39 protein-coding genes (1 of these 39 running past the window's edge) are annotated in these 57,671 nt (G+C 68.8%); 16 read left to right on the top strand and 23 right to left on the bottom strand.

Annotated features, from left to right (window positions below; all coding sequences use genetic code 11):
* The 7 genes from ABE505_RS11400 to xerD form a co-directional block, all read right to left on the bottom strand.
* Positions 1-27 carry the 5' end (the start) of a DUF2242 domain-containing protein gene (locus ABE505_RS11400; protein WP_346445714.1) on the bottom strand. It extends 600 nt beyond the left edge of the window, so the window shows 27 of its 627 coding nt (coding positions 1-27); its start codon is at positions 25-27; the stop codon falls past the left edge of the window.
* Positions 28-137: 110 nt separating this feature from the next.
* Positions 138-521, bottom strand: a complete 384-nt coding sequence (locus tag ABE505_RS11395; protein WP_346445716.1) for a hypothetical protein — start codon at positions 519-521, stop codon at positions 138-140.
* 352 nt (positions 522-873) lie between these two features.
* The gene (locus ABE505_RS11390; RefSeq protein ID WP_346442942.1) at positions 874-2,814 is read right to left on the bottom strand and encodes a S8 family serine peptidase; all 1,941 of its coding nucleotides are present in this window, start codon (positions 2,812-2,814) and stop codon (positions 874-876) included.
* Between the two features lie 150 nt (positions 2,815-2,964).
* Positions 2,965-11,466: an ESPR-type extended signal peptide-containing protein gene (locus tag ABE505_RS11385; RefSeq protein WP_346442940.1), complete on the bottom strand. Its 8,502-nt coding sequence runs from the start codon at positions 11,464-11,466 to the stop codon at positions 2,965-2,967.
* Between the two features lie 489 nt (positions 11,467-11,955).
* On the bottom strand, positions 11,956-15,939 hold the full coding sequence (gene purL / locus ABE505_RS11380; protein ID WP_346442938.1) for a phosphoribosylformylglycinamidine synthase: 3,984 nt from the start codon (positions 15,937-15,939) through the stop codon (positions 11,956-11,958).
* A gap of 80 nt (positions 15,940-16,019) precedes the next feature.
* Entirely contained in the window at positions 16,020-16,832 is an 813-nt protein-coding gene (locus ABE505_RS11375; protein ID WP_346442936.1) for a DsbC family protein, read from the bottom strand.
* An 851-nt stretch (positions 16,833-17,683) separates the two neighbouring features.
* On the bottom strand, positions 17,684-18,664 hold the full coding sequence (gene xerD / locus ABE505_RS11370) for a site-specific tyrosine recombinase XerD (protein ID WP_346442934.1): 981 nt from the start codon (positions 18,662-18,664) through the stop codon (positions 17,684-17,686).
* 101 nt (positions 18,665-18,765) lie between these two features.
* Between xerD and ABE505_RS11365 the strand changes: the two genes are divergently transcribed.
* The gene (locus tag ABE505_RS11365) at positions 18,766-19,248 is read left to right on the top strand and encodes an RDD family protein (protein ID WP_346442932.1); all 483 of its coding nucleotides are present in this window, start codon (positions 18,766-18,768) and stop codon (positions 19,246-19,248) included.
* 102 nt (positions 19,249-19,350) lie between these two features.
* On the opposite strand, the gene lptG is transcribed toward ABE505_RS11365, so the two are convergent.
* Together lptG and lptF are read right to left on the bottom strand one after the other, a co-directional pair.
* Complete coding sequence (gene lptG / locus ABE505_RS11360; RefSeq protein WP_346442931.1) at positions 19,351-20,460, bottom strand: LPS export ABC transporter permease LptG; 1,110 nt, start codon at positions 20,458-20,460, stop codon at positions 19,351-19,353.
* The gene (lptF, locus tag ABE505_RS11355) at positions 20,457-21,542 is read right to left on the bottom strand and encodes an LPS export ABC transporter permease LptF (protein ID WP_346442929.1); all 1,086 of its coding nucleotides are present in this window, start codon (positions 21,540-21,542) and stop codon (positions 20,457-20,459) included. Before lptF ends, lptG begins: the two co-directional genes overlap by 4 nt.
* Positions 21,543-21,678: 136 nt before the next feature.
* Between lptF and ABE505_RS11350 the strand changes: the two genes are divergently transcribed.
* The 5 genes from ABE505_RS11350 (at position 21,679) to zupT (ending at position 29,027) form a co-directional block, all read left to right on the top strand.
* Positions 21,679-23,160 (top strand): leucyl aminopeptidase, encoded by a 1,482-nt coding sequence (locus ABE505_RS11350; protein WP_346442928.1) that lies wholly within the window; start codon positions 21,679-21,681, stop codon positions 23,158-23,160.
* Positions 23,161-23,298: 138 nt separating this feature from the next.
* The gene (locus tag ABE505_RS11345; protein WP_346442926.1) at positions 23,299-23,721 is read left to right on the top strand and encodes a DNA polymerase III subunit chi; all 423 of its coding nucleotides are present in this window, start codon (positions 23,299-23,301) and stop codon (positions 23,719-23,721) included.
* 106 nt (positions 23,722-23,827) lie between these two features.
* The gene (locus ABE505_RS11340) at positions 23,828-26,659 is read left to right on the top strand and encodes a valine--tRNA ligase (RefSeq protein WP_346442924.1); all 2,832 of its coding nucleotides are present in this window, start codon (positions 23,828-23,830) and stop codon (positions 26,657-26,659) included.
* Between the two features lie 182 nt (positions 26,660-26,841).
* Positions 26,842-28,191: an NAD(P)/FAD-dependent oxidoreductase gene (locus ABE505_RS11335; protein ID WP_346442922.1), complete on the top strand. Its 1,350-nt coding sequence runs from the start codon at positions 26,842-26,844 to the stop codon at positions 28,189-28,191.
* Positions 28,192-28,217: 26 nt separating this feature from the next.
* Positions 28,218-29,027: a zinc transporter ZupT gene (gene zupT, locus ABE505_RS11330; RefSeq protein WP_346442920.1), complete on the top strand. Its 810-nt coding sequence runs from the start codon at positions 28,218-28,220 to the stop codon at positions 29,025-29,027.
* 162 nt (positions 29,028-29,189) lie between these two features.
* Here the strand turns inward: zupT and ABE505_RS11325 are convergent, their stop codons facing one another.
* The 4 genes from ABE505_RS11325 to ABE505_RS11310 form a co-directional block, all read right to left on the bottom strand.
* Positions 29,190-32,285 (bottom strand): TonB-dependent receptor, encoded by a 3,096-nt coding sequence (locus tag ABE505_RS11325; protein WP_346442918.1) that lies wholly within the window; start codon positions 32,283-32,285, stop codon positions 29,190-29,192.
* 272 nt (positions 32,286-32,557) lie between these two features.
* Entirely contained in the window at positions 32,558-33,436 is an 879-nt protein-coding gene (rpoH, locus tag ABE505_RS11320) for an RNA polymerase sigma factor RpoH (protein ID WP_337244027.1), read from the bottom strand.
* Positions 33,437-33,624: 188 nt separating this feature from the next.
* A complete protein-coding gene (glnE, locus tag ABE505_RS11315; protein WP_346442917.1) occupies positions 33,625-36,399 on the bottom strand; it encodes a bifunctional [glutamate--ammonia ligase]-adenylyl-L-tyrosine phosphorylase/[glutamate--ammonia-ligase] adenylyltransferase in 2,775 nt (924 codons plus the stop codon).
* Between the two features lie 355 nt (positions 36,400-36,754).
* Positions 36,755-37,909, bottom strand: a complete 1,155-nt coding sequence (locus ABE505_RS11310; protein ID WP_346442915.1) for a UDP-N-acetylglucosamine--N-acetylmuramyl-(pentapeptide) pyrophosphoryl-undecaprenol N-acetylglucosamine transferase — start codon at positions 37,907-37,909, stop codon at positions 36,755-36,757.
* 116 nt (positions 37,910-38,025) lie between these two features.
* Here ABE505_RS11310 and ABE505_RS11305 point away from each other — a divergent pair, with 116 nt between their 5' ends.
* Complete coding sequence (locus ABE505_RS11305; protein WP_346442913.1) at positions 38,026-39,546, top strand: acetyl-CoA hydrolase/transferase family protein; 1,521 nt, start codon at positions 38,026-38,028, stop codon at positions 39,544-39,546.
* A gap of 31 nt (positions 39,547-39,577) precedes the next feature.
* On the opposite strand, the gene ABE505_RS11300 is transcribed toward ABE505_RS11305, so the two are convergent.
* Both ABE505_RS11300 and ABE505_RS11295 read right to left on the bottom strand, forming a co-directional pair.
* Positions 39,578-39,844: a GIY-YIG nuclease family protein gene (locus tag ABE505_RS11300; protein WP_346442911.1), complete on the bottom strand. Its 267-nt coding sequence runs from the start codon at positions 39,842-39,844 to the stop codon at positions 39,578-39,580.
* 32 nt (positions 39,845-39,876) lie between these two features.
* A complete protein-coding gene (locus ABE505_RS11295) occupies positions 39,877-41,088 on the bottom strand; it encodes an FAD-dependent oxidoreductase (protein ID WP_346442910.1) in 1,212 nt (403 codons plus the stop codon).
* 139 nt (positions 41,089-41,227) lie between these two features.
* Between ABE505_RS11295 and ABE505_RS11290 the strand changes: the two genes are divergently transcribed.
* Entirely contained in the window at positions 41,228-42,436 is a 1,209-nt protein-coding gene (locus ABE505_RS11290; RefSeq protein WP_346442908.1) for an NAD(P)/FAD-dependent oxidoreductase, read from the top strand.
* Between the two features lie 46 nt (positions 42,437-42,482).
* Here ABE505_RS11290 and ABE505_RS11285 read toward each other — a convergent pair whose 3' ends face one another.
* The 5 genes from ABE505_RS11285 to ABE505_RS11265 form a co-directional block, all read right to left on the bottom strand.
* Entirely contained in the window at positions 42,483-43,556 is a 1,074-nt protein-coding gene (locus tag ABE505_RS11285) for a 3-deoxy-7-phosphoheptulonate synthase (RefSeq protein ID WP_346442906.1), read from the bottom strand.
* A 238-nt stretch (positions 43,557-43,794) separates the two neighbouring features.
* On the bottom strand, positions 43,795-45,987 hold the full coding sequence (locus ABE505_RS11280) for a hypothetical protein (protein ID WP_346442904.1): 2,193 nt from the start codon (positions 45,985-45,987) through the stop codon (positions 43,795-43,797).
* 157 nt (positions 45,988-46,144) lie between these two features.
* Complete coding sequence (groL, locus tag ABE505_RS11275) at positions 46,145-47,785, bottom strand: chaperonin GroEL (RefSeq protein ID WP_346442902.1); 1,641 nt, start codon at positions 47,783-47,785, stop codon at positions 46,145-46,147.
* 132 nt (positions 47,786-47,917) lie between these two features.
* Positions 47,918-48,208, bottom strand: a complete 291-nt coding sequence (gene groES, locus ABE505_RS11270) for a co-chaperone GroES (RefSeq protein WP_183427860.1) — start codon at positions 48,206-48,208, stop codon at positions 47,918-47,920.
* A gap of 227 nt (positions 48,209-48,435) precedes the next feature.
* Entirely contained in the window at positions 48,436-48,921 is a 486-nt protein-coding gene (locus ABE505_RS11265; RefSeq protein WP_346442899.1) for an acyloxyacyl hydrolase, read from the bottom strand.
* 179 nt (positions 48,922-49,100) lie between these two features.
* Here ABE505_RS11265 and cutA point away from each other — a divergent pair, with 179 nt between their 5' ends.
* From cutA to accC, 7 genes are all read left to right on the top strand, one after another.
* Positions 49,101-49,439, top strand: coding sequence for a divalent-cation tolerance protein CutA (gene cutA / locus ABE505_RS11260; RefSeq protein WP_346442897.1), 339 nt, complete (start codon positions 49,101-49,103; stop codon positions 49,437-49,439).
* A 150-nt stretch (positions 49,440-49,589) separates the two neighbouring features.
* On the top strand, positions 49,590-51,890 hold the full coding sequence (locus tag ABE505_RS11255; RefSeq protein ID WP_346442895.1) for a protein-disulfide reductase DsbD: 2,301 nt from the start codon (positions 49,590-49,592) through the stop codon (positions 51,888-51,890).
* Positions 51,887-52,492: a TlpA disulfide reductase family protein gene (locus ABE505_RS11250; RefSeq protein WP_346442894.1), complete on the top strand. Its 606-nt coding sequence runs from the start codon at positions 51,887-51,889 to the stop codon at positions 52,490-52,492. The genes ABE505_RS11255 and ABE505_RS11250 overlap by 4 nt, the downstream gene beginning before the upstream one ends.
* Positions 52,493-52,594: 102 nt before the next feature.
* A complete protein-coding gene (aroQ, locus tag ABE505_RS11245; protein WP_346442892.1) occupies positions 52,595-53,041 on the top strand; it encodes a type II 3-dehydroquinate dehydratase in 447 nt (148 codons plus the stop codon).
* Positions 53,038-53,217 (top strand): hypothetical protein, encoded by a 180-nt coding sequence (locus ABE505_RS11240; protein WP_346442891.1) that lies wholly within the window; start codon positions 53,038-53,040, stop codon positions 53,215-53,217. The genes aroQ and ABE505_RS11240 overlap by 4 nt, the downstream gene beginning before the upstream one ends.
* Positions 53,218-53,254: 37 nt before the next feature.
* On the top strand, positions 53,255-53,734 hold the full coding sequence (accB, locus tag ABE505_RS11235) for an acetyl-CoA carboxylase biotin carboxyl carrier protein (RefSeq protein WP_346442889.1): 480 nt from the start codon (positions 53,255-53,257) through the stop codon (positions 53,732-53,734).
* 10 nt (positions 53,735-53,744) lie between these two features.
* Positions 53,745-55,112 carry an acetyl-CoA carboxylase biotin carboxylase subunit gene (gene accC, locus ABE505_RS11230; RefSeq protein WP_346442887.1) on the top strand — a complete coding sequence of 456 codons (1,368 nt, stop codon included), beginning with the start codon at positions 53,745-53,747 and terminating at the stop codon, positions 55,110-55,112.
* Between the two features lie 39 nt (positions 55,113-55,151).
* On the opposite strand, the gene ABE505_RS11225 is transcribed toward accC, so the two are convergent.
* Positions 55,152-55,682: a hypothetical protein gene (locus ABE505_RS11225; RefSeq protein ID WP_346442886.1), complete on the bottom strand. Its 531-nt coding sequence runs from the start codon at positions 55,680-55,682 to the stop codon at positions 55,152-55,154.
* A 108-nt stretch (positions 55,683-55,790) separates the two neighbouring features.
* Between ABE505_RS11225 and ABE505_RS11220 the strand changes: the two genes are divergently transcribed.
* Positions 55,791-55,982: a hypothetical protein gene (locus ABE505_RS11220; protein ID WP_346442884.1), complete on the top strand. Its 192-nt coding sequence runs from the start codon at positions 55,791-55,793 to the stop codon at positions 55,980-55,982.
* Positions 55,983-56,111: 129 nt separating this feature from the next.
* Here the strand turns inward: ABE505_RS11220 and ABE505_RS11215 are convergent, their stop codons facing one another.
* Entirely contained in the window at positions 56,112-56,522 is a 411-nt protein-coding gene (locus ABE505_RS11215) for a hypothetical protein (protein ID WP_346442882.1), read from the bottom strand.
* A gap of 172 nt (positions 56,523-56,694) precedes the next feature.
* Positions 56,695-57,426, bottom strand: a complete 732-nt coding sequence (locus tag ABE505_RS11210) for an HAD family hydrolase (RefSeq protein WP_346442881.1) — start codon at positions 57,424-57,426, stop codon at positions 56,695-56,697.
* Between the last annotated feature and the right edge of the window lie 245 nt (positions 57,427-57,671).

Raw genomic sequence — 57,671 nt, 5'->3', positions numbered from 1 at the left:
GGCGGGCAACAGACGGAAGCGAACCATCGCAGGCGTACCGAACGGACGAGCCGCGGATGATAGCGACGACGACCGCCGGCGCCCTCGACATCGCCTGCACGGTTCATCGTTCAGCAGGCCGTGCCGGGCGCTCGCGTTCAATGCACGGCCGGCGCCGGGTCGTTGCGCGTCCGCCGCTCGGCCTCGAGCCAGTCCAGGTGCGCGGCGAGCGTGCGACCGGCCGCCTGCGCCTCCGCGCACGCGGCGGCGTCGAGAACTTTGGAAACCGACAGCCGGGTCCGCACACCGGCCCGCCCCTGCACCGCGGCGGTGTGGCGCAGCATCGCCAGCAGCATCGCGGCGCTCGGCGTACTCGCCACCGGGCGACCGGCGAGCACCATCGTCCACTCGCCGTCTTCCAGCGTCGCACCGGCCAACACGCGACCATCGCCGTCGCGCAGCTGCGCATGGATCGGCGTACCCTGCGCGCGGCGGGCGGCTTTCTCGACCGGGGAACGGCGCGGACCGGAAGGTTTGGACATGGCGATCTGGGCGGGAACCTGGCGCGACAGTATCCCAGATGCGGCCTGTACCGCTCGGGCCCGCCCGCTACACGCACAGAGAGAGGCCGACCGTGCGCGACGCCTTCCGTGGGCGACTCCGCATCCGCCCGAAGTCGGGCCGCACGCGTCCAGAACCGGGGTTAGAGTGCAATTTCGCCAGGCGAAATTGCACTCTGACCCCGGTTTTTCGGGTGGGCGGCCCCTGCGCCACTCATCCGAAGTGAACGCCAACGCCCGCCTTGATTCGGGAAAAGCGCCGCAAAAAGCCCGCGGCTGGCCGCGGGCTCGAATGGTGGACCGCACCCGCGTCCTTGCGGGTGCGGCGGCGGTCTTAAACCACCGGAGCCGGCGCCGTGAACTTCGCCTGCAGAGTCACGTTGCTGTAGGCGCGCGTGCCGGCCAGCTTGATGTAGTAGATGCCCGCGGCTGGCCGATTGATCCGGACAGTCTCGGTGTTACCCGGACGCGTCGAGTTCCAGGTCCCGGTCTGTGCCGGCGCCTCGTCGAGGCTGACATGGAGCGAGACGTCACCGCTGCCACCACTGGTGGTGATCGTCAGCGCGCCGGTCACGCCAGCCGGCACTTCGATCGAGTACAGCGTCTCGCTGCCCGCCGTACCCGCCAGACTGCGCATGGGCACGCCATTGCTGATCGGCGTCGAATCCGGCGCGCAGCTCTCGACTTCCGGATCGCACGGCGGCTCGATGGCCTTGAGCACCGCGGCGCCGGCATTGACGATGCCCGGGCCGATCGGCTGGCTGGTCGACGGGGCCACCGTGAAGGGCGTGACGGTGCGCTTGAGCACATCGAGCACTTCCTCCGGGGTGAGCAGCGGCAGCTCAGCGGCCAGGCGCGCGCTCTGGATCAGCGCAACCACGCCAGCGACGTGCGGCGAGGCCTGCGAGGTGCCGGCGGTGCCGTAGGTCGGCGCGCCGGTGATGCTGGCCAGCGGCGTGGGCGTCGTCGTGCTCGGGTTCTTGGCCTGCCACACGAAGCCGTCCTCGATCTGCGTACCCGAGCTGCCGTCGTTGGCGTAGACGCCGCCGCCCGGTGCCGAGATGTCGATGCCGGTGCCGTAGTTGGAGTAGTAGGCACGGCGGCTGGTGATGCCGTTGGAGGCGACTGCGATCGCGCCCGGGCAGTTGGCCGGCGAGAAGTTCGCCACGTCGGCATTGCTGTTGCCCGCGGCGATCACCACGGTTGCGCCGAGCGCATTCGCCTGCGCGATCGCGTCGGCCTCGGCTGCCGAACAGGCCCCGGTGCCGCCCAGGCTCAGGTTGATGACATGCGCGGGGTTGGCATTGGCCGGCACGCCATCCACGTCTCCGCCCGCCGCCCAGATGATGGCGTCGACGATGTCCGAATCGTAGCCACCGCAATGGCCAAGGACGCGGACCGGCAGGATCTTGGCGCCGTAGGCAACGCCGGCGACCGCGACACCGTTGTCGGTCCGCTGCGCACCGGCGGTCCCGGCGACGTGGGTGCCGTGCCAGCTGCTGTTGCGCTGTTGGCAGGTCTCCGCGCCGGGGTAGCCGATCGTCCAGTCACCCAGGTCCCAACCGCCCGCCACGCGGTCATCGGTGGTGCGGCCAGACACGAGCTTGTCGGAGATGAAGTCGTAGCCGGCATCGCCGAGCGAGCTGTCGATGTCGGGGTGTTCGGTAATGCCGGTGTCGAGCACCGCGATCGTGATGCCGTCGCCGTCCGTGAGGTCCCACGCGGCGGGCGCGTTGACGCCGCCGCGGTTGGGGCCGCCATCGCCGGTCACGGTGCCGTCGGGCGCGAGCATGTGCCACTGCCATTCCAGCCCCGGATCGTTGGGGACGTAGGCTGGCTGCACCGGCGCGGCAGCGATCTGGCGCAGACGGTCTGGCGCGACCGACTTGACGTTCGGATCGGCGGCGATCTGGCGCATCAGGGCTTCGGCGGAGACACGGTCCACGCCCTGGGCCAGGCGCATCACCTGATGCCCGGTCGCGAGCGTGCGCAGGTACTGCACGTTGTTCGCCTTGGTGGCACCGCGCACGATGCCCGAGCGGGCAAGCGCGGTACGCACACCCGCAACCGCTGCCTGCTGGTCCTGCCGCTCCCGCGCGCCATCCCGATACTCGACGATGAAGCGTCGGATCGGGGTCGCGTCCGATTGCTGCAATGGCACCTCGGCCCCCGCCTTGTCGGACGGGCGCTGGGTCTTGCCCGCATGGACGGCACCGGTGGCGAGCACCGCACCGACCGCGATGGCCAGGGCGCTGGGGATGATGCTGTTCTTCATTTTGGACCCTCGTTGAAGTTTTGGACCTCGGAAGCGTCGGCACGGCAGCACAAGGCCGCCGCCCCGACGGACGTCGCATGGATGGCAGCAGGTGGCCCCGATGCCATCGAACCGCGGACCGGCGGGCAAAGCCCACCGGTCCCCGCGGGATTACCAGCCGAAGCCGGCGCCCACACCCACGGATTTCTCATCGCCGCTGAACGCACCGCCCACGGTGATCGTGGCGCGTTCGCTGATCGCGCGCTGGTAGCCGAGCGACAGCGCGCTCTCGCCGCCCTGGAAGCCGACACCGACGCCGACGCGGTTCTGCGTGCGGATGCCGGCGGCGCTGGTGGCCATGTTCAACATCGCGGCCCCCATCGCGCCCTGACGGTCGATGCGACGCTCGGTGTCGTAGAACCGGCGATCGACATCGCCCTTGAACGTTTCGAAGCTGTCGTTCCAGGTCGCAAACTTCTGGTCGGTGTAGGCCTTGGACGTGGCCACCGCCTGCGTCGCGGTGGTGTCGGCATAGGCCTTCGCCTCGCTGACCCCTGCGTTGACCTGGCCGACATTGGCCGCGTCGGTCGCAGCGGTACCGGCCGCGACGTTGGTGATCTGACGCTCATTGCCCGCGCTGCCGACCGAGACGGTGTTGGCGCGGTCGGCGACCGAACCCTGTCCCAGCGCCACCGCCCCCTCCGCAGTGACCGACGCCCCCTGTCCCAGCGCCGTACCCGACGCCGCGCTCACGCTCGCACCCTCACCGACAGCCACTGCGTTGGTCGCCTCGGCGGTGATCGTCGTGTTGGCACCGAGCGCCGTGCTGCCGTCCGCGTACACCTTGGCATTGCCGCCGATGGCGGTGTCGTTGGGACCATGCGCGTAGGCATCGCCACCCACCGCCACGCCATTCTGCCCCCCGGTCTGGGCACCGTCACCGACCGCGACACCGTTGGAGCCGTCGGCGATCGTCGCCGGCGTATCGCCGCCCACCGCCACTTGGTCATTGGTGCCGGCGCCGGACTCGATCACCGTCTCGACCTGGCCCACACGCGTCTTGAGCTCGGTGATCTGGTTGTCGAGTGCAGCGAAGGTGTCGCCGATCGAGGTGTAGCTGGCGCCCTGGATCGCGTAGCTCGGCATGCTCAGCGTGCCGGCGGCCGTCATCGTGACACCACCGCCGAAGATGTCGGCCGCCGACTGCATCGCACCGTGAAGCTGGCTTCCGTTGATCGCCTGGGTGCTCGTCGCCGAGACGTCGCCGTTCTTGACGTTGGAGATCACCGTGCCTTCATCGGCCAAGGTGATCGAGCCGTGATCGGCGTCGTCGAAGGTCACCGCGTTCGCAGTGACGCCTTCGATGTCGCCGATACGCCCGTCGAGCGCGTCAACACGACCTTCCACGATGCCGACGCGCTCGTTGGTTTCGAACAACTGGCTGCCGTTAACGGCTTCGGAACTGTCGGCAGCGACCTCGCCAGCCGCGACATTACCGATCACCGTGCCATCGCCCCCCCCCAGCGTGACTCGGGCTTTGCTCTCGTCGTCGTACACCAACGCAGTCTCAGCCAGGTTGCCGACGCTGTCGGCGACGCTGTTGAGTTGCGCCAGATTCACCGCGTCGGTGTCTTCAGTACCGGCCGCGACGTTGGTGATCTGACGCTGTCTCGCCTCATGCGTGACGCCGTACTCGTCGGTCCACACCGCCGACGCACCGACTGACACTGTGCCGGCCCGGTCCGCGCGTGCGCCTTCGCCGAGGGCAACGCTACCTTCGGACACGACGCTGGTGTTGGCACCGAGCGCGAGACCGCCCTCGGCATCGACCATGGCACGGGAGCCCAGCGCTACCCCGCCATCCGCAAGGCCTAAGGCGCCGCGTCCCACAACGATCGCGCCAATGCCGTCAGCGAGCGACGTCGCGCCGATCGCGATCGCCTGGTCAGCAGTGCTCAACGCACCACGTCCCACAGCAATGGCGTTGAGGCCATCGGCCCATGTGTCCATGCCTAACGCGGTCGCGCCTGATCCGTCGGCCCAGGCGCCATAGCCGAACGCCGAGGCATTCGCCGACGTCGCCCATGCGGACGTACCGTATGCCGTGGCACCGTTGGCGGTCGCCCAAGCGTAAGCGCCGGTCGCGGTGGCATCGTCGCCACTGGCCCAAGCATTGCTACCGACGGCTGTGCTCCAGTTACCGGTGGCCCGCGACTTCACGCCGCCGGCATAGCTGTTGTCACCCAGCGCCTGGGCACCATTGCCCAACGCGGTGGCATTCTGTCCCGTCGCAAGCGCGCCCGAGCCGACAGCAGTGCCACCCGCCTCAGCCTGTGTCGATACCAGCACAGCCTCGCCGTCTTCCATGATCGGACTGTTGAACTCGTCGTAAGCCTGGCCAAGGCCGCCGATTGCGACCGCGCCCTCCGCTGCGGCGAAGCTGTTGAAGCCAATGGCCACACTGTTCGCTGCAGACGCGTGTGCACCACTACCGAACGCCGAGGCCCCCAGCGCCGACGCGAGCGCCGACTCACCTGCCGCCGTCGCGTAATCGCCATCCGCATGGGCGGCGCCTTCGCTGTCCTCACCGCCCGACGCGGCGAAGTACTTGTTGTACTGGGTCGCCTGCTCGAGTTGCGAAACATTGACCGCATCGGTCGCCTGCGTACCCGCCGCGACGTTGGTGATCTGCCGCTCGCTGCCTTCCGCGCCGATCGACACACTATCCGCCCGGTCGGCCACCGAGTTCGCACCCAGCGCCACGCTGTTGTCGGCCGACGCGTCGGCCAGGAAGCCGATTGCGGTCGAGTCGACGCCGCTGGCCGAACTGCCGCTGCCCAGCGCCGAGGCACCATCCGCGGTTGCGTAGGCCAACGCGCCGACGGACGTTGTCTGCACACCCGTCGCCTCGGCCAACGTACCGACAGCAGTCGCGCCGACGTCAGTCGCCCAGGCGCCGTTGCCCAGCGCAGTCGACGCCACACCGCTGGCCTCGGTCGTCTGCAGGATCAAGCCCGGGAAGCCGATCAGCAGGTCGCCGTAGTCCGCGATGCCGCCGACCGCCAGGCCGTAGTCGCCGCTGGCGACGCTGCCGTAGCCCACCGCGGTGGCGAAGCCGCCGGTTGCTTCAGAGAACGCACCCAACGCACTCGATCCGTCGGTGATCGCACTGCTGCTGTAGCCGAGCGCCGTCGACTGCGCACCCGTCGCGCTGGCCGCCGCACCAGTGGCCGTACTGAACGCACCGAGTGCCTGCGCACCGGCGCCAAAGGCAGACGCGCCGACTTCGCTGGCGGTCGTCGTCTGGTCGAGCACCACCTCGCCATACTCGTTCTCGTAGTACAGCCAACCGCCAACGGCCGTGCTCGAGTCGCCCTCGGCGACCGCGTTGTAGCCCGATGCCGTCGCGTACTGACCGCTTGCGCTCGCGCCGCTGCCGAAGGCCGACGAACCGACACCCGAGGCATAGGTCGTCGAACCCATCGCGGTCGCATAGTCCGCTTCGGCAATCGCATTCGAGCCTGCTGCGATCGCGTCCTCACCTTCGACATAGGCCTCGCCGTCGCCGGTGGCACGGAAGTAGCGGCCCGCGAGCAGGGCGCCATCCGCGGCAGCATTGAGCTGCGCCAGATTCACCGCATCGGTGTCCTCGGTGCCCGCCGCGACATTGGTGATCTGACGCTCGTTGCCTTCCGAACCGACCGACACGCTGTCCACTCGGTCGGCGACCGAATTCGCGCCCAACGCGACGCTGTTGTCGGCCGATGCGAACGCGTTGACGCCCAATGCAGTGCTGTCGTCGCCTTCAGCAGTGGTGTAGTAGCCCACCGCAGTGGCACGATCGCCGCTGCCCCAGGACCGCGCACCCACCGCAGTCGAAGTCTCGGCCTGGGCATAGGCGAAGTAGCCCAGCGCCGTCGCGCCCACCCCGTCGGCCTGCGCCAGGGCGCCGATCGCAGTGGTGTAGTTGCTCCATGCACCCGATCCCGAGCCAAACGCGGAAGCAGCCGTGCCAGCCGCTTCGGCTGGGACCAGGAAGCCCAAGCCAGGCACCAGATCTCCCATACCGCCAACCGCCGTACTGCCCGCACCGCTGGCCACCGCGCCCCAGCCGACCGCCGTGGCGTACTGGTTCGATGCCTCTGTCGCATATCCGAGTGCAGTGGCACCTCGACCGCTCGCGACGCTGAAGCCACCGTTCGCGACGCTGTAGTCGCCCGCAGCCTCACTCGAGTAGCCAGTCGCCGTGGATTGCAGACCGCTCGCGCTCGAGGCTGCGCCAGTGGCCGTGCTGAATCCGCCAGTCGCCTGCGCGCCTGCACCGAATGCCGAATCGCCGACTTCAATGGCCATTGTCGTCTTGTCGAGCACGACGCCGCCGTTTTCATCCTCGTAGTACAACCAGCCACCAACCGCGGTGCTCGAGTCGCCGTCGGCCACCGCGTTGTAGCCCGACGCCGTCGCGTACTGACCACTCGCACTCGCGCCACTGCCGAACGCCGACGACCCAACGCCCGAGGCGTAGGTGGTCGAACCGACTGCGGTCGAGTAATCCGCTTCGGCGATCGCATTCGAGCCCGACGCGGTTGCGTCTTCGCCCTCGGCGGAGGCTTCGCCGTCGCCGGTCGCACGGAAGTACTGGTTGTAGGCGGTCGCCTCCTGCAACTGGCCCAGGTTCACGGCGTCGGTCGTCTCGGTGCCTTCGGCGACATTGGTGATCTGCCGCTCGTTGCCCGCCGAACCGACCGACACGCTGTCCTCCCGGTCGGCGACCGAACTCGCACCCAGCGCCACGCTGTTGTCGGCCGATGCGCCGGCCAGGAAGCCGACCGCCGTCGAATCCACTCCACTGGCCGAACTACCGCTGCCCAGCGCCGACGCGCCGTCCGCGGTCGCATACGCCAGTGTGCCCAACGATGTCGCCTGCACCCCGGTCGCCTCGGCCAACGTACCGACTGCGGTCGCGCCGAGGTCGGTTGCCAGTGCGCCGTTGCCCAGCGCGGTCGATGCCACGCCGCTGGCCTCGGTCGCCTGCAGGATCAAACCGGGGAAGCCGATCAGCAGGTCGCCGTAGTCCGCGATGCCACCGACCGCCAGGCCGTAGTCGCCGCTGGCGACGCTGCCGTAGCCCACCGCGGTGGCGAAGCCGCCGGTTGCTTCAGAGAACGCACCCAACGCACTCGATCCGTCGGTGACCGCACTGCTGCTGTAGCCGAGCGCCGTCGACTGCGTGCCCGTCGCGTTCGCCGCCGCACCAGTGGCCGTGCTGAACGCACCGAGTGCCTGCGCACCGGCGCCCAGCGCCGACGCGCCGACTTCGCTGGCCGTCGTGGTCTGGTCCAGCAACACGTTGCCGTTCTCATCCTCGTAGTACAGCCAGCCACCAACCGCCGTGCTCGAGTCGCCTTCAGCCAGCGCGTTGTAGCCCGACGCCGTCGCGTACTGGCCGCTGGCGCTCGCGCCGCTGCCGAAGGCCGACGACCCGACGCCCGAGGCGTAGGTCGTCGAGCCGATCGCGGTCGAATAATCCGCCTCGGCGATCGCATTCGAGCCCGACGCGGTTGCGTCTTCGCCCTCGGCGGAGGCTTCGCCGTCGCCGGTCGCACGGAAGTACTGGTTGTAAGCCGTGGCTTCCTGCAGCTGGCCCAGGTTCACGGCGTCGGTCGTCTCGGTACCTTCGGCGACGTTGGTGATCTGTCGTTCCTCACCTGCCGAACCGACCGACACCGTGTTGTCGCGATCAGCCGTGGAGTTGGCGCCCAGCGCCACGCTGTTATCGGCCAAGGCCGTGCTGTAGAAGCCCACCGCCGTGCTGTTCTCGCCGCTGGCCCACGACTCGGCGCCCAACGCGGCGGCATTGGTGCCGGGCGCATAGGCGAAGTAGCCCAGCGCGACGCTACCTTCGCCTTCGGCCTCGGTGAGGGTGCCGACCGCGGTGCCGTTGGTTCCCGAGGCGATCGCGCCGCTGCCGAACGCGGCCGCGCCGTCGCCCGAAGCCCGGGTCGAGACCAGCAGACCCAGGCCGGGGATCAGATCCGCCGGCCCACCGACGGCGACGCTGCTCGCACCACTGGCGATCGCCTGCGTGCCGACCGCCGTTGCATAGTCCGCCGAAGCCGTGGCGATCGCACCGAACGCAGACGACTGCGCGCCCAGCGCCGACGCGCCCACGCCATAGGCCGACGACGCGAAGCCCGCGGCCTCCGCACTTGCGCCAACCGCAGTGCCGGCCACGCCTGCGCTCGTGGCCGAGGTCTCGACCGGCTGCCCACCGAGCGTCAGCAGCGGCTCGCCATTCTCGTCGACAGCATTGCCCCCCACCGCCACGCTCGCCGCACCATGCGCCTCGGCGCCTGCGCCGAACGCCGCACTGTTCTGCCCATCGGCCACGGCGTTGAAGCCGACCGCTGTCGCATTCTCCCCGAGCGCGAACGCGCCGCTGCCGAACGCCGACGCGCCCTGCGCCGAAGCCAGGGCCGATTCGCCCGCCGCGGTGGCGTAGTCGCCGTCCGCATAGGCGGCGTTATCGCTGTCCTCACCACCCGACGCGGCGAAGTACTTGTTGTATTGGGTCGCTTCCTCGAGTTGCGCGACGTTGACCGCGTCAGTCGCCTCGGCGCCCGCCGCGACATTGGTGATCTGCCGCTCGCTGCCCGCCGCACCGACCGACACGCTGTTCTCGCGATCGGCCACCGAGCTCGCACCCAAGGCCACGCTGTTGTCGGCCGACGCACCGGCCAGGAAGCCGATCGCCGTCGAATCGACGCCACTGGCCTCGCTGCCGCTGCCCAGCGCCGACGCGCCGTCCGCGGTCGCGTAGGCCAGCGCACCGAGCGAGGTCGTCTGCACACCGGTCGCTTCGGCCAGCGTACCGACCGCGGTCGCGCCGAGGTCGGTTGCCAGTGCGCCGTTGCCCAGCGCGGTCGATGCCACGCCGCTGGCCTCGGTCGCCTGCAGGATCAAACCGGGGAAGCCGAAGACCAACGCACCGTAGTCGGCGATGCCGCCGACCGACAAGCCGTACTCACCACTGGCGACGCTGCTGTAGCCCACCGCGGTGGCGAAGCCGCCGGTTGCTTCAGAGAACGCACCCAACGCACTCGATCCGTTGGTGACCGCACTGCTGCTGTAGCCGAGCGCCGTCGACTGCGTGCCCGTCGCGTTCGCCGCCGCACCAGTGGCCGTACTGAACGCACCGAGTGCCTGCGCACCGGCGCCCAGCGCCGACGCGCCGACTTCGCTGGCCGTCGTGGTCTGGTCCAGCAACACGTTGCCGTTCTCATCCTCGTAGTACAGCCAACCGCCGACGGCCGTGCTCGAGTCGCCCTCGGCGACCGCGTTGTAGCCCGACGCCGTCGCGTACTGGCCGCTGGCGCTTGCGCCGCTGCCGAAGGCCGAAGACCCAATGCCGGATGCATAGGTCGTCGAACCGACCGCAGTCGAATAGTCCGCTTCGGCGATCGCATTCGAGCCCGACGCGGTCGCGTCTTCGCCCTCGGCGGAGGCTTCGCCGTCGCCGGTCGCACGGAAGTACTGGTTGTAGGCCGTCGCTTCCTGCAACTGGCCCAGGTTCACGGCGTCGGTGACGTTCTCGCCATCGGCAACATTGGTGATCTGGCGCTCAGCACCTTCAGAGCCCACCGAGACGCTGTCCTCGCGATCGGCCACCGAGTTGGCGCCCAGCGCGACGCTGTTGTCGGCCGACGCCACAGCGCCAGTGCCGACGGCGGTCGAGGCGACACCACTGGCCGCGCTGCCATTGCCGAGCGCCGTGGCTTCCTGTGCACTCGCAGACGCCAGCGCGCCGACTGCGGTCGACCACTCGCCCTCGGCCGCCGCCTGGAAGCCGAGTGCGGCCGACATACCGCCGCTGGCAATGCTTTCGGCACCGATCGCGCTCGCGAGTTCGCCCGACGCATCGCTGCCATAGCCCGCCGCCGTGGCTTCGATCCCGGATGCGCTGCTGCCCGCGCCGACGGCAACGCTGCCATCACCGCCGGCCGTCGCATCCGAGCCGGCGGCGAAGGCGACATCGCCGTCGGCAGCCGCCGCACCTTCGCCGGTCCCCGCGACGTACTGCGCAGTCACATCCGCGACGGCGGCAACGGCATCGAGCTGCGCGCGGTTCACGGCATCGGTGGCCTCTACGCCCGCGGCCACGTTGACGATCTGGCGCTCCTCGCCTTCGGCACCTACGGACACCGTATTGGCGCGGTTCGCGCGCGAATTGGCACCCAGCGCGACACTGTCGGCGGCGATCGCGCGTGCATTCGCACCGAGTGCGAGCGCCTGGAGGGCCGTGGCGCGGGCCGACGCGCCGAAGGCACCCGAGGCGAACCCGGTGGCGACCGTCTGCGTGCCCACGGCGGTGGACGTCACACCGCCCGCCTGCGCTGCACCACCAATGGCGACCGCCCCCACCGCAGCACTCGCGCCCCCCGGCACGATGCATTCGTAGGTCACGCCGCCAACCGTGCACTCGGCGAGCTCGCCGATGGCGACCTGTGCCCAGGCAGCAGGCATGGCAGCCATCAGCGCCAGCGCCAGCAGCGCGGGCCGTGCGCTCCGACCGACGGCGATGGCCGCACCGACGCCGTCGCCGGTCGCCAGTTCGGAGGCGACGACGATCTGGCCGAGCGACTTGTTCCACACCTTGCGATAGATCCGGTTCATACGGCTTCCCCTCGGAGTGCTTGTTGGTCTGATGGAATACGGGCGAAAAAAAAGCCGCAGGTCGACGATCGACCGAGCGGCTTTGCGATGGAATTCAGTGGGGCTGGGAACCCGCGCCTGGCGCGGAACTGCGCCTTGCAGCGCGAACTTCATGAATGGCGAGTGTACGCAACTTGAATCGTCCCCAAACGACCGACCGGATGCCGACTCTCCTCAGACTGACGCGTCGCGTCAAGGGGCACTGCCGCAGGAGGTCAGTTGGGTGACGAAGGGGGCGCCTCGCGGTCGTTTTGCAGTCGACGTCGAGCCGAAGCGGCCAGGACCGTCAACACACTGAATTCATGGGCATTTTCCACCGCGCACGGCTGCTCTAGAACCGTACCTCCGGTGTGGGCAACAGGGGAACGCGCGTGCATGACGACGGGACCCGGCCAATAGGCCGGGTCCCGATCTGGACAGGTTTGCGCGAAAGTGACGAATCGCGTCAGTTCAGGCCACGGACCTGCGCACGTTGTCGAACATCCGCATCCACGGGCTGGCGTCCGACCAATCGGCCGGGGCCCAACTGAAGTTGACGGCGCGCGGGGTGCGCTCGGGGTGCGGCATCAGGATCGTCACGCGCCCATCGTCCGAGCACAGCCCGGCGATCGCGTCCTGCGAGCCGTTGGGATTGGCCGGATAGCGCACCGCGGGCGTGCCATCGCCCTCGATGTAGCGCAACGCGACCCGCGCCGCGGAGCGCGCCTTCGCATCGTCGAACTGCACCCGCCCTTCGCCATGCGAGATCGCGACGGGAATGCGCGATCCGGTCATGCCGGCAAAAAACAGCGACGGCGACTCGACGACCTCGAGCAGGCCGACACGGCCCTCGAAGCGCTCGCTGCGGTTGCGCAACAGCCGCGGCCAGTGCTCGGTGCCCGGGATGATCGCTTTGAGCTGGGACAGCATCTGGCAGCCATTGCACACGCCCAGCGAGAAGGTATCGCCACGTTCGAAGAACGCCGCGAACGCGTCGCGCAGTTGCGCCCGCTCGAGCACCGAGGTGGCCCAGCCACGTCCTGCGCCGAGCACGTCTCCGTAGCTGAAGCCGCCACAGGCCGCCAGGCCCTGCATGGTCGCCAGGTCCACACGTCCCTCGATGAGGTCGCTCATGTGCACATCGATCGCGGCAAAGCCCGCACGATCGAAGGCCGCGGCCATCTCGATCTGGCCGTTGACCCCCTGCTCGCGCAGGATCGCCACGCGCGGACGTGCGCCGGTGGCGACGTACGGCGCCGAGGCCGGATCGAACGTGAGCACCGGACGCAGGCCAGGCGCGGCGAAATCGCGTGCGCAAGCACGCTCCTCGTCCGCGCACTCGGGATTGTCGCGCAGCGACTGCATCGCATGGGTCACCGACCACCACGCGTCGAACAGCGCTTCCCATTTCCATTCGGCCAACGGGTCTTCGCCGTCGAGGACGCGAATCGTCGGCGAGGAGGTCGGCCGGGCGATGCGCTGCGCGCACTCGATCAACCCGTGCCGCTCGACCAGGTCGGCGAACTCGGCCCGGTCCTCGGACGCGATCTGCACCACCGCACCCAGTTCCTCAGAGAACAGCGTGCGCACGGCATCGCGCTGGCGCGCCTCGCCCCAGCCTTCCAGGTCGATCTCCAGCCCCTGCCGCGAGCAGAACGCCATCTCGCACAGGGCAGCGAACGCGCCGCCATCGGAGCGGTCGTGGTAGGCCAACAGCAGGCCGGCCTCGCGGGCCTCGCTGATCAATTCGAAAAACGCCTTCAGCCGGGCCGGATCGTCGACGTCCGGGCACGGCCCGCCGAACGCGTCGAAGCACTGCGCCAGCACCGACCCACCGAGCCGCTGCTTGCCCGCGCCCAGGCCGATCAACCACAGCTCGCTGCCCGGCGCGCGTGCCAGCAACGGTGTCAGCTGCGTGCGCACGTCCGGCACCGGCGCGAACGCGCTGACGATCAGCGAGACCGGCGAGACCACTTTGTGGGTCACGTTGTTGGCGATCTGCGAGGGATCGCTCGACGACGCGGAAGCGCTGGCAGCGTCCTGCCACTGCGCCTGCATCGACAGCGAGTCCTTGCCGACCGGGATCGACAGGTCGAGCGCAGGACACAGTTCCGTCGCAACCGCACGCACGGCATCGAACAGCCGGGCGTCTTCGCCGGGGTGACCGGCGGCGGCCATCCAGTTGGCCGACAGCTTGACCCGGTGCAGCGTCTCCACCGGTGCCGCGCACAGATTGGTGATCGCCTCGCCGACGGCCATGCGCGCCGCGGCGGCGGCGTCGATCAGCGCCAGCGGCGTGCGCTCGCCGATCGCCATCGCCTCACCGGTGAAGCCGTCGAAATCCGACAGCGTGATCGCACAGTCGGCCACCGGCAGCTGCCACGGTCCGACCATCTGGTCGCGTGCGGTCAGCCCGCCGACCGAGCGGTCGCCGATCGTGACCAGGAACTGCTTGGCTGCGACGGTCGGATGCGCGAGCACACGCAGGCCGGCCTCGTGCAGGTCGATGCTGCGGGTATCGACGGCCGGCCAGCGGTGCGGCGCCAGCCGTGCGCTGTCGCGATGCATCTTCGGCGCCTTGCCGAACAGCACGTCCATCGGCAGGTCGATCGGGTGCTGCCACTCATTGCCGCCGCTTGCGGCCCCGCCCCCTTCCGCCCTTCGGGCACCTTCCCCCGCATGCGGGGGAAGCAATTGCGGCAGGACGCCATAACCGACGGTCAGATGCTCTTCGGCGGTCGCCACGCCGACGACCGCGAACGGGCAGCGCTCGCGCGCGCAGATCGCGGTGAACTCGTCGACCCGGTCCTGCGGAATGCCCAGGACGTAACGCTCCTGCGACTCGTTGCACCACAGCTGCATCGGCGACAGCGACGGATCGTCGCTGGGCACGCGGTCCAGATCGATGATGCCCCCCACGCCCGAGTCATGCAGCAGCTCGGGAATCGCGTTCGACAAGCCGCCGGCGCCGACATCGTGGAACCACAGGATCGGATTGCGCTCGCCCAACGCGACGCAGCGGTCGATCACTTCCTGGCAGCGCCGTTCCATCTCGGGGTTGTCGCGCTGCACCGAGGCGAAATCCAGGTCCTCGGCGCTCTCGCCCGAGGCCACGGAACTGGCGGCGCCGCCGCCCAGCCCGATCAGCATCGCCGGCCCGCCCAGCACCACGACCGCATCGCCGGGCGACAGGCGTTTCTTTTCGACCATCGAGCGGTCGATCGCGCCCAGGCCGCCGGCCAGCATGATCGGCTTGTCGTAGCCGCGCTGCAGCCCGTCGTCGCCCTCGGCCAGTTCGAAACTGCGGAAATAGCCGAGCAGGTTGGGCCGCCCGAACTCGTTGTTGAACGCCGCGCCGCCGAGCGGGCCGTCGAGCATGATCTCCAGCGCCGGCGCCATGCGCGGGTTGAGCGCGCGCGCGCCCTCCCAGGGCTGCGGCAATGTCGGGATGCGCAGGTGCGAGACGGTGAAGCCGGTCAGGCCGGCCTTGGGCTTGCCGCCGCGTCCGGTCGCGCCCTCGTCGCGGATCTCGCCGCCCGCACCGGTCGCCGCACCGGCGAACGGCGAGATCGCCGTCGGGTGATTGTGGGTCTCGACCTTGATGCAGAACGCGCTGTCGAGCAACGGCTCGCTGCGGTACTCGAACGACACCGGGTCGGGCCGGAAGCGACGCGCCGGATAGCCTTCCACGACCGCGGCGTTGTCGCTGTAGGCCGACAGCGTGTGCTCGGGCGTCTGCGCGTGCGTATGGCGGATCATGCGGAACAGCGACTGCGGCTGCGCCTCGCCGTCGATGGTCCAGGTCGCATTGAAGATCTTGTGCCGGCAATGCTCGGAGTTGGCCTGCGCGAACATCATCAGTTCGACGTCCGAGGGCGCACGCCCGAGCACGCCGAAGCGCTCGCGCAGGTAGGCGATCTCGTCGTCGGCCAGCGCCAGGCCGAGCCGTGCATTCGCCGCCTCGAGCGCGTCGAGCGGGATGCGCTCGAGCACGCCACGCTGCGGCACGGCGAACAGCGCCTGCGCCGCGTCGACGTCGTCGAGCAACGACTCGGTCATCGGGTCGTGGAGCAGCTTGTCCACCGCGGCGCGCTCTGCGGCCGAGCCGGACCCGCCGAGCAGATCGATGCGCAGGCCGCGCTCGACGCGGTGAATCGGCAGCCCGGCGCCGCGCAGCAATTCACCAGCCTTGCTCGCCCAGGGCGACATCGTGCCCAACCGCGGCGAGACGATGCGCGACACCGCATCCGGTGCACGCGCCGGCCCGGGACCGGCATCGACTTCGAGCAGGCGACGCAGGGTGGCGCCGTCCGGCGTGCGGCCCGGTTCGGCCTCGACGAAGTAGACGTGCCAGGCGTCGGCGACGCGCAGCGCCGACGAGACCGCTTGCAGACGCGCTTCAAGCCGCTCGCGTCGGAACGGCGACAGGGCCTGTTGGCCCTCGAGGACGATCATGTCCGGGCAAACCGTGATTCAGGGCCGCCCATTGTAGCCAATGGGCGGGCCTGCCGCCCGGTTACGTCCTGATTGCCGGCTCAGCGACCGCCAGCCGCACCGGCCAGACGCTGCAGGGCAGCGAGCAACTGGTCCGGGGGCATGTAGCCGGGCATCTGGGTGCCGTCTTCGGCCACGATCATCGGGGTGCCGGTCAGGCCCACGCGCTGGCCCAGCGCGTAGTGCGCGGCCACTGGATTGGCGCAGGGCTGGGAGGTCACTCGACGCCCGGCCTTGGCATCGGTCAAGGCCTTGCGGCGATCGGCCGCGCACCACACCGACTCCATCAACCGGAAATCCTCACTGTCCGGTCCCATGCGCGGATAGGCCAGGTACTCGATGGCGATGCCGCGCTTGTTGTACTCGGCGATGTCGTCGTGCAGACGGCGGCAGTAGCCGCACTCGACGTCGGTGAAGACCGACACGGTGTACTTGGGGTTGGCGGGCGCGAAGATGATGCGTTGCTCCTCGGGCACCTCCGACAGCAAGCGCTTGCGCAGCTGCGACAGGCCGGACTGGCTCAGGTCGCGCTTCTCCTGCGCGTCGAACAGGCTGCCCTGCATGACGTAGCGGCCATCGTTGCTGACGTAGAGCACCTGCCCGGCGACGATCACTTCCTGGAAACCGGGCAGCGGCGCGTCGTGGATGCTCTCGATCGAGACCTGCGGGTTGATCGACAGGATCGCGTTGCGCGCACTCGCGGCCGGCGTGCCCGGCGGCGGCGCCACGTCGGCAGCGGCACTCGCGGCCGAAGCCGGCGCGGCCGGTGCGCCCGTCGCATCGGGGGCGCTCGTGCCCTGGGCACAGGCGGACAGGCTGAAGGCACTCAACAGGGCGAACAGGTATCGCTTCATCGCATCGGGCTACCGCGGACGGAGAAACTCCAGAAGCGCCGATTCTGGCACGAAGCCGGGACCCGGGCGCCACGGGCGCCTTGACGGCCCCGCTCTCGTTCACGGCGCCCGCGCGGCAGTGCCGCCACGGCGTCGATACCTCTCACCGCCGTCCATGGCGGACCTCGTCGCTCGATGAACGCCCGGCCCGGCTGGCCGGCCCCGCACAGCACGCGGGGTGTTCGCCCAGGGCGCGAGGCGGTGCCTCGCAGCGCCCTTGTCTCACCCTTGGCCGGGCGTTCGCGCATGCGCGGTCGGCGTCGAATTGCGATCGGCTATTCACTTCGGCGCACGTCCGGCCTCGCGAAGCACGCGAGGCGTTCGCCAAGCCCGCGCGGCAATGCCGCCACGGCGTCGATACCTCCTACCGCCGTCCATGGCGGACCTCGTCGCTCGATGAACGCCCGGCCCGGCTGGCCGGCCCCGCACAGCACGCGGGGCGTTCGCCCAGGGCGCGAGGCGGTGCCTCGCAGCGTCCTTGTCTCACCCTTGGCCGGGCGTTCGCGCATGCGCGGTCGGCGTCGAATTGCGATCGGCTATTCACTTCGGCGCACGTCCGGCCTCGCGAAGCACGCGAGGCGTTCGCCAAGCCCGCGCGGCATGCCGCCTCGGAGTTGTACCTCCCGCCGCCATCCATGGCGGAGCATAGTCGCTTGACGAACGCCCAGCCCGGCCATCCTTGGCCGGGCGTTCGCGCATGCGCGGTCGGCGTCGAATTGCGATCGGCTATTCACTTCGGCGCACGTCCGGCCTCGCGAAGCACGCGAGGCGTTCGCCCCCGTCACGCGGCATGCCGCGTGGGCGACGGGGGCTCACCCCCTCGGGTGGTGGGTGGCGTGGAGGCGTTTGAGCTGTTCGCGGGCGACGAGGGTGTAGATCTGGGTTGTCGACAGGGAGCTGTGGCCAAGCAGCATCTGCAGCGCGCGCAGGTCGGCGCCGTGGTTGAGCAGATGGGTGGCGAAGCTGTGGCGCAGGCCGTGCGGGCTGATGCGGGCCGGGTCGATGCCTGCGATCGCGGCGTAGCGTTTGACCAGGCCCCAGAACTGCTGTCGCGTCAGTGGCAGCCGACGCGCGGTCAGGAACAGGGGCGTGCCGCCCTGCGCGTCGGCCGGTAGCGGCTTGCCACCGGCCAGCACCGGGCGCGCCTGGGCCAAATATCGCTGCAGCCAGTGCTGCGCCTCCTCGCCCAGTGGCACCAAGCGGGTGCGTTCGCCCTTGCCGGTGACCCGCAGCGCGCCCTGGCGCAGGTTGACGCCATTGGCCGGCAGGCCGGTCAGCTCGCTGACCCGCAGACCGCAGGCGTACATCAGCTCGAGCATCGTGCGGTCGCGCAGACCATCGGCTGCGGTCACATCCGGCGCGGTGAGCAAGGCCTCGATCTGCGATTCGCCCAAGGCCTTGGGCAGCGGGCGCGGCAGCTTCGGTGGCTCGAGCAGGGCGGTGGGATCGTCGGCGCGGCCATGCCGCCGCTGCCGGTCGGCATAGAACGCACGCAGCGCCGACAACAGCCGCGCGTTGCTGCGCGGCGACCAGCCATGGCGCGTGCGCCATGCCAGGTAATCGAACAGCGCGGCGCGGTCGGCGTTCGCGATACCGCCATCGCGGCCGTCGCGCCAGCGCGCGAGTCCTTCGAGGTCGCGCCGGTAGGCCGTACCGGTCTGCGCGGCGATCCCGGTCTCCGCCCAGAACGCGTCGAGAAAGCCCTCGATCGCGTGGCGATCGTCGTCGCGCAGTGGCGGCAGGCCGACCACGAGGGCGCGGCGTTCGGCGGGCGTGGCGATGGCAGGCGTCATCGTACGCAGCTTAGAGCCTGGCGGCCGGCCCGGCACCGTCGGCCCGTCGAAACGCAGGCGACTGCGGCGCGCTTCGGCAGCGCTGCCGCTATCCTGTCGCGATGTCCGCATCGCCTTCATGTAGCGCCGCCCCTGCCCACCCCTGGATCGGCTGGCGGCTGCTGGCGCTGGTTTACGACCTGTGGCCGGCACTTGCGTTATGGCTGCTGCTGTCGGCCCTGTTCACTGCGGGCTACACCTTCGCCGGGCATCACGCTCCCCACGAGAACATCGCGCCGATGAGCACGCTGCAGTGGCTGCTGTGGCTGTGCTGCTGGCTCGCAACCGGCGGCTATGCGGTGGTGAGCTGGCGCCATGGCGGCCAGACCCTGGGCATGCGGCCCTGGCGCATCCGGGTGCGCGGACGCGACGGCGGCCAGCCCTCGTCGCGCGCGCTGTGGCTGCGTTTCGCGATCGGAACGGTGTCGCTGCTGGCTGGCGGGCTGGGGTTCTGGTGGGCCTGGCTCGACCGCGACCGCCTGACCTGGCATGACCGGGCAAGCGGCACCCGGATCGTGCGCGACCCCAAGCGGTCGACGCACTAGGACGATCTGCGGCAGTTGGCACGCGCCGGGCGCAGTCCAACGCACCCACGTCGACGCATGGCCATGCGCCCCGCCGGCTCACAGACGCGGCGGCGGCGCCCGTCAGGCGCCGCGTCGGCGGAACAGCAGCCAGGACACCAGCAGCATCACGCTGGGCGGCAGCAGATAGGCCAAGCGGAAATCGATCCGGTAGACGGCGGCGAACTTCACCACCTGCATCTGCATGAGCCAGAAGCCGAGCGCGAACACCACGCCGATGAAGAGCCGCTTGCCGGCATTGCCGCTGCGCAGCGAGCCGAACGCGAACGGAATCGCCGCCAGGCACAGCGCGAGCACATTGAGGGGATAGAACCAGCGTCCCCAGTAATGCTCCTCGAACTCCCCGGCATCGAGCTGGTTGCGCTTGCGATACTCGATGCCCGCGCGCAGTTCGCTGGCCGGCATGTAGCGCGGCCGCCAGATGCTGCTGGCGCTGGCTGCCAGCGTGGAGGCGTCGAGCTGCGAGGCCCAATGCTCCTCCAGCGCTTCGGTCCGGGTCACCGCGCGAGGCTCGAACCAGGTGCGCTGCACGTCGCGCAGCAGCCAGCCGTCAGCGCCATGCTCGGCGGTCTTGGCATGCGCGACCGACTCCAGGCGGCCGTCGCTCGCGAACTCGAACAGGCGCACGTCCTGCAACTGGATCCGGCTGCCGCCCGCCTCGTCGACCTCGCTGCCGTTCTGCGCATTGAGGAAGGTGTCGCCCTCGCGCGCCCACAGCCCCGAGTACCGGCCGACCACCATATTGTTGGAGCGCTGGGCCGACTTCATGCTGTCGGCGCTGCGCTGGGCGATCGGCCCCAGGGTCTCGGCGTTGACCACCATCAGTGCGGTGAGCACCAGCAGCGGCAGGGCGACCGAAATGGCCAGACGTGTCCGCGACAGCCCCAGCGCGCGCATGGCGATCAGCTCCGAGGTCGCGGCGAGCTGGCCCAGTCCCATCAGCGACCCGATCACGGCCGCCGTCGGGAACATCACATAGGCGCGGCGCGGCAGCGTCTGCAGGATGTACGCCACTGCCGACATATAGGTGTAGTTGCCCTGCCCAACGGCGCCGATCTCGTTGACGCCGGCCATCAGCGCATCCAACCCGACCAGCACCACCCAGGTCGCGAACACCGCGATGATGACCATGCGGGCGACGTAGAGATCATGGATCCGCACCAACGGCCTCATCGCGCACGCCTCCACTTGGGCGCGACCACATGGCCATCGCGGAAGTACAGCCACGCGCCAAAGCCCAGCAACGGCAGCACCAGCCACCACAAGCCCAGGGCGACCGGAATCCGGCCCTCGCCGACCCAGTCGGCGCCCAGCATCATCAGGTTCATGCCCATGACGTAGGCCAAAAAGCCCATCATCATCCGGCCGTAGCGGGCCTGGCGCGGCGGACTGCGGGCCAGCGGCACCGCGAGCAGCGCAAAGGCCAGCGCCAGCAGCGGCGGCGCCAGGCGGAAATGCAGCTGCGCGCGGGCCTCACGCCGGTCGTCGCCCAGCAGCGTCAGCGTGGACTGCAGGGTCGGGTCGTCGGCATCGGCGCCCAGGTCGGCCGCCGGCAGCCGGATTTCGTTGCTGGCATAGCGCATCAGCCGGTAATCGAGCCCGGCATCGAGTGGCCCCTCGACGCGAAAGCCCTCGTCGAGGCGCAGAAACCGCCCCGCCGCCTCGACGCTCAACTCGCCGCTCAGGGCGGTGGTCACGTCCATGCGTCCGTCGTCCTGGCGATAGACGAACACCCGGCCCAGACGACTGCCGTCGTCGGACATCGCATTGACGTAGACCACGCCGTTGCCGCCTGGGAACTCGACGAACCGGCCGGCTTCCAGCCCCGACACCAGCAGGCTGCGCTGGCCGGCCTCGATCATCTGCTGCGAGTAGGCGCGGGCCCACGGCCCCAGCCACAGCGAGCAGGCACCGATGAACAACGTCATCGGCACCACGACCAGCGCCAGCGGCCGCAGCAGGCGCACCGGACCGACGCCGACCGAGGTCAGTACCGGCATCTCAGAATCGCGATACAGCCGCCCGAACGCCAGCATCAGACCGAGCATCAGGCCCAGCGGCAGGATCAAGGGCAGGTAGTTGACGACCTGCAGGCCCAACTGGGCCAGCATCAGGCCGGCCGGCACCCGGCCGCGCGCGATGTCGCCGAGCACGTCGGCAAACACCCCGCCGAGGCTGACGATCATCAGCACCACCAGCGCCGCGAAGGTCGCCTGGGCAAATTCGCGGAACAGGTAGCGGTCGAGCTTCGGCATCGGGCGCGGGGGCTTTGCTTTAGACTTAGGGGTTCGTCCAGCCGCGCCTTCACGACGCATCTGCGATGGCGCAGCCTGTCACAGGCCACGCCCGCTGGACCGTGAAGTGTACCGATCACCCCATGGAATCTGGTTGATGACCCTCGAATTCTCCCTGAACCGCGACGCGCCCCCCACTTTGTCGAGCGATTGCCTGGTCGTCGGTGTCTTTGCCGACGGTCCGCTGTCGGGCGCGGCCGCCGCCATCGACACCGCCAGTGGCGGTCGCCTGTCGGCGCTCGCCCAGCGCGGCGACCTGCCCGGCAAGCCCGGGCGCACCACTCTGCTGCACGACCTGCCTGGCGTGACCGCCCCGCGCGTGCTGGCGGTCGGCCTGGGCGAGCGCACCAAGTTCGGTGCGCCCCAGTACCTGCGCGCCGTCGGCGATGCGATCCGCGCCCTCAAGGACGGCACGGTCGCCAGCGCCGCATTGGCATTGGCCGACCTCGAGGTCGCCGGCCACGACACGGCGTGGAAGATCCGCCAGGCGGCGATCGCCGCCGACCACGCCGCCTATCGCTACGTCGCCACGCTGGGCGCGCGCAACAAGAAGCGCGAGCCGGCGAAGTTGACCTCGATCGCCATCGTCGGCGACGACGAGCAGGCGCTGGCGCAGGGCAAGGCGATTGCCGCAGGCGTGAAGTTCGCGCGCGAACTGGGCAACCTGCCGCCGAACGTCTGCAACCCAGCCTACCTGGCCGAGCAGGCGCGTACGTTCGCCGACCGTTTCGACAAGGCCTCGTGCGAAGTGCTCGAAGAAGCGCAGATGGAAGCACTGGGCATGGGCTCACTGCTGGCCGTCGCCCGCGGCTCGGCCAACCGCCCCCGTCTGGTCGTGCTGAGCTGGAAGAACGGCGGCGACGCCAAGCCCTACGTCCTGGTCGGCAAGGGCATCACCTTCGACACCGGCGGCGTCAACCTCAAGACGCAGGGCGGCATCGAAGAGATGAAGTTCGACATGTGCGGCGCGGCGACGGTCATGGGCACGTTCGTGTCCGCGGTCGGCCTGGACCTGCCGATCAACCTGCATGTGGTGGTGCCGGCGGTCGAGAACGCGGTCGACGGCAACAGCTATCGCCCGTCCGACGTCCTCACCAGCATGTCGGGCAAGACGATCGAGGTCGGCAACACCGACGCCGAAGGCCGGCTGATCCTGTGCGACGCGCTGACCTACGCCGAGCGTTTCGAGCCGGCCGCCCTGGTCGACGTCGCCACGCTGACCGGCGCGTGCATGGTCGCACTCGGCACGCAGGCCACCGGCCTGATGAGCAAGCACGACGACCTGGCCGCCGAACTGCTGGCCGCCGGCGAGCACGTCTTCGACCGCGCCTGGCGCCTGCCGCTGTGGGACGAGTACCAGTCGATGCTCGATTCCAACTTCGCCGACGTCTACAACATCGGCGGCCGCTGGGGCGGCGCGATCACGGCCGGCTGCTTCCTCTCGCGCTTCACCGAAGGACAGCGCTGGGCCCACCTGGACATCGCCGGCAGCGCCAGCGGCAGCGGCAAGATGGCCTATGCCACCGGCCGCCCCGTCGGCCTGCTGTCGCAGTGGCTGCTCGACCGCACCACGGCCTGAAACCGGGAGAACCGGGGTCAGAGTGCAATTTTGCAAGGCGAAGTTCGCACTCTGGCCCCTCGTTCGAAATTGCACTCTGACCCCGGTTTAGCCCGCTCGCTTGATCCCTGCTTAAGACGACATCTCCTTGCCTCTTCCATGCGCGCCGACTTCTATTTGATCGCCAAGCCCCGTTTCCGCGACGAGCCGCTTCGGCTGGTCTGCGAACTGGTGCGCAAGGCCTATGCCGCGCAGCAATGGACGCTGGTGCTGGCACGTGACATGGCGCAGGCCGAGCTGCTCGACGACATGCTCTGGGACATGGGCGAGGACGACTACATCCCGCACCAGATCGCCGGGACCGACGACGAGGACGATCAGGCCCCGGTGCTGATCGCAGCCCCCGACACCGACACCCCGATGCGCGCATTGGTCATCAACCTGCGCGACGCCGCAGTCGACGGCGGCTTTGAACGCGTGCTCGAAGTCGTCCCTGCCGACGATTCGGCCCGCGACCCGCTGCGCGAGCGCTGGCGCCACTACAAGGCGGCCGGGCTCGAGGTATCCAAGCACGACATGTGAACGGAAGGCCGGACGCCAGGACCCGGGGGTTCGAGCAATGCACTTCCGCTCCAGACACTCGCCTTCACATCACGAATCACCCATCACGAATCACGGCGCTCCCACCATGCCCCTCTCCCCCAGCTACGACCCCGGTTCCTTCGAAGCCCGCCTGTATGCCGAGTGGGAGGCTGGCGGTGTGTTCGCCCCGCAGGGTGACGGCCCGGCCTACACGATCCTGCTGCCGCCGCCCAACGTCACCGGCACGCTGCACATGGGCCACGCGTTCCAGCACACGCTGCAAGACGCCCTGGTGCGCTATCACCGGATGCGCGGCTATCGCACGCTGTGGCAGATGGGCACCGACCATGCCGGTATCGCGACCGAGATGGTGGTCTCGCGCAACCTCAAGCTTGCCGGCAGCACTGAGACCCGCGATTCGCTGGGGCGCGAGCGCTTCATCGAGAAGGTCTGGGAATGGAAGGCCGAGTCGGGCGGCACGATCGAGCGCCAGATGCGCCGACTGGGCGCCTCGGGCGACTGGTCGCGCACGACGTTCACGATGGACCCGCACCCCTCGCAGGCGGTGGTCGAGGCCTTTGTGCGCCTGCACGAACAAGGCCTGATCTATCGTGGCCAGCGTCTGGTCAACTGGGATCCGGTGCTCAAGACCGCGATCTCCGACCTGGAGGTCGTCAGCGAAGAGGAAGACGGCTTCCTGTGGGAAATCCGCTATCCGCTGGCCGACGGCGCGACCTACGAGCATATCGAGATCGACGCCGACGGCAACGAGACGCTGCGTGAGACGCGCGACCACCTGGTCGTGGCGACCACGCGCCCGGAAACGATGCTCGGCGACACCGCCGTGATGGTGCACCCCGAGGACCCGCGCTACGCAGCCCTGATCGGCAAGACCGTTGCGCTGCCGTTGACCGGCCGGACGATCCCTGTGATCGGCGACGCCTACGTCGACCGTGCATTCGGCACCGGCGTGGTCAAGGTGACGCCGGCGCACGACTTCAACGACTACCAGGTCGGCCAGCGCCATGGTCTGCCGACGATCAACCTGTTCACCCCCGACGCCGCGCTCAACGACGCGGCGCCCGAGCGCTTCCGGGGCCTGGATCGCTTCGAGGCGCGCAAGGCGGTGCTCGCCGAACTCGAGGCCGAGGGGCTGATGCTGCAGGCGCGCCCGCACAAGCTGCAGGTGCCGCGCGGCGACCGCACCGGCCAGGTCATCGAGCCTTATCTCACCGACCAGTGGTTCGTCGCGATGGACGGCCTGGCCCAACGCGGCCTGGCGCTCGTGGAAAGCGGCGCCGTCAAGTTCGTCCCGCCCAATTGGACCAACACCTATCGCCACTGGATGGAGAACATCCAGGACTGGTGCATCAGCCGCCAGCTGTGGTGGGGCCACCGCATCCCGGCGTGGTACGACGCCGCGGGCAACATCTATGTCGCCCGCACCGAAGCCGAGGCACGCGAGCAAGCGGGCCTGGGGCCTGACGTGGCGCTGACCCAGGACAGCGACGTGCTCGAGACCTGGTTCTCGTCGGGGCTGTGGCCCATCGGCACGATGGGCTGGCCGGACGCGACGGCGATGGACGCGCGCGGCTTCGCGCACTTCGTGCCCTCGAGCGTGCTCGTCACCGGCTTCGACATCATCTTCTTCTGGGTCGCGCGGATGATCATGCTGACCGACCACCTGGTCGGCCAGGTGCCGTTCCGCGACGTCTACATGACCGGCCTGGTCCGCGACAAGGACGGCCAGAAGATGTCCAAGTCCAAGGGCAATGTGCTCGACCCGCTGGACATCATCGACGGCATCGCGATCGAGGACCTCGTCGCCAAGCGCACGGCCGGACTGATGAAGCCCAAGGATGCGCCGAAGATCGAGAAGGCCACCCGCAAGGAGTTCCCCGAAGGCATCGCCGCGCACGGCGCCGACCCGTTGCGCTTCACGATGGCCGCGCTCGCCGGCCCCGGTCGCGACATCAAGTTCGATCTGGGCCGCGCGGAAGGCTACAAGAACTTCTGCAACAAGCTGTGGAACGCCACGCGCTTCGTGCTGATGAACACCGAGGGCTTCGACGCCGCCCCGGCCGAGACCGCCTGGCCGGTGACCGACACCGAGAAGTGGATCCTGTCGCGCCTCGACCAGGCCGCCAACGAGGCCCGCACGCACTTCGAGAGCTACCGCTTCGACCTGCTCGCGCAGACGCTCTACGAATTCGCCTGGAACCAGTTCTGCGACTGGTTCGTCGAACTGGCCAAGCCGGCGCTGTTGGGCACCGACCAAGCAGCCGCCGACAGCACCCGCCGCACATTGCTGCACGTGCTCGAATCGCTGCTGCGGCTGCTGCATCCGCTGATCCCGTTCGTCACCGAGGAACTGTGGCGTCAGGTCGCGCCGCGGCTGGGCATCGACGACACGACGATCTCGCTGCGTCCCTATCCGCAGGCCGACGCGCAGGCCGTGGCCGCGTACTCGAAGGCCGATGCCGATGTCGAATGGCTCAAGCAGATGGTCAGCGCACTGCGCCGCATCCGCAGCGAACTGGGCGTGTCGCCGTCGCGCCAGATCGTGCTGCTGACCCGAGAAGACCATCCGCTGTCAACCGAGCGGTTGCGCCGCTTCGACTCGCAGCTGCGTTCCCTGGTCCGCCTGGCGCGCATCGACCGCCTCGAAGGCGACCCGCCACCGGCGGCGACCGCCCTGGTCGGCGAATTCGCGCTGTACGTCCCGCTCGAGGGTCTGGTCGACCTCGATGCCGAGCGCGCGCGCCTGGACAAGGAGCTCAAGCGCGTCGAAGGCGAACTGGCCAAGTGCCACGGCAAGCTGTCGAACGAGACCTTCGTCAATAACGCGCCGATGACAGTCGTCGAACAGGAGCGTCAACGCCTGGCCGACTGGACCGCACAACGCGATGCCCTCGCCGCACAACGCGCCCGGCTGTGACCACGTAGCGCTCACGCGATCAACACCGGGGTCAGAGTCGATTATTCGCCGCATCCATCAGGCCGCGGCGAATCAATTGGATGCTGACCCCGGTTTCTTGAAAATTCGACTCTGACCCCGGTTTTGCGTGTGTGCACGGCGTTCGACCTAGAATCGAAACGTCCCCGCTTCGAGAGGCCGCGATGCCCGCCGCTTCCGACCTTCCTCGCGTCGTCATCGTCGGCGGCGGCTTCGCCGGGCTCTGGGCCACGCGCGCTCTGGCCAGCGCCCCGGTGCGCATCACCCTGATCGACCGCGGCAACCATCACCTGTTCCAGCCGCTGCTTTACCAGGTCGCCACAGCCGGCCTGTCGGCGCCGGACATCGCCGCGCCGTTGCGTCACATCCTGCGACGCCAGCGCAATGTCGAGGTGCGCATGGCCGAGGTCGAGGGCATCGAGCCCGAGACTCGCACGCTCACCCTCGATGGCGGCATGACCTTGGGCTACGACCGCCTGGTGCTCGCCGCCGGCGCCACCCACGCCTATTTCGGCAACGACCGCTGGGCACCGCACGCGCCGGGACTGAAGACGCTCGACGATGCGCTGCACCTGCGCCGCCGCATGCTGCTCGCCTTCGAGCGCGCCGAGGCCGAGACTGATCCCGAGGCCCGCGCCGCGTGGCTGAGCTTCGCGATCGTCGGCGGCGGTCCGACCGGTGTCGAGCTGGCCGGGACGCTGGCCGAGATCGCGCGCCACACCCTGCGCAGCGAGTTCCGGCATATCGACCCGGCGCTGGCCAAGGTCCGGCTGATCGAAGCCGGCCCGCGCGTGCTCGCCTCGTTCCCCGAGGACCTCTCGGCCAAGGCGCGCCGCCAGCTGGAAAAGCTCGGCGTGGAGGTGCTCACCGGCGAACCGGTCGCCCAGATCGATGCCGACGGCTACCGGATCGGCGAGCGTCGCATCGCCGCCCGAACCGTGATCTGGGCTGCCGGCGTCGCGGCCTCGCCGCTGGGCGCGCTGCTCGATGTGCCGCGCGATCGCGCCGGCCGTGTGCAGGTGGCTACCGACCTCACCGTGCCCGGCCATCCCGAGATCTACGCCATCGGCGACATGGTCGCGGTCGAGAGCGGCGGGCGCCCGGTCCCGGGCGTGGCCCCCGCCGCCAAGCAGATGGGCGAGCACGCGGCCGCCAACCTGCTCGCCGACCTGCGCGGCCAGCCCAGGACGCCGTTCGTCTACCGCGACTACGGCAACCTCGCCACGATCGGCCGCATGGCCGGCGTCGCGCATCTGGGGCGCATCAAACTCTCGGGCGCGCCTGCGTGGTGGTTCTGGCTGGTCGCCCACGTGTTCTTCCTGATCGGCTTCCGCAACCGCGTCGTGGTGCTGCTCAACTGGACGCTCGCGTACTGGACCCACCGGCGCGCGGCGCGGATCATCTTCGGGCCCGCGCCCGAGGTCGGGCCCGATGCAGCGGTTCGCGACCGATCGCTGCAGGCTTCCGATAGCATGGCTGCTCACCCGCCGGCGCCCGACGCCGCGCCGGACTGAGCCTCCCCCGATCTGATGCACTGACGATGCTCGATATCTCCACGCACAACTTCTTGATCGCGCTCGCGGTCACGACCGCGGCCGGCCTGGCCACAGGCCTGGGCAGCCTGCTGGTGATCTTCGCCAAGCAGCCCAACGCACGCCTGCTCGCGTTCGGGCTCGCATTCGCGGCTGGCGCGATGGTGTACGTGTCGCTGACCGAGATCCTCGACAAGTCGATTCTCGCCTTCACGGACGCCTACGGCGAGCAGCTCGGCTTCACCTGGGGCACGCTGGCGTTTCTGGGCGGCGTGCTGTTCATCGTCACCATCGACCGCCTGGTGCCCAACCCGCACGAGCGGCTGGAGGTCGACGACCCGTACTTCCGCGAGCACAACGCCAGCTACGTCAAACGCGTCGGTCTGCTGACGGCGGTCGCGATCACCGCGCACAACTTCCCGGAAGGCCTGGCGACGTTCTTCGCCACGATCGAGAACCCAGGCGTCGGCCTGCCGTTGGCGTTCGCCATCGCAATCCACAACATCCCCGAGGGCATCGCGATCGCGGTCCCGGTGTACTTCGCCACCAGCAACAAGACCTACGCCTTCCTGGCCTGCCTGCTGTCGGGCCTGGCCGAGCCGCTGGGCGCACTGATCGGCTACGCGCTGCTGCGCCCGTTCCTGTCCGAACCGGTGTTCGGCGCCGTCTTCGGGCTCATTGCCGGCGTCATGGTCTTCCTCGCACTCGACGAATTGCTGCCCGCCGCCAAGCGCTACGCCAAGGGCCACGAAACCGTCTACGGCCTGGTCGCCGGCATGGCCGCACTGGCGTTGAGCCTGGTGCTGTTCAAGTGGTGATGTCCAAGTCGCGATCGTGACGCCCAGTGCCGTCGCCGGATTCCTTGTGCTGCCACTCGAGACGCCGCGCACTGAGGACCGCTGTATACGTACATGAAAAGGCCCGCCTCGTAACGAGGCGGGCCGAGACCGCAAGCCGGCGATGCCGGTCGAACCGCAATACTAGAAGTCGTATTGAATCTGGAACCGGACGTAGCGAGGATCGGAGAAGTACTTCGCCTGACCGTAGTTGTAGTAATTGCGATAGCCGCTGGGGCCGTTATAAGCGAAGTTGGTCTCGTACACCTGGACGGGCTTGATGTTGTTGAAGGCGTTGATCACGTCGACATTCACCCGCAACCCCTCGAGCCAGCTGGGCTTGTAGACCAAGCTCGGGCTGAGCGTGATGATCCATGGCGTCCGGCCGGCAGAGCCAACAGGACTGACCACATCGTCCTCAGCTCGATCGATGTTGGAGCCCGTGGTGATGTCGCCGGTATCACATACGTGGAATACGCCGGTATAGCCATACTGGGTGCCGAAGCTGCCGTAACCACCGCCAAGGCAGGAGATGGGCGAGCCGGACTGCGCCAGCAGGTTGAAGCCGATCTCCCATTGCTCGCTCAGCGCGTAACTGCCGAAGATCTTCAGGCTGTGGCGATGATCGTTGAACAGATAACCATCGGCGCCAATCATGATCTCCGAGAAATCGAAGTCAGACGTGGTGCCGGTGTCGTCCTGGCCATTGGTGCTCTTGACCAGGCCCTCGAGATTGCCCGTCAGCTTGGACCATGTGTACGAACCGCTCAGGTACCAGTTCTCGGTCGCCTTGTCCGCGCTCAGCGTGACGGCCTTGTAGTTGCGCTTGGCCTCCGGGCCGAGGGCGTCGGCAGGAACGGTCAGTGTGACCGGATTGCCATCGACGTTGATGTCGGTGGTGATGGTCAGATCCTTGCCCGGGTTGTAGAGGTAGCAGCCCGGGATGCCACCCGGCACCGTCCACTCGTCCGCCCAGTTCGAAAGGTCGTAACCTGCCTCGATGCCGGCCCGGTAAAGGGCACGCGCATCGCAAGTGTCGTCGATCGCGGTGTCGACACGGCGATAGGTGCCTTTCACTCCCAGCGTCCAGCCGTCAAGGAAGGCGTTGTCGGACACAAGCCGGTGCTGGTAGCCGAGGATGGCCTCGTCCTGGGTGTAGGGATCTAGATCGCGCGATGCGACCGCGCGCGGATCGGGCACGCTCCCGTCCTCGCCGTTGTAGATCTGATCCTGAGAGCCACCATCATAGGGTCCGGTAATGTTGACCGGGGTGCCAGTGACCGGATCCAGGCCGCCGGAGTAGGTATAGAAGTTCTCCACGTAGTACGAGGCAGATGCCGCACGAAGCGCCACATTGGCGGCGATCGGAAGCGAGTAGCGGCCCACTGAAGCGTAGAGCTTGCTATCGCCGTTGCCGGTCACATCCCAGGTAAAGCCCACACGAGGCTGCCAGATGTTGTCCTGCTTGACGAACGTCACGCCTGTGCTGTTCTTGTTCTCGAACGAGTCGTTGCGCACGCCCAGATACAACATGAAGTTGTCGGTGATGTTCCAGTTGTCCTCGACGTACCAGGACTTCTGGTCGATTTCGACACTACCGCCGGTCGCATACTTGATGCGATCGACAATATCGACAGACTCGTCGGCATCAAGCCAGTAATCGGACGTGGTGATGTACTGGAGGTCCTGGATCGTGCCCTGAAAGGACTTCCAGCGCTCGTCGCTGTAGCCGAACGAGAACCGGTGATCCCCCAGTCGCCATTCGAGATCGATGCGACCAGCGTTACGCTCATTCGAACCGTTGAATACATCGACGCTGCTCACCGTGGCGCAGCCAATGTTTTGGCCGAAGCGCGGGCTGTCGGGTCGATAATCCAGCACATAGGGGCAAGACGGCGAGCTCTCGACATCGCCGTAGTACTTGTTCTCCACACCATCGGCATTGACGGTGTAGTTGGAATTCGTGTTCTGCATTCGCCCGTACTGCAGCGACAGCGTGAGATCGTCGTTCAGGTAGCTGGTCCACTTCAGAATGTGGGTATCGCCACCGTTCTCCCTGAATTCCTTGCCGGTGTAATCGGTCTTGCTCGCCTGCGCATTTGCCGCGGTGCTGTCGAAAGCAGCGATGTAGTTGGTGTAAGTCTGCTTGCGGGTATTGTCGAAGCCGGTGTACTCGAGATGATTGTTGTCGTTGAGGTACCAGTCCAACTTGACCATCCAGTACGGCTGCTCGGACTTGTAGTCGTATGCGGTCGTGCCGAGCGCGCTGGTGTAGGCGCCGGTCGGCGAGGACGAATAGCCGCTACCGCGCACGCCATAGGAGGCCGCATCCCAGTTGCTGAATGACCCTAGCGCAAAGAAAAACAGCCGGTCTTCAACCAGCGCGCCACTGGTCCAGAAGCTCAGATTGTCGGAGGAGGACTCATTGCGATCATAAGAGCGCCAGATCGTGCCGTCCTTGAGAGTGACCGGGTCAGGCTGCTCCCGCAACGAGTTGGGGGCGAACGTGTAACTCACCCCTCCCTTGAGTTCGTTGCTGCCGCGCTTGACCACCACGCTCGTCACGCCGCCAGTGGAGAAGCCGTATCGGGCACCGTAACCACCGGTCTGCACATCCAACTGCTCGATGGCCTGGTAAGGCACCTCTGTGAACGAAAGGTTGTCGTACAGGTTAGTGACGTTGAATCCGTTGATGTAGTAGCTGTTCTCGGCTGCTGAAGCACCACCAAAAGATGCATTACCGAAGTACTCGCTGCTCGACGCGGTGCCAGGGGTCAGCAAGGACACGGCGGTCACGTTGCGCGCTACGGGCAAGGTATTGAGCTGTTCGGCGGTAAATGTGGTTCGGGTTTCGATGCTGGTCAGGTCGATGTTGTTGACGCCCCCCAGTCCACGCACGCGGACCGTGTCCAGGCTGGTCGCGTCCGCGGCCAGGGAGGTCGTGACCGCTTGACCAGCAATGACCGTGACCCGAGTGGTCCTGCCAGACACCGTCAGCTCGTACTGCCCGGGAGGCAGCGCCGAAATGCGGAACCGGCCGTCATTGCCGACCACCGCCTCTCGGGTCGCGCCCGAAGCAAGACTCCGAACCTGGACGCGGCTCCCCGGATCGCCACCATTGCTGCCCAGGATGTCTCCCGAGGTACTTTGCGCCGTCGCCACCCCGATACAGGTCAGCAGCGCGATGCTCAATGCGGCACGTCGAAACACCGGTTTGGCGCGATTGTGGCACTTGTTCATTGCTTCTCCTCAGGTTGATGCGCCGGCATGGCCTGCGCGCATTCATGAACAAAAACAAAACCAAGGCAGAAGCTAGTCTAATAATTAACAGAAATGCAACAAAAAGACCTACTGATCTATTGACTTTCCGACGAACGGTCGGGTTAAAAAGCACTGCGCATTCAGAAGGGTGGGGGCGGGTTTGTGGCCCTGCTTTGCAGAGCATGCGAACGCGCATACAAAAACGGCCCGCTTGCGCGGGCCGTCCGGGGTCCAGCATTGGCGAACAGGACTCAGGCCGCGAACAGCGCCTTCATCTTCTTCAGCGCATTGGCCTCGACCTGGCGGATCCGCTCGGCGGACACGCCGTACTCGTCGGCCAGCTCCTGCAGCGTCACCTTGTGCTCGTCGTCGAGCCAGCGGCGACGGATGATGTCGCGCGAGCGGGCGTCGAGCTTGGCCATGCCTTCGCGCAGCAGTTCGAGCTGGTCGGCCTCGCTGTCGCTGCGCTCGTACGCCTGTGCCGGATCTTCGTCCTGTGCGACGAGGTAGGCGACCGGCGCCGGCGGCGCATTGTCGTCGTCCTCGCCCGCGGGCGCATCGAAGCCGATGTCGCGGCCCGACAGGCGCGACTCCATCTCCAGCACTTCGCGCTCGGAGACGTTGAGGTCGGCGGCGACGGTGCGCACTTCCTCGGCGTTGAGCCAGCCCAGGCGGGTCTTGCTCTTGCGCAGGTTGAAGAACAGCTTGCGCTGCGCCTTGGTCGTGGCGACCTTCACGATGCGCCAATTCTTGAGGATGAACTCGTGCATCTCGGCACGGATCCAATGCACGGCGAAGCTCACCAGGCGCACGCCGACGTCCGGATCGAAGCGCTTGACGGCCTTCATCAGGCCGATATTGCCCTCCTGGATCAGATCGCCCAGCGGCAGCCCGTAGCCGTTGTAACCGCGGGCCACATGGACGACGAAGCGCAGGTGCGAATGGACCAGCTCGCGCGCGGCATCGAGATCGTCGTGATCGCGATACCGCTGCGCCAGCGCCTGCTCCTCTTCGACCGTCAGCACCGGAATCTGGTGCACGGCGCCGATATAGGCATCGAGCGAACCGAGCGGGCTGGGGATCGGCAGGCTATTGGCAACCAGGGCGTGGGTCATGGTCTGCGTGCTCATGAAAGGGATGGTAGCAGTCTCCAGATATGACTGCTAAGGCCGCTGGAAGTTCCCGAGCGTTCCGTTTATGGAACGTTCTGCACTTCCTGGACAGGGATCATTCACAGAAGCGAGACAGCCCGCGGCACTGCTGCCAGCCGTCTCAGGAACTCGATCCTGCACCCAGGCGGGCGAATCCACGATGAAGATCAGGCCCAGCCGGCGATGCCTGCAATTGTCTCCCGCGCCGACGCCAGCGCCGGCGAGAGCGGTGCGATGCGCGGCCGGCGGTCGAGCATGCAGGTCAAGGCCGCCTCCAACAGGCAGGCATGGCCCTGGCGGAGCGCCTGACACTGGGCGGCCGGCAACAGACCCGCCGTGGCCGCGGCCTCGAGCAACGCCGGCGTGGCCCTGGGCGCGAGCAGTCCGGGGTGCGTCGCCGCCGCCTGCAGCACCAGCGACTGGGCCAGGAACTCTAGATCCACCAGCCCACCCTCGCCCTGCTTGAGGTCGAATCGGTCGGCCGTCGAACGGTCGAGTTCGCCGCGCATGCGTCGGCGCATCGCGGCGATCTCCTCGCGCAGCGCCGCCGGGTCACGAGGCCGGGCCAGTGTGTCGCTGCGGACGGATTCGAACGCCTCGCGCATCGGCGCATCGCCCGCGACCACGCGCGCGCGCACCAGCGCCTGGTGTTCCCAGGTCCATGCGCGCTCGCGCTGGTACTCCGCGTAGCTGGCCAGCGACGACACCAGCAGCCCCTTGCCGCCGTCCGGGCGCAGACGCACGTCGACGTCGTAGAGCCTGCCGCCGCCGGTGACCGTCCCCAGCAGGGCGACGATCTTCTGCGCAAGACGCGCCGCCCAACGCTGGGCATCGAGCGGCCGCGCGCCGTCGGACTGGGCATCGGCGGGCGCGTCGTAGAGGAAGACCAGGTCGAGGTCCGACCCGAAGCCCAGTTCCTCGCCGCCCAGGCTACCGTAGCCGACCACCCCAAAACGGGCATCGGGCAACCGGCCATGGGCGCGCTCGAGTTCGCGCATCGCCAGTGCGAGCACCACCTCGACCACCGCGTCGGCCAGCCAGGCGAGTTGCCGGGTCGCCGTCGGCGGATCGAGCCGGCGGTCAAGCGTGGCCAGTGCGATCCGGAAGCTCAACTGCTGGCGGATCTCGTTGAGCGCGAGCAGCGCCGCTTCCAGATCGCGCTGCTGCAGCGCACGGCTGCACTGGGTCGCCAAACCATCGCGCTCGGGCAATGGCCCTTCGACCCGGGCGTCGAGCAGTTCGTCGAGTAGCAGCGGATGCGCGGCGAGGCGCTCGGCGAGGAAGGCGCTACGGGTCACCGCCTCCACCAGCCGCGCCAGCGCAGCCGGTTGCTCGTCGAGCAAGGCCAGGTAGCTCGCACGCCGCAGGATGTTGTGCAGCAGCGCCAGCAGGCGGCGCACCGCCTGCAGCGGCCGATCCGCCGGCGCAGAGGCTTGCAGCAGCACCGGCATCAGCCGGTCGAGCCGCGCGCGGGCATTGTCCGACAGGTCGCGCACGCTCGGCGAGCGCGCGAAGTCGCGCAGTGCCTCGGCGACCTCGCGCGCATCGGCAAATCCGGCCTCGGCCAGTGTCTGCGCATCGCCGCCGTCGGGCAGCGCGCGCCACCAGGTCGCCAGATCGCTGTCGGTGTCGACGCTGCGCTGCTGGCTGCGGACCGCCAGCAGCGCATCGAACTCGTGCGCAACGTGGCCGCGCTCGCGCCGCAGCTCGGTCTCGAGCGCCGCCCAATCGGCGTACCCCAGACCGGACGCGATCCGCAGCCGGTCGAGCGGATCGGCCGGCAGCAGATGGGTTTGCGCATCGCGCAGCATCTGCAGCCGGTTCTCGACGCGGCGCAGGAACAGGTACGCCGCCTGCAGCCGCGCCAGCGCCTCGTCGGCCAATTGCCCTGCCGCATGCAGCGCGCGCAGTGCCGGCAGCAGCCGTCGCTCGCGCAGCGCCGGTTCGCGCCCGCCCCGGATCAGCTGCAGCGCCTGGGCCAGGAACTCGACTTCGCGGATGCCGCCATCGCCGCGCTTGATGTCGTCGGCCAGCTCCCGGCGCGCGACTTCGGCCGCGATCATGTCCTTCATCTGCCGCAGGCCGTCGAGCGCGCCGAAGTCGAGATAACGGCGGTAGACGAACGGGCGCAGCAGGTCGAGGAAACGCGCGCCTGCGGCGAGGTCGCCGGCCACGGGCCGTGCTTTCTGCCAGGCATAGCGCTCCCAATCGCGTCCCTCGCGCTGGAAGTACTGCTCCATCGCCGCAAAGCTCAACGCGATCCGGCCGGCGTTGCCGAACGGCCGCAGGCGCAGGTCGACGCGATGGCAGAAGCCGTCGCCGGTGATCTCGTCGAGCAGCCGCGCCAGTTGCTGGCCCAGCCGGGTGAAGTAGTCCTCGGCCGCCAACGGCCGCGCGCCGTCGCTCTCGCCGGCCGCTTCGAAGCCGTAGACCAGATCGATATCGGAACTGAAGTTCAGTTCGCCACCGCCGAGCTTGCCGAGCCCGAACACGACCAACCGCACCGCGCGGCCCTCGCCGTCGCGCACGACGCCGTGGCGATCGGCGAAAGCCTGTTCGAGGGCGTCCAGTGCGACCTGCAGGCAGGTCTCGGCCAACTGGGTGCTGCCGGCGAGCGTCGTTTCGACATCGTCCAGCCCATGCACGTCGCGCCAGATCAGCCGCGTCGAACAGGCCAGGCGATAGCGCCGCAGCAGCATCGGCCAGTCGCTGCGATTGCCGGCGTCCAACTGCGGCGGTGCGGGCGGCGTATCGCCGTCGTCGGCCAGCAGCTTTGCGAGCAGGTCGGGCTGGCGCTGCAGCACGTCGATCGCGACGTCGCTGGCGACCGCGACCGGATGCAGCCGCGCCATCGCCGCGGGGGCGGCGTGCACATCGTCGGGCAGGCGGGCCAACAGGCGGGCGACATGCGCATCGAGCGCTGTACGGGGATCGTCGGTCATCCCGCCATCATGACAGCGGCCGTCGGTGCGAAACAGGACGCCGGAATGGGCGTTCCACTTCGAATGGGCGGCAGCCTGCCAGCCGGACGCCGCTCTCCCCCGCAACAAACCGGGGTCAGAGTGCAATTTCGTCTTGAGCAATTGCCCGCTTACCCCGGTTTTGGTTTTGCGGGGAGACGCAGAATCGACCGGCGCCGGCGAAGAACCAAAAAAAAGCCCGCTTCCGGCGAACCGGTTACGGGCTTGCTCCCTCCCCCACGTCGGGTGCGGGGTGATATTGGAAGACTGGCGGAGCGGATGCACGCTGCAGTGCAAAACGATACTGGCGGGTTCACCAACCCCCGCGCATTCAGGCTCAGGGCGCAGGAGGGGCAATCCGCGAGGTCCCGGCGCGCGCGACGCCCAGCGTCGTCTGGACAAGATCGGCAAGCGCCGACGCGGCGTCGGGTCGCCCGAGCCCGGCCGCCGCACGCGCCGCGGCAGGCAGCACCGTCGGAGACGCGAACGCGTCTTCGAGCAACCCGGCGAGCCGCTCGGCGCTCAGATCGGCCTCGGGCATGCACCAGCCCACGCCGGCAGCGGCCAGGGCTTCGGCATTGCGGCGCTGCTCGTCGCGCGAGCCGCCCTGGGGGATCGGCACCATCACCGCGGGGCGGCCGACGGTCAGCAGGTCGGCAGCGGTCGTTGCGCCAGCGCGGGTGACGACCAGATGCGCATCGCGTAGCCGCACCCCCATATCGTCGAAGAACGGGCGGACTGTCGCCTCGATGCCGGCCGCACGCAGCGTGGCTTCGACCGCGTCGGCGCCCTCGCCTTTCATCTGTAGCGAGACGTGCAGCCGACGCCGCATCGTCTCGGGCAACCGCAGCAGCGCGGGCGGCGCGACCTCGCCGAACACGCGCGCGCTCTGGCTGCCGCCCACGACCAGCAGCCGCAACGGCGCATCGCCGTCGAGTGCAGGATAGTCGCCACGCGCAGCCAGGATCGCCGCGCGGACCGGGTTGCCGGTGTCGACGATGCGCATCGGATCGAACCCGTCGAGCCCGGCTGTCGCCGGGAACGAGGTCGCCACACCGGCGGCCAGCCGCAGCAGCTTCTGGTTGGCAAGACTCAGCCGCGCCCCCTGCTCGTGCAGCAGCAGCGGGCAGCCCAGGCTTCTCGCCGCCAGCGCGGGGGCGAAGCTGGGATAGCCGCCGAACCCCACCAGCAGGCCAACGCCACGCCGGCGCATGTCGCGGCGCGCCTGCCAGGCCGCACGCAGGATCGTGACCCCGGCGGCGAGCTTGCCGGTGACGCCGCCTTCGAGGCTGCGCGCCGGCAGCACGACGTGGTCGAGCCCGGCCAGTGCCTGGGTGTAGGCCGCGCCGCGACGCTCGGTGTAGATCACCACCGGATGCCCGCGCCGCTGCAGTTCCCGTGCCAGCGCCTCGGCCGGGAACAGATGACCGCCGGTGCCGCCTGCGGCGCAGGCGACGGCGGGAAGCGAGGTGCGGGCGACAGACGACGACATGGCGAATCCGGACGCGGACGGGGGCACGACTATAGCGAGCGCACGCGGCGCCGCGTGGTCCTGCACGATCCCGCCGCCCACGCGATAATCGGGGCTTCAACGCCACTGTGCCCGTCATGACCGAAGACCGTATCCGCAACGCCACCCTGCGCAGCCGCATCGTCACGCCCGAGCAGGCAGCCGCGCTGATCGAACCGGGCCAGACCGTCGCGATGAGCGGCTTCACCGGCTCGGGCTACCCCAAGGCGGTGCCGGTGGCGCTGGCCGCACGCATCGAGCAGGTCCATGCGGCGGGGCAGCCATTCCAGATCCGGCTGCTGACCGGCGCATCGACCGCGCCCGAGCTCGACGGCGCGTTGGCCAAGGTCGACGGCATCGCCTTGCGGCTGCCGTTCCAGAGCGATCCCGAAGCGCGCCGCCGCATCAACGACGGCAGCCTGGCCTATATCGATGCGCACCTGAGCCACGTCGCCCAGCACGCGTGGTTCGGCTTCTATGGCGATATCGACGTGGCGGTGATCGAGGCGGTGGCGATCCGCGAGGACGGCACCATCGTGCCGTCGACCTCGGTCGGCAACAGCAAGACCTGGCTGGACCTGGCCAAGCGCGTGATCGTGGAGGTCAACGAGGTGCAGCCGCTCGCGCTCGAGGGCATGCACGACATCTACTACGGCACCGCGCTGCCGCCGCAGCGTCGCCCGATCCCGCTCGAACACGCCGACGACCGCATCGGCGACACCGCGCTGCGCTGCGACCCGGACAAGATCGTCGCGGTCGTGCGCACCGCCGCCCCCGACCGCAACAGCCCGTTCAACCCGCCTGACGAGGCCAGCCAGCGCATCGCCGCGTCCCTGATCGAGTTCCTGCAGCACGAGGTGGCCAAGGGCCGGTTGCCCAAGGGGCTACTGCCGCTGCAGTCGGGCGTGGGCAACATCCCCAATGCGGTGCTCGCCAATCTTGCCGACAGCGGCTTCCGCGATCTGACCGCGTTCACCGAGGTGATCCAGGACGGCATGCTCGACCTGCTCGAATCGGGTGTGCTGCGCAGCGCCTCGTGCACGGGCTTTGCGCTGAGCCCGGAGGCCAGCCTGCGCTTCGAGGCCAACATCGGCTTCTTCCGCGAGCGCATCGTCCTGCGCACCCAGGAGATCTCCAACCACCCCGAACTCGTCCGTCGCCTGGGCTGCATCGGCATGAACGGCATGGTCGAGGTCGACATCTACGGCAACGTCAACTCGACCCACATCATGGGCAGCCGCATGCAGAACGGCATCGGCGGTTCGGGCGATTTCGCGCGCAACGGCTTTCTGTCGATCTTCATGAGTCCGAGCACGGCCAAGAACGGCACGATCTCATCGATCGTGCCGATGGTCAGCCACGTCGACCACACCGAGCACGATGTCTCGATCGTCGTCACCGAGTACGGCCTGGCCGATTTGCGCGGGCTCTCGCCCAAGCAACGCGCGCGGGTGCTGATCGACCGCTGCGCGCATCCGGACTATCGCGACGCGCTGGCGGACTACTTCGCGCGCGCGCTGCGCGACAGTTACGGCAAGCACACCCCGCACCTGCTGCCCGAGGCGCTGTCCTGGCACCAGCGCTGGCTCGACACCGGCGACATGCGCGCCGCGCGCTGAGCCCAAGGCGTCCCGGACCGGCCGCGTCGGGCTACGGCCCCGGCTGCGCCTGCAGCCAGGCAAGCTTGCGGGCGCGCGGCTGGCGCTTGAGCTGCCATTCGGCGCGCGACGCGCTGGCGCGATCGGCATAAGGCCGACTGGCCAGCAGCCGCACCGGCGGGTGCGCCCGTGTGTACTTGGCGCCGCGACCGGTCGCATGCGCTCTGAACCGCGCGTCAAGATCGGTGGTAATGCCCGCATACCAACTGCCGTCGCGGCATTCGAGCAGGTAGAGGTGCCAGGGCTGCGCGGTGGTCATGGCCGGATCATCGGCGGCGCGATGCGCGAGCGTCAATCCAGCCGGTCGAACGCGAACAACCGGGCCAGCGGATGGCGACGACGCTCGATGCCGGCGCGCAACAGGCCGGCACCGAGCATCGAATAGGTGATGCCGTTGCCGCCGTAGGCCATCGCGTAATGCACGCGCGGGCCGGTCGCCGGATGCGGGCCGAAGAACGGCAGGCCGTCTTCGGTTTCGGCGAACGTGCCGGCCCAGGCGAAGGTCGGTTGCAGATCGAGCGCCGGCCAGAGGGACTGCACCCGCTTCATCAGCCGGCGCGCCTTCTTGTCGACGCGCGCATCGCGGCGGGCGGGCACGTCGACCGCGTCGTCCTCGCCGCCGATCAGCAAGCGGCGGTCGCCAGTGGTGCGCAGGTACAGGTACGGCCGCGCCGTCTCCCAGACCAGCAACCGCGCCAGCCGCTCGGGCAAGGCGTCGTCCAAGGGATCGGTGACGAAGGCGTAACTGCTGCGGTTGCGCGCCACGCGCTTGGGCAGCCAGTGCTGGCTGGCGTAACCGGCCGCGACGACGACATGACGCGCACGGACGTGGGTGCCGGCGTCGGTCGTCGCGAGCACGTCGCGGCTGCGCGCCTGCAGGTCCACGACCGTGCTGCGGTCATAGACGCCAGCGCCGCGCCGGGCCAGCCGCGCCAACAGCCGCGAGGCGAAGCGATAGGGATCGACCTGGGCGGCCTGCGCGCTGAGCAACGCGGCCGGCGCTTCGAACCCGTAGCGCGCCTGCACCGTGGGCCCGTCGAGGTACTCGATGTCGAACCCATGCCGACGCCGTGCGACGTACTCGTCCCGCAGCGCCGACACGTCCCGCTGCCGGCTGGCGTAGTAGAGGCTGCCGGTACGCTCGAAGTCGACATCGCGCACGTCGCGGGCGATGCCGGCGAGCAGGTCGATCGCCTCGCCGCAGGCGCGGTAGGCCAGCGCCGCGTCGTCTTCGCCGTAGCGCTGCGCCAGGTCCACCAGGTGGGTATCGATCTCGTACTGCAGCAGTGCGGTGCTCGCCGCGCTGCTGCCCCAGGCGACATCGCGCTGCTCGAGCACGACGACCTCGTGCCCGTGCGCCGCCAGTTCGTCGGCGATCAGCGCCCCGGTGATGCCGCCACCGATCACCAGCACGTCGCACCGCAGGTCCTGATCGAGCTTGGGGAATGCATGCATCAGGCCGTTGCGGACGGCCCAGAACGGATAGCCGCTCTTGAGATCCATGGCTGCATCATCGAGAAAGATGGCGCAGCCTATTGAGCGCCGTGTGAGCGCCGTGCGGAGACCGCTCCGCCTCACCGCCGAGGCGTCGAGGCGGCGGACCGCCTAGACTGCGCCCCCCGCTCTCCGCCGTGCCGCCCCGATGTCCGATCCCGCCCCCGCCGCCCCGCCCCGCCAGGATCCGGACGTGATCGTCCTGGGGGCGGGCGCGGCCGGGTTGATGGCGGCGATCGCGGCCGGCCAGCACGGTCGCCGCGTGCTGGTGCTCGACCACGCCAACAAGGTCGGCAAAAAGATCCTGATGTCGGGCGGCGGCCACTGCAACTTCACCAACACCGGCACCACGCCAGCGCAGTACCTGTCGTCGAACCCGCACTTCTGCAAGTCCGCGCTGGCGCGCTACACGCCGCAGGATGTCATCGATCTGGTCGACCGCCACGGGATCGCCTGGCACGAAAAGGAGCTCGGGCAGTTGTTCTGCGATGGGTCTTCGAAGCAGATCGTGCGCATGCTGCTCGACGAGGCGCAGGCCGTTGGTGTGCAGGTCCGCACGCATTGCGCGGTGCAGCTGCCGCGCGCAGTCGAGGGCGGCTTTCGGCTCGAGACCGCGATCGGCACGCTGCACTGCGCTTCCTTGATCGTGGCGACCGGCGGGCTGTCGATCCCGAGCCTGGGCGCGAGCGGCTTCGGCTACGAGATCGCACGCGCGTTCGGGCATGCCCTGCTCCCCACGCGTGCCGGCCTGGTGCCACTGACCCTCAGCGGCAAGCACCAAGAGCGGCTCGCCGAGCTGTCGGGCGTCGCACTCGACGTCGAAGCCGGCTGCAACGGCGCCGCGTTCCGCAACCGCATGCTGATCACCCATCGCGGCCTCAGCGGCCCGGCGATCCTGCAGATCTCTTCCTATTGGCAGCCCGGCGACGACCTGCGCCTGGACCTGCTGCCGGGCCGCGATGCGCTGGCGTGGCTGCAGGCGCAGCAGGCCGAGCGTCCGGCATCCGAACTGCGGACCGTGCTGGCCGACGTGATGCCGCGCCGGTTCGCGCAGCGGCTGTGCGAGGTGTGGCTGGCGAGCCGGCCGATGCGGCAGTACACACCCGCGCAACTGCACGACACCGCGGCGCTGTTGCAGGCCTGGCCGCTGGTCGCCAGCGGCACCGAGGGCTACCGCACCGCCGAGGTCACGCTCGGCGGCGTCGACACCCAGGCGGTGTCGTCGCGCACGCTCGAATCGCGGCACGCGCCGGGGCTGTACTTCGTCGGCGAGGTTCTCGACGTGACCGGCTGGCTGGGCGGTTACAACTTCCAGTGGGCCTGGGCATCGGGCATGGCGGCCGGCAGCACCGCCTGAGCGCGTCAGCGCACGATCGCGCGCACTGACGTCGCCCAGGCGGCGCTCACGCAGCCTGGGCGTCGGCCCGGCTTCGGCGGGTCCGGACCGCGTCGGCCAGCCGGTCGAGTACGTCGACCGTCGTGGCCCAGTCGATGCAACCATCGGTGATGCTCTGGCCGTAGGTCAGCGCCCGGCCGGGGGCGAGCGGCTGCTTGCCGGCGACCAGGTGGCTTTCGATCATCGTCCCTATGATGCGCCGCTCGCCGGCAGCGATGCGGTCGGCGATGTCGGCGATCACCGCGGGCTGGTTGTCGGGATTCTTGCCGCTGTTGGCATGGCTGGCGTCGACCATCAGCGCCGGGCGCAGGCCGCTGGCGACCAGTACCTGGGCCGCGGCCTCGACGCTGGCCGCGTCGTAGTTGGGCCGCACGCCACCGCGCAGGATCACATGGCAATCCAGGTTGCCGGCGGTGGCGGCGATCGCGCAGCGGCCGTCCTTGCCCACGGCGAGGAAATGATGGGAGTGGGAGGCCGCGCCGACGGCATCGACCGCGATGCGCACGTCGCCGCCGGTGCCGTTCTTGAAGCCGACCGGGCACGACAGCCCCGACGCCATCTCGCGATGCACCTGGCTCTCGGTGGTACGGGCGCCGATCGCGCCCCACGCGACCAGGTCGGCGAGGTACTGCGGGCTGATGATGTCGAGGAACTCCACGCCGGCCGGCAAGCCCAGGGCGTTGACGTCGCGCAGCAGGCTGCGCGCGAGCCGCAGCCCGCGGTCGATGCGGAAACTGCCGTCCAGATCGGGATCGTTGATCAGCCCCTTCCAGCCGATCGTCGTACGCGGCTTCTCGAAGTACACGCGCATGACCAGCTCTAGCGCATCGCCGTGCGTGTCGCGCAGCGCGCGCAGGCGATGCGCGTAGTCCATCGCCGCGACCGGGTCGTGGATCGAGCACGGGCCCACGACGACGATCAGGCGGTCGTCATGGCCGTGGAGGATGGCATGGCAGGCCGCACGGGCATCGGTGACCGTCGATGACATCGCCTCGTCGCAGGGCAACTCGGCCAACAGCTGCATCGGAGGTGTCAGCGGCTGCAGGTCGCGGATACGCAGGTCGTCGGTATCGGGGGGCATGCGGAAAGATCCTGGAAGAAAGCGGGAGAACGGGCATGAAAAAAGCCGCCAGGGTCGCTGGCGGCTTTCAGGGATGCGTGTGAACCGAGATCGTCAGGGTACGCGCAGGCCTTCCACCGCCGGGGGCGTGGGAAACCAATACCAACGATAGAAGGCGGCGACGCGGTTCATGGCGCCAGTGATAGCACGTCGAACCCGGCAATGCGACGGTTGCATCTGCGACCATCGCATCCCGGCCTCACCTGGGCAGTAGCGGCGGCCGCCCCTCGTACCAGTCGCGGGCGCCGGCGATATGCAGCGTGCGCTCGCCGCCCTGCAGCTCCACGCCCAGCCCCAGCACGCCCCAGCGCGCGTACAGATCGCCCGCAGGATGGCCGTCGTCGATCCGCAGCCTGGCCTTCAGATCAACCCGGTCATTGCGCGCCTCGATGCGATCGAACACCAGTTCCTTGTCGCGCATGCGCAAGTCGCCCGTCGCATGGACCTGGCCGGCGTCGACCAGGTTGCCGATCCAGCGCGGCAGCACGCGACGCTCGGCGAACAGGCCCAGCAGCACGCTGATGTCGCGCATGTCGACCTGGCCGCGCCCGGTCACCTCAAAAGGCTCGCGCCATTGCAGCGTGCCCTGCTCGAGCGCCAGACGCGCCCACCACGGCGACGCTTTCCCACTCGACTCGCCTTCCATCCGCACGCCGTCTAGGCGCGCGGCCACCGAATCGATCGTGTAGTGGCGTCCTGTCTTCTGTGCCCGCGTCAGGCGGCTGTCGAGCGCCACGTCGCCGGTCAGCCGCGAGGGCCCGAGCGCCACCCGGACCCCGCTGCCACGCACCTGCAGGCGCCCGCTGGCCATTTCGCCGGCGTTGTCCAGGCGCAGGTCGCCACTCGCCTGTCCGCTGCCGCCCAGCAGGCGTGCGCTGTCCCCGGGCAGATAGCGGTTGAAGCTGCGCAGGTCCGGCACCTGCGCATCGTCGAACCGCAGGCGCGCCTCCAGCCGTTCGTGGAATTCGGCCAGCGGGCCGCTGGATGCAAGATCCAGGCGCAGGTCGCGCCCGCGCAGATCGACACGCTCAGGCGAGGCCTCGGGCGCCAACGTGAAGCGATCCATCTCGATCGCGACTGTGGTCCGGGGCGCTTCGTCCTCGGCCGCCTCCATGCGCATCGCGGCATGCGCGGCCCCTTCGAGCCGGTTGTCGAGCACCCGGGCCCGTACGCGCGCGTCGCGCACGTCGATCCGGCTTCCGGGCCGTAGCTGCCCATGCTGCAGCGCGAGGGCAGCCTCGAGGTCGGCCCGTCCATCGAAGGACAGCCAGTCGACGTCGTCGAGCAGCACGTCGACCCAGCGCAGGGGCACCGCCGGCCACTGCGTCTCCACGGTACCGCCCAGTGCACGCAGAGGACGCAGCCAGTCGTCCGGACCGAGCCTGCGGTCGTCGACGCGCAGGTCCGCGCGCAGCCAGGGCGTACCGGTCGAAGGTGCCGGCACCCGGGCCGCGAGCGCGATCGCATCGGGCGCGGTCCGTAGCGCGACGCCCAGCGGATGGCGCAACGCCGTCCCGTCCGCGCCGCGCGAGAACACCGGCGCCGACCAGTCCAGCCGGCTGCCGGGCATCAGGACGCCGCGCTCGAGCCGTAGGTCGGCGCGCAGGTGTCCGGAGCTCGCAGCGGTCCCGATCGGCAGTGCATCGTCGTTGCGCGCGACCAGGTCAACGCCCGGCGCCGGGCCGTCGACGCGTAGACGCAGATCGACCAGCACCAGCTTCTCCACGCCCTGCGCCTGTTCCCGGATGTGGGCCGGCATCGCGATCTCGAAGTCCAGAGCGCCCTCGCGCAGCAGCGCCACGTCGCCCACGCGCAGGGTCGCGTCGGGCATGCGCAGTGTCGAATGCCCGACCGCCATCGGCCCGCCCTGCAACTGCTTCTCGAACACGAATCGGGCGTCGCCGTGCCCGGTCACGCGGGCCTGGTAGAAGTCGAAGCGCAACAGGCTCGGCGTGGTGATCGCATCGAAGCGCAACGTCCAGGGCTTCTGGCCCGGTCGCACAGTGGTCGGCATGTCGTGCGGCGTGCGTGCGACGTGGACCGACACATCCTGCGCGCGGATGGTGCCGAACGCGACCTCGCGCCACAGCAGCGGCAACAGCTTGATCCGGCCGTCGGCGCGCGGCGTGGCGGCGGTCCACAGATTGGTGCGGGCATGCCCGCCCATCACCACGTCGCGCGCGTGGATGTGTCCGGGATACAGACTCATCGCCCAGGACCACTGCGCGTGGTAGCGCTCGGGCTTGCGATTGACCAGGCGTTCGCCCAGCGCGCTGTTGAGCAGCACGTTGGCCGCGATCAGATACAGCAGGTACAGCGCCACGAGCAGGGTCACGCCCAGGCGCACCCCTCGCCGGTGCGCGCGGAGCCAGGAAGCGGTCGTGGTCGTCATGCCGACAGCATCGCCGATGGCGGGTGACGGCGCCGAACACGCGACGCCGACGGGGCGGTGGCGCCATGCCGCCACTGCCCCAGGAGGACCGGCCCAAACAAAAAGACCCCCGCTTGCGCGGGGGTCCGGGGTGTCGCGATACGACGCAGGCGCTGGATCAGAAATCCATGCCGCCCATGCCGCCCATGCCACCGCCCGGCGGCATCGCCGGCTCGTCCTTCTTCGGCAGCTCGGCGACCATCGCTTCGGTCGTGATCATCAGACCGGCGATCGACGCGGCGTTCTGCAGCGCGGTGCGGGTGACCTTGGTCGGGTCCAGGATACCGAACTCGACCATGTCGCCGTACTCGCCATTGGCGGCGTTGTAACCGTAGTTGCCGGTCCCGCCCTTGACGTTGTTGACGATGACCGACGGCTCTTCGCCGGCGTTGGTCACGATCTCGCGCAGCGGGGCTTCCATCGCACGCAGCGCGATCGCGATGCCGTGGTTCTGGTCTTCGTTGGCACCCTTGAGATCGGAGATCGCAGCCAGCGCGCGGATCAGCGCGACGCCACCGCCGGGGACCACGCCTTCCTCGACGGCTGCGCGCGTGGCGTGCAGGGCGTCTTCGACGCGGGCCTTCTTCTCCTTCATTTCGATCTCGGTCGAGGCGCCGACCTTGATCACCGCCACACCACCGGCCAGCTTGGCCACGCGCTCCTGCAGCTTCTCGCGGTCGTAGTCCGAGGAGGTCTCCTCGATCTGCGCCTTGATCTGCTTGATGCGCGACTCGATCGAACCGGTGTCGCCGGCGCCGTCGATGATCGTGGTGTTCTCCTTGGAGACCTGCACCTTCTTGGCGCGGCCCAGGTCGTTGATCGTCGCCTTCTCGAGCGACAGACCCACTTCCTCGGAGATCACGGTGCCGCCGGTCAGCACGGCCATGTCTTCGAGCATCGCCTTGCGACGGTCGCCGAAGCCCGGCGCCTTGACGGCCACGACCTTGACGATGCCGCGGATGGTGTTGACGACGAGCGTGGCCAGAGCCTCGCCCTCGACTTCCTCGGCGACGATCAGCAGCGGCTTGCCGGCCTTGGCCACGCCCTCGAGGACGGGCAGCAGGTCACGGACGTTGGAGATCTTCTTGTCGTGCAGCAGGATGAACGGATCGTCGAGATCGGCGGTCTGCGACTGCTGGTTGTTGACGAAGTACGGCGACAGGTAGCCGCGGTCGAACTGCATGCCCTCGACGACGTCGAGCTCGTTCTCCAGGCCCGAGCCTTCCTCGACCGTGATCACGCCTTCCTTGCCGACCTTCTTCATCGCGTCGGCGATGATCGTGCCGATCGACTCGTCGGAGTTGGCCGAGATCGTACCGACCTGGGCGATCGCCTTGTCGTCGGCCGTCGGCTTGGACAGGTTCTTGAGCTCGGCGACGGCGGCCTGCACCGCCTTGTCGATGCCGCGCTTGAGGTCCATCGGGTTCATGCCGGCGGCGACGGCCTTGGAGCCCTCGCGGATGAACGCCTGGGCGAGCACGGTCGCGGTCGTGGTGCCGTCACCGGCGTTGTCGGACGTCTTGGAGGCGACCTCCTTGACCATCTGCGCGCCCATGTTCTCGAACTTGTCGGCCAGTTCGATCTCCTTGGCGACGGACACGCCGTCCTTGGTGATCGTCGGCGCGCCGAAGCTCTTTTCGAGCACGACGTTGCGGCCCTTCGGGCCGAGGGTCGCCTTGACGGCGTTGGCGAGCACGTTGACGCCGCGCACCATCTTGGAGCGCGCGTCTTCGCCGAAGCGGATTTCCTTAGCAGCCATTGAAAACTCCGGAATTGAAATAGGGGATTAGGGATTTGGAAAAGCGCAGGACGCGGACGATTCGCGAGGCGCGAAAATGGGCGTTGACCGCCTCGATTCCCCACTCGCGAGGCCTGACGCCCCCGCTTTCGATCAGCCGACGATCGCGAGGATGTCGTCTTCCTTCACGATCTTGTATTCGATGCCTTCGGCCTTGTAGGCGCTGCCCGAGTACTGACCGTAGATCACGATGTCGCCGACCTTGACCTTCGGCGCGCGCACGCTGCCGTTGTCCAGGGCCTTGCCTTCGCCGACGGCGACGACTTCGCCCTTGGTGGGCTTTTCCTTGGCGTTGTCCGGGATCAGGATGCCGCCGGCAGTCTTCTCTTCGGCCTCGACGGGCTTGACCACGACGCGGTCGTACAGCGGCTTGAGATTGCTCATTCCAACCCTCTCTAAGTGATTGATTGTGAAGAAAACGGGCCCGAATTCTAGCACTCGCCCATGGGGACTGCCAGAACGCGCGGCGCACGCACCCTGGCAAGCCAGGGACGCGACGGGAGATGGGTGCGCGCTGCGGCTTTACAAGGGGCCGCGCAGAAAAATCTTGAGGCCGTTGAAACGCGAGACCCCGGCGCAGCGCCAGGGCCGGTGTGCGTTCCGGCAGTGGTTCAGCGGAAGCGCCAGGCGGCAACGAGCATCGTCTCGCCGTCGTTGGGCTGCTTGATGCTGGCGTTGGAGATGTGGCGGGCCAGCAGCGAGAATCGCTGCCAACGCCAGCCGATGGTGCTCACGAACTGCGGATTGCCCGACAGCGCATCGGTCTCGCCGATCTGCACACCAACGCCGAAGCCGGCGGTGAACCCATTGTCGCGCTCGTAACGTGCGCCACCATGGATCACGCCGGTGTCCTCGTCGAGATCGAAACGGGTATCGCCGCGCGCTTGGATGTAGACGCCGCCCAACTCCCAGCGCAGCACACCATGGGCGGTGCGCCGCCACTCGGGCAACCACGCCAGAGTGACGACCGCGGTGGTCTCATTCTCGCGCGTGGCCGAGGCGCCGACGCCGACATCGATGGGGGAGGCCGCCTGAGCGGCAAGCGGCGCGGCCAGCGCGAGACCGGCAGCGAGAACGAAAGACGAGCGAAGGCGCATGGTGACCGCCGAGACAGCGTAGGGGGGAGGAAAAGTAAGTATACCGGCGAGTTCACTAATCGTGATCCGCGTGGACTGCCCACCAGCGGGATAGACCATCCCTGACTGGCCGACGCAGCGTCGCGCCGGCGTCGTGCATACCGCGTGCACGATGGACACCGAACCGATACCTTGGCCGGATGCCTGTGCTGACTTGCCTCAACAGCTGCCCGGACGAGGCCTCGGCCCAGCGCATCGCACGCACGCTCGTCGATGCCCGGCTCGCCGCCTGCGTCAGCCTGGTCCCGGGCGTGACCTCGATCTACCGCTGGCAGGGCCGAGTCCAGACCGATGCCGAGGTCCTGCTGGTGATCAAGACCACCGCAGACCGACTCGAGGCGCTGACCGAACGGCTGCGGGCGCTGCATCCTTATGACGTCCCCGAGCTCGTCGCGCTGCCGGTCGCCGGCGGACTGGCCGATTACCTGCACTGGGTCGAGGCCGAGACCGCACCGATCGAGGCCGGCGACGCGGACTGAACCTGGCGTTGGGCATCGCGCGGGGCGGCCTGCGATACTGCCGCGATGCGTACGTTCTTCCCTGCCTCGCTCCTGTCCCAGGCTGCGCCCCTCCGCCGCCAGGCGTCCCGCACCTGGCATGGTCTGCTCGCGGCTGCGCTACTGGGCACGATGTCGCCCGCCGCTGCCGTCGACTTCGACGATGTGCTGCCGGTCGATGAGGCGCTGGCGCTCTCGGCCACGGCGGTCGCCCACGACCGGATCGAGATCCGCTGGAAGATCGCCGACGGCTACTACCTGTATCGACACCGCACCGCGGCCCAGGTGCCCGACGGCAGCTTCGGTGCCGGCACGCTGGCGCTGCCCGATGGCCACCGCCACGTCGATGAATTCTTCGGCGAAGTCGAAACCTACCGCGGTCGGCTGATCGCAACCCTGGACGGACACCCGGCCGCCGGCACACGCCGCGTCGCACTGCAGGTCAAGTACCAGGGCTGCGCCGACGCCGGCATCTGCTACCCCCCGCAGACCCGTACCCTCCAAGTCGCTCTCCCCCAACCAACACCGGGGTCAGCGTCGGTTTTCTCGCGAACTGATGCGACGTCGCCTGCTGCAAAAAGCGACACTGACCCCGGTTTTGCGGCGCTGGGGCGGGCGCTGTCGGGGACGGGCGATGCGCTGCCCGCCGAACGCGCGTTCGCCTTCGAGGCGATTGCGCAGGATGGCGACACCATTCTGATGCGCTTCACCCCGGCGCCGGGCTACTACCTCTATCAGGACCGCAATCGCTTCACGATCGAGGGGGCGTCGGGTCTGCGCGCCGGCCAGCCACGCTGGCCCGCCGGCAAGGCGCATCACGACGATCATTTCGGCGCGGTGACCGTGTACTTCGACCAGGTCGACGTGCCGCTGCCGGTGCTGCGCCGTCGACCCGATGCCGCCGACGTCGAGGTGGTGGCGACCTTCCAGGGCTGCCAGACCGATGGTATCTGCTACCCGCCGATGACCCGTCGCGTCCCGGTGGCGCTGCCTGCGGGCACGACGACGGCCGCTGCGGCCACGCCGGCTGCAGCCCCCCCGGTCGCCGATGCCGGCTCGACGGACGCCGCCGAGGCGGCCCAAGCGCCCGTCGCCAGCGCCCCTGCCGCGCCGCTTTCTTCCGACGACGTCGCGAACGCAGCCGCCGCGGCCGGCAGCGATGCGGTCGCCGACAACGCCGCGCGCACCCGCCCCCCCGCCGCGCCGCGCACCGGCCTGCTGGCGGCGCTCGCGCTGGCGCTGCTCGGCGGCCTGGTACTCAACTTGATGCCCTGCGTGCTGCCGATCCTGTCGTTGAAGGTGCTGGGCCTGGCGCAGAGCGGCGGCAGTCGCGCGCGGGCCCGGGCACATGCGCTGTGGTACACGGCCGGCGTCCTGGTCGCGTTCGCGGCGGTCGGGTTGCTGGTGCTGGCGCTGCGCGCCGCCGGCCAAGCGCTGGGCTGGGGCTTCCAGTTGCAGCAACCCTGGTTCGTGGCCGCGCTGGTGTATCTGATGTTCGCAGTCGGGCTGAGCCTGTCGGGCGTGTTCACGCTCGGCGGCCGGGTCGGCAATCTCGGCCAGGCGCTGGCCGCGCGCACCGGGCCCAGCGGCGACTTCTTTACCGGCGTCCTGGCCTGCGTGGTCGCCAGCCCGTGCATCGCCCCGTTCATGGGCGGGGCACTGGCCTACGCGTTCGCCGCGCCCGCGACACTCGCGCTGGCGGTGTTCCTGATGCTGGGCCTGGGCCTGGCCCTGCCGTTCCTGTTGATCGGGCTGGTGCCGGCGCTCGCCGATCGCCTGCCCAAGCCAGGCGCGTGGATGGAAACGTTCAAGCAGGCGCTGGCATTCCCGATGTATCTGACCGCGCTGTGGCTGCTGTGGGTGTTCGGACGGCAGTCGGGCGTGAACGCGATGACGCTGCTGCTCGCCGGTCTGGTGCTGTTCGCGCTCGCGCTGTGGTGGTTCGAACGGCGTCGCTGGACCGGCGGCATGGTCTCGCGCGCGCTGGCGCTGGGCCTGCTGCTGGTGTCGCTGCTGCCGGCCGCCTACGCGGTGCGCTATGCACCGTCGGACACGCCCCGCGCAGTGGCCACCGATACGGACGATGAGGTCGCGTACTCGGCGCAACGCCTGCAGGCACTGCGCGAGGCCGGGACGCCGGTGTTTGTCAACATGACCGCCGACTGGTGCGTGACCTGCAAGGCCAACGAACGCCGCGTGCTGTCCCAGCCAGCGTTCCGCGAGGCCCTGACCCGGTCCGGGGCGACCTACATGGTCGGCGACTGGACCAACGTCGACCCGCAGATCGGCGCGTTCCTCGAAGCGCACGGCGCCGTCGGCGTCCCGTTGTACGTGGTCTACCCGCGCGGCGGCGGGGAGGGCGAGGTGCTGCCGGCGCTGCTGAGCGAGGCGGTGGTGACGAGCGCGCTCGAACGCGCGGGCGCCGCACAGTGACGCGGCGTGGCGGCACGCTGGCGATCATCGCGGTCGCCATCGTGGCCGGCGGACTGGGCGTGCTCGCCAGCCTGTTCGTCTCCGGCCCCGGCCCGCTGCTCGGCACCGAGGCCGGCCAGCGTCTGTACAACGATGCGCTGGTCGCCGCCGCCGAGCCGCCACCCGCCGGCGTGACCGTGGCCCGGCGCGGCGAGCCGGTGCCCGGCTTCGAGATCGCGCTGCTCGACGGCAGCCGGCTGCAACTGCCCGACGCCTATGCCGGGCGCCCGCTGCTGGTGAACCTGTGGGCCAGTTGGTGCGGCCCCTGCATCGAGGAGATGCCCGAACTCGACCGCTTCGCCCGCCAACAGGGCCCAGACGGCGTGCAAGTGCTCGGCATCGCGCTCGACGATGCCGAGGCCGTCCGAACGTTCCTGGAACGCATCCCGGTCGCCTACCCGATCGCGATCGACGCCCCTGGGCCAGCCGATGCCGGCGTGCGTCTGGGCAATCCGCGCGGGGTGCTGCCCTACACCGTGCTGATCGACGCCGACGGGCGGGTGCGCAAACAGCGGATCGGCCCGTTCGCGCACGGGGAAACCGAGGACTGGGCCACCCGCTGAGCGGCGAAATCAAACGGCCGTTTAAAATCGCCGAACGTCTGCGAACTGGACAGCAATGGAGACATCACGCAGACTTCGCGCACTTCCCGCACCCGGTGCCCGATGGCGTCGATCCTCGTCCTGCATGGCCCCAACCTCAACCTGCTCGGCACGCGCGAGCCGGAGGTCTACGGCCATGCGACGCTCGCCGACATCGACGCGATGCTGCGCGAGCGCGCGACTGCCGCCGGTCACACGATCGACAGCCTGCAGTCGAATGCCGAGCATGTGCTCGTCGACCGGGTCCAGGCGGCGCGCAGCGACGGCACCGCGATGATCCTGCTCAACCCTGCGGCATTCACCCACACGTCGGTCGCGCTGCGCGACGCCCTGGCCGCGGTCGCGATCCCGTTCATCGAGATCCACCTGTCGAATCCGCATCGCCGCGAACCATTCCGGCACACCAGCTACTTCAGCGATCTGGCCACCGGCGTGGTCTGCGGCTTCGGCGCAGACAGTTACCGCTATGCCCTCGATGCCGCGTTGCTCAGGCTGGAGCCTGCCGCATGACGCACCATGGCGCCGCACCTGCCGTGCTGCTGGCGTGCATCGCGGCCGCCTGGCCGCTGTCGGCAGCGTACGCCCTCGCCATCGGCGGCAGCTCTCGCAACGACGCCCGCCTGACGTGCCTGATCGACCCCACCCGTCTTCGCATCGGGCAGTTGCAGCAGCTTCGCGCGCTGTAAGCCTGCCCGCCATTCCGCCGACAACCACGAGGCCCGCATGGATCTCCGCAAAATCAAGAAGCTCATCGACCTGCTCGAAGAGTCCAACCTGACCGAGATCGAGATCAAGGAAGGCGAGGAATCGGTCCGCCTGTCGCGCACCTCGGCTGCGGCCGCGCCGGTGGCCTATGCCCCGGCCCCGGCGGCCCCCGCCCCGCGCGCGCCCGAGCCTGTCATGCCGATGAGCTCCCCGGTCGATGCCGCCACCGGCGGCACGCCCAAGGCCGGCGACGACCTGCCGCCCGGCCAGGTCACCAAATCGCCGATGGTCGGCACCTTCTACGCCTCGCCTGCGCCCGACAAGCCGGCATTCGTGTCGGTCGGCCAGCAGGTCAAGGCCGGCGACACGCTGGGCATCATCGAGGCGATGAAGATGTTCAACCCGATCGAGGCCGAAACCTCCGGCACGGTCGTCGCGATCCTGTGCGAAAGCGGCCAGCCGGTCGAGTTCGATCAGCCGTTGTTCGTGATCGGCTGAGGCCGCCCCGATGCTTGAAAAAGTCGTCATCGCCAACCGGGGCGAGATCGCGCTGCGCATCCTGCGCGCGTGCCACACGCTCGGCATCCGTACGGTCGCGGTGCATTCCACCGTCGATCGCAACCTCAAGCACGTGGCGATGGCCGACGAGTCGGTCTGCATCGGCCCGCCGCCGTCCAACCGCAGCTATCTCGACATGCCGGCGATCATTGCCGCCGCCGAGGTCACCGACGCCCAGGCCATCCACCCTGGTTACGGCTTCCTCAGCGAAAACGCCGATTTCGCCGAACGCGTCGAGCAGTCGGGCTTCGTGTTCATCGGCCCGAAGGCCGAGACCATCCGATTGATGGGCGACAAGGTCGAGGCGATCCGCGCGATGAAGGAGGCCGGCGTGCCCTGCGTGCCGGGCTCGGGCGGCCCGCTCGGCGACGACCCGGCGACCAACGTCAAGATCGCGCGCGAGATCGGCTACCCGGTCATCGTCAAGGCGGCCGGCGGCGGCGGCGGGCGCGGCATGCGCGTGGTCCACACCGAAGCGGCACTGGTCAACGCCATCGCCACGACCAAGCAGGAAGCCAAGGCCGCGTTCGGCAACGACATGGTCTACATGGAGAAGTTCCTGGAGAACCCGCGCCACGTGGAGATCCAGGTGCTGGCCGACGGCCAGGGCGGCGCGATCCATCTGGGCGAGCGCGATTGCTCGATGCAGCGCCGGCACCAGAAGGTCGTCGAGGAAGCACCCGCACCGGGCATCACGCCCGAGGCGCGTGCGCAGATCGGCAAGGTCTGCGTGGATGCGTGCATCCGCATCGGCTATCGCGGCGCGGGCACGTTCGAGTTCCTCTACGAGAACGGCCGCTTCTACTTCATCGAGATGAACACCCGCATCCAGGTGGAGCACCCGGTGACCGAGATGGTGACCGGCATCGACCTGGTGCGCGAGCAGCTGATGATCGCCTCGGGCCACAAGCTGTCGATCCGCCAGGAGGACGTGGTGCTCACCGGCCACGCCATCGAATGCCGCATCAACGCCGAGGACCCGGAGACCTTCCTGCCCTCGCCCGGCACGATTCTGCACTTCCACGCCCCCGGCGGCCCGGGCGTGCGCGTCGACACGCATGTCTACGAAGGCTATGCGGTGCCGCCGAACTACGACTCGATGATCGGCAAGCTGATCGTGCACGGCGCCGACCGCGAGCAGGCAATCTGCCGGATGCGCGTGGCGCTGTCGGAAATGGTCGTGGACGGTATCAAGACCAACATCCCGCTACAGCAGCGGATCATGCGCGATCAGGGCTTCCACGCGGGTGGCCAGAACATCCATTACCTGGAAAAGCGCCTGGCCGAGCGCAAGAACAAGACGCTGGCCATCGGCTGAGGTCACCACCGGCGCGCGCAGGCCGCGCGCCGGTGGTCGTCAGGGCTCGCGGTCGGGAAACGCGCGCCGCAAGGAGGCATCGAGCCGGATCGGTCGGGCCCAGCGGTCATAGCTCGCCACCAGGCCGCGCTTGACCCGCACGACCGGCTCGCCGCCCGGCGGCACATCGAGGCGCTCGAGCACGCTGACCCAACCGCCGCTGCGATCGCGCCGCCAGTGCGCGGCGATTTCCCGGCAGGACCGCCCCAACGCCCGACCCACGGCGCAGGCGAAGTAGACATCGCCGGCGCGCATGCCCGCCTCGTCGAGCAGTTGTTCGACCAGCGCCCGCGGCGCAACCTGGTAACGCGCGACCTCGTCGACGAACGCGTCCCGGTAGCGCGCCGCATACAGATCGACATCCGCCAGCCAGGTGTCGAGCCAGGCATCGCCGGTCCCAAGATCGGGCACTGCGTCTTCGACAGCGTCTGCAGAGTCGGCGGCCGCCGCAGCATCCTGGGCCGATGCCGGACACGCGACACAGGCCAGCAGCAGGAACGACAGGCACACAGCAGCGGATGGCAGGCGCACGGGCGGTTACTCGAGGCGGGATCAGGTCGGATCGTGTCGCGGCTTCGACGCCGCCGCGACGCGCGAGAGCCGACGATAGCCCAACACCGCAAGCGAGGACACCCGCAGATGGAGCCGCATCGAGCCACCACGCGCACGCCGCGCGTGCTGCGCTGGGGCATCGTGGCCTGCGTCGTGGCACTGGGCCTGGGCGCCTACTGGATCGCACTCGATCACGTGGCCACGCGCGTCGGCCAGGACGCCGAGAACAGCCTGCGCAACGTACCGCGCAACGACGACACGCGGCACCGCGCCGATTGATCGCAGCCTGCGGCGACGCCATCGGCCTTGCCGCGTACGACCACGAGGCGAGCCCCGAAACGCGGATCGCCGCCCGAAGGCGGCGATCGCTGGACTCACGCCCGGTTGGGCTGATGCTCGATCACGCCCTCAGCGCCAGCCGCCCCGACGCCCCCGATCCTGGCGCGGATCGTAGTAGTACGTGGTGCAGCGGCCACGGCGGTCGCATTCGGTCCGGCCACGCGCGCGCTCATGGTGGCGGTGGCGCTCGGCGGCATAGCGCGGCGGACCATGGTGGTGGCGGCCGTAGCTGCGCGGCGCGGTACGGTAGTACACCGGCCGGCCGTAGCGATCGTAGGACACGCGCAGGCGATCGTCGTCGCGATAGCGTCCGCGCCTGTCGTAGGCCGTATCGCCCCGCATGACGACATCGGCGATGTCCACGATCACCTGCACGAGGTCGTCGTTCGCGCGAGCCTGCGTCGGCACTGCCAGCGTAGCGGCCAAGCCGGTGGCCAACGCGGCCGGCCACATCCAGCGAGTCAGGGTGTTGGATGTCATCGGTCTCTCCTCACGACGCGGCCGCCACCGCGGCGGCCTGTGCCCCCAACATGCCGCGTTCGAAATGAATCGTCGTGCAATATTTCGCGCGCTGCACCGATGCCGCCATGCCGCGTAAACAACGCATTCAAATTGGAAACGGTTACGCCCGTTCGGCGCGTGTATCAGGCGCTCAACGCAATGCAATCGCCTGCGCCGCCAGGTCGACCACTGCCTCGGGCAGACGATCCGGCGTGGCGACCTCGCGCATGCGCTCGCGGCCTTCGACGATGTCGGCCAGGGTCTCGTGTGCCCAGGTCGTGCGGTAGGGCATGTAGACGCCCCAGCCGCCGAGGGCGAGGACCGGCGCGATGTCCGAGCGCAGCGAGTTGCCCACCATCAGGAAGGCCCGCGCATCGATATCGAACTCGGCCAGCACGCGCGCATAGGTCGCGGCATCCTTCTCGCTGACGATCTCGATGCGACCAAACAGGTCCGACAGGCCCGAGTCGCGCACCTTGGCTTCCTGGTGGAACAGGTCGCCCTTGGTGATCAGCACCACGTCGAAGCGCTCGGCCACGGCCGCCACCGCGTCGCGGATGCCGGGCAGCAGTTCGACCGGGTGCCGCAGCAGCGCCTTGGCCATTTCGACGATGCGATGGAGATCGGCCGAGGTGATCCGTCCGCCGGTGATCTGGGTCGCCGATTCGATCATCGACAGCGCCATGCCTTTCACGCCGTAGCCGAACACCGCGATGTTGGCGGTCTCGACCGCGTACAGCGCGTCGGCGACACGACCGTCGGCCAGATCCACATAGCGCCCGACGATCCGCTCGAACTCCAGTTGCGCCTCGTCGAAATAGTCCTGGCTGCGCCAGAGCGTGTCGTCGGCATCGAAGCCGACCAGTCGGATGCCATGGGTCATCGGCGCATTATGCCGGCAGCCATCGCCCCTCGTCGCGGACATCGACGCGCAGGATCGTTTCACGACAGCATGGCGAGAGGATCCGCATTCGCCCAGCGCGGCGCACTGCGCCTGGGAATGTGCCATGCGTGAACCCGCTCTGCTCTACAACCGGGGTGAGGATTCGAATAAACCGAGGCACAAATCACAAATTACCCCCTTTTTTTTATAGCCACAAACGGGGCCCAGGGGGTTCCGCCCCCAGT

It is taken from the genome of Luteimonas sp. TWI382 (assembly GCF_039674545.1).
In the GTDB taxonomy this organism is placed as follows: Bacteria; Pseudomonadota; Gammaproteobacteria; order Xanthomonadales; family Xanthomonadaceae; genus Luteimonas.
The sequence above is the reverse complement of the archived record's forward strand: the minus strand, read 5'-3'. Positions and strand labels throughout refer to the sequence as shown.

What these genes read in the sequence shown, in the direction of transcription:
- ABE505_RS11395 (WP_346445716.1), bottom strand. Translation starts at nt 521, where the DNA reads ATGTCCAAACCTTCCGGTCCGCGCCGTTCCCCGGTCGAGAAAGCCGCC.
- ABE505_RS11390 (WP_346442942.1), bottom strand. Translation starts at nt 2,814, where the DNA reads ATGAAGAACAGCATCATCCCCAGCGCCCTGGCCATCGCGGTCGGTGCG.
- ABE505_RS11385 (WP_346442940.1), bottom strand. Translation starts at nt 11,466, where the DNA reads ATGAACCGGATCTATCGCAAGGTGTGGAACAAGTCGCTCGGCCAGATC.
- purL (WP_346442938.1), bottom strand. Translation starts at nt 15,939, where the DNA reads ATGATCGTCCTCGAGGGCCAACAGGCCCTGTCGCCGTTCCGACGCGAG.
- ABE505_RS11375 (WP_346442936.1), bottom strand. Translation starts at nt 16,832, where the DNA reads ATGAAGCGATACCTGTTCGCCCTGTTGAGTGCCTTCAGCCTGTCCGCC.
- xerD (WP_346442934.1), bottom strand. Translation starts at nt 18,664, where the DNA reads ATGACGCCTGCCATCGCCACGCCCGCCGAACGCCGCGCCCTCGTGGTC.
- ABE505_RS11365 (WP_346442932.1), top strand. Translation starts at nt 18,766, where the DNA reads ATGTCCGCATCGCCTTCATGTAGCGCCGCCCCTGCCCACCCCTGGATC.
- lptG (WP_346442931.1), bottom strand. Translation starts at nt 20,460, where the DNA reads ATGAGGCCGTTGGTGCGGATCCATGATCTCTACGTCGCCCGCATGGTC.
- lptF (WP_346442929.1), bottom strand. Translation starts at nt 21,542, where the DNA reads ATGCCGAAGCTCGACCGCTACCTGTTCCGCGAATTTGCCCAGGCGACC.
- ABE505_RS11350 (WP_346442928.1), top strand. Translation starts at nt 21,679, where the DNA reads ATGACCCTCGAATTCTCCCTGAACCGCGACGCGCCCCCCACTTTGTCG.
- ABE505_RS11345 (WP_346442926.1), top strand. Translation starts at nt 23,299, where the DNA reads ATGCGCGCCGACTTCTATTTGATCGCCAAGCCCCGTTTCCGCGACGAG.
- ABE505_RS11340 (WP_346442924.1), top strand. Translation starts at nt 23,828, where the DNA reads ATGCCCCTCTCCCCCAGCTACGACCCCGGTTCCTTCGAAGCCCGCCTG.
- ABE505_RS11335 (WP_346442922.1), top strand. Translation starts at nt 26,842, where the DNA reads ATGCCCGCCGCTTCCGACCTTCCTCGCGTCGTCATCGTCGGCGGCGGC.
- zupT (WP_346442920.1), top strand. Translation starts at nt 28,218, where the DNA reads ATGCTCGATATCTCCACGCACAACTTCTTGATCGCGCTCGCGGTCACG.
- ABE505_RS11325 (WP_346442918.1), bottom strand. Translation starts at nt 32,285, where the DNA reads ATGAACAAGTGCCACAATCGCGCCAAACCGGTGTTTCGACGTGCCGCA.
- rpoH (WP_337244027.1), bottom strand. Translation starts at nt 33,436, where the DNA reads ATGAGCACGCAGACCATGACCCACGCCCTGGTTGCCAATAGCCTGCCG.
- glnE (WP_346442917.1), bottom strand. Translation starts at nt 36,399, where the DNA reads ATGACCGACGATCCCCGTACAGCGCTCGATGCGCATGTCGCCCGCCTG.
- ABE505_RS11310 (WP_346442915.1), bottom strand. Translation starts at nt 37,909, where the DNA reads ATGTCGTCGTCTGTCGCCCGCACCTCGCTTCCCGCCGTCGCCTGCGCC.
- ABE505_RS11305 (WP_346442913.1), top strand. Translation starts at nt 38,026, where the DNA reads ATGACCGAAGACCGTATCCGCAACGCCACCCTGCGCAGCCGCATCGTC.
- ABE505_RS11300 (WP_346442911.1), bottom strand. Translation starts at nt 39,844, where the DNA reads ATGACCACCGCGCAGCCCTGGCACCTCTACCTGCTCGAATGCCGCGAC.
- ABE505_RS11295 (WP_346442910.1), bottom strand. Translation starts at nt 41,088, where the DNA reads ATGGATCTCAAGAGCGGCTATCCGTTCTGGGCCGTCCGCAACGGCCTG.
- ABE505_RS11290 (WP_346442908.1), top strand. Translation starts at nt 41,228, where the DNA reads ATGTCCGATCCCGCCCCCGCCGCCCCGCCCCGCCAGGATCCGGACGTG.
- ABE505_RS11285 (WP_346442906.1), bottom strand. Translation starts at nt 43,556, where the DNA reads ATGCCCCCCGATACCGACGACCTGCGTATCCGCGACCTGCAGCCGCTG.
- ABE505_RS11280 (WP_346442904.1), bottom strand. Translation starts at nt 45,987, where the DNA reads ATGACGACCACGACCGCTTCCTGGCTCCGCGCGCACCGGCGAGGGGTG.
- groL (WP_346442902.1), bottom strand. Translation starts at nt 47,785, where the DNA reads ATGGCTGCTAAGGAAATCCGCTTCGGCGAAGACGCGCGCTCCAAGATG.
- groES (WP_183427860.1), bottom strand. Translation starts at nt 48,208, where the DNA reads ATGAGCAATCTCAAGCCGCTGTACGACCGCGTCGTGGTCAAGCCCGTC.
- ABE505_RS11265 (WP_346442899.1), bottom strand. Translation starts at nt 48,921, where the DNA reads ATGCGCCTTCGCTCGTCTTTCGTTCTCGCTGCCGGTCTCGCGCTGGCC.
- cutA (WP_346442897.1), top strand. Translation starts at nt 49,101, where the DNA reads ATGCCTGTGCTGACTTGCCTCAACAGCTGCCCGGACGAGGCCTCGGCC.
- ABE505_RS11255 (WP_346442895.1), top strand. Translation starts at nt 49,590, where the DNA reads ATGTCGCCCGCCGCTGCCGTCGACTTCGACGATGTGCTGCCGGTCGAT.
- aroQ (WP_346442892.1), top strand. Translation starts at nt 52,595, where the DNA reads ATGGCGTCGATCCTCGTCCTGCATGGCCCCAACCTCAACCTGCTCGGC.
- ABE505_RS11240 (WP_346442891.1), top strand. Translation starts at nt 53,038, where the DNA reads ATGACGCACCATGGCGCCGCACCTGCCGTGCTGCTGGCGTGCATCGCG.
- accB (WP_346442889.1), top strand. Translation starts at nt 53,255, where the DNA reads ATGGATCTCCGCAAAATCAAGAAGCTCATCGACCTGCTCGAAGAGTCC.
- accC (WP_346442887.1), top strand. Translation starts at nt 53,745, where the DNA reads ATGCTTGAAAAAGTCGTCATCGCCAACCGGGGCGAGATCGCGCTGCGC.
- ABE505_RS11220 (WP_346442884.1), top strand. Translation starts at nt 55,791, where the DNA reads ATGGAGCCGCATCGAGCCACCACGCGCACGCCGCGCGTGCTGCGCTGG.
- ABE505_RS11215 (WP_346442882.1), bottom strand. Translation starts at nt 56,522, where the DNA reads ATGACATCCAACACCCTGACTCGCTGGATGTGGCCGGCCGCGTTGGCC.
- ABE505_RS11210 (WP_346442881.1), bottom strand. Translation starts at nt 57,426, where the DNA reads ATGACCCATGGCATCCGACTGGTCGGCTTCGATGCCGACGACACGCTC.